The sequence below is a fragment of the Burkholderia sp. IMCC1007 genome (genome assembly GCF_027257875.1).
Lineage (GTDB): Bacteria > Pseudomonadota > Gammaproteobacteria > Burkholderiales > Burkholderiaceae > Burkholderia.
The window spans coordinates 1-56,731 of sequence record NZ_JAPVQY010000023.1; the positions used below are offsets into that span (position 1 = coordinate 1).

A 56,731-nucleotide genomic window follows, 5' to 3' on the forward strand; every position below is an offset into this window, starting at 1 on the left:
ATCGGCATAGGGGACGGCCATGAGGCCGTACCCCTGCCACACCACCCGGCATGCGGGTCCGCACCGGGCGGTTCGAGAAGTTGAGGTTATGAGAGACGAGGTACGCCGAGCCGGTCGAAGTATGCGATGGTCAGGGCGCTGTTGAGCAACTGGGCGCTGTTACGCCACCAACGGCGGCTGCTCGCCGCCGTCTGTCGCGCAACGTCGACCGACGCCCCCAACGCACGAAGTTCCCGGTAGATGGTCGGGCCCCGGCGCCAATGTTTAAGCTGGATAGCCCGCAGCCGGTGACGCAACCACTCGTCCAGTGCCAACCACACACCGGGCGTTTGCGCCAACCGGAAGTACGCCCTCCATCCCAACACATAAGCCCGTAGCCGTTCCACCACTTCGGGCATGCCGCGCCCGCCAGAGCGGCGGGTCAGTTCTCGAATGCGGTGTTTGAACGCCAGCAGCGGTTTGGCCGCCACCTTGCGTTTGACCACACCGCCCGCAGCTACCCACAGGCTGTAGCCCAGAAACTTGCGACCAAACACACTCGCCACGGCGCTTTTGGTCTCATTGACCTTCAGGCGCAGCCGACCATACAGGCGTCGCAACAGCGCCATCACCCGCTCGCCCGCACGACGGCTGCGAACATACACATTCGCATCGTCAGCGTAGCGGGCGAAGCAGTGGCCCCGCCGCTCCAGTTCCTTGTCCACCTCATCAAGCAGAACATTAGCCAGCAACGGGGATAACGGTCCGCCCTGCGGCGTGCCCTGATCCCGTTGCTGGACCACCCCGTCAGCCATGATGCCGCTGTTCAGATACGCCCGGATCAGCCCGATCACTCCGGCGTCCCCAATGCGTTTCTGCAAACGGTCGATCAGGATGTCGTGGTTGACCCGGTCGAAGAACTTCTCCAGATCAACGTCAACCACGGTTCGCCGTCCCGACTGCACGTACGATTGCGCGGCAAGCACCGCATCGTGCGCACGCCGTCCGGGCCGGAAGCCGTAGCTGTGCTCGCTGAAGGTAGGGTCCAGAACTGGCTGCAGCACCTGCAGCAGTGCCTGCTGGATCAGCCGGTCCGTCACCGTCGGGATGCCAAGCTCACGCTCGCCTCCGTCCGGTTTCGGGATCGCCACCCGTCGTACCGGACTGGGCCGGTACGTGCCCTTCAGCAATTGTTCACGGATCGCAGGCCACGCCGTCACCAGATGACGCGACGTCTGGTCAATGTCCAGACCGTCCACGCCAGCGGCTCCCTTGTTAGCCCGTACCCGCTTGAACGCCTGCTTCAGATTCTCTCTCGTCAGAGCCGCTTCCAGCAGCGCTGACCCTGTGTCCCCGGATTCATGTCGCGGGCAGCAGGCTTCGTCGCTAGCAGGTACGCGCGCAGCTTCACCGCGCGCTTCCCTCGCTCGCCCCGTTTGCACGGGCATCTGACGCACTGCCTGCCGCATCGACATAACGCTGGACACTCCTTTCCGTTCGGCCCTTCGTCACCAGCTTCCACCTCACCGGCTTATCCTGTGACTACTACGGCCTCTGCTGACTTCCCGCTCCGGCTCGACGCCGTTGCCCTTTCAGGCATGAGGCGGGATCTCCCCAGGTAAGAACGCACTCCTTCACTGCACAGCCGCCGGATCTACGCCGCCGCCCCTTGATCACGAGAGCTTCGCGGCTTTTTGCCCGCTCGCCCTGGACGGCACCGCCTTCTATCCGGTTCTTGTTCATCGGCTCGCAGTTTCGCTCCACGCTTCCTCCCCACACTCGGTCGCCCTCATGCAGTTGCGCTTCGCTTCGCTCGCTGTGATCAACTTGCGGTGGGACTTGCACCCACTAGAGTGCGCCCATGCTGGGCGCACAAAAAAAGCCCGGCCGGAAGACCCGGCCGGGCTCGTTCGCTGCGCACGCCGCGTTGCGGCGGCTGCGCAACGGGCAGGATTACTTCGCGTTCGCGAATGCGACTGCCGTATCCAGCATGCGGTTCGAGAAACCCCACTCGTTGTCGTACCAGCTCGACACCTTCACGAGGCGGCCCGACACCTTGGTCAGCGTTGCGTCGAACGTCGACGAAGCCGGGTTGTGGTTGAAGTCGATCGACACCAGCGGTGCGTCGTTGTAGCCGAGGATGCCCTTCAGCGCGCCTTCCGATGCTTCCTTCATGATCGCGTTGACTTCTTCGACCGTCGTGTCGCGCTTCGCGATGAACGACAGGTCGACGATCGACACGTTGATCGTCGGGACGCGGATCGCGTAGCCGTCGAGCTTGCCGTTCAGTTCCGGCAGCACGAGGCCGACAGCGGAGGCAGCACCCGTCTTCGTCGGGATCTGGCTGTGCGTGGCCGAACGCGCGCGGCGCAGGTCTTCGTGATAGACGTCCGTCAGCACCTGGTCGTTCGTGTACGCATGGATCGTCGTCATCAGGCCGGTTTCGAGGCCGATCTTGTCGTTCAGCGGCTTGACGAGCGGCGCGAGGCAGTTCGTCGTGCACGATGCGTTCGAGATGACCGTGTGCTCGGCCTTCAGCACGTCGTGGTTCACGCCGTAGACGATCGTCGCGTCGACGTCCTTGCCGCCCGGCGCCGAGATGATCACCTTCTTCGCGCCGCCCTTCAGGTGCGCGCTCGCCTTTTCCTTCGTCGTGAAGAAGCCGGTGCATTCCATCACGACGTCGACGCCCAGCTCGCCCCACGGCAGTTCTGCCGGGTTGCGGTTCGCCAGCACGCGGATCTTGTCGCCGTTCACGACGAGGTAGTCGCCGTCGACCGACACTTCGCCCGGGAACTTGCCGTGCGCGGTGTCGTACTGGGTCAGGTGCGCGTTGGTCTTCGCATCGCCCAGGTCGTTGATGGCGACGATCTCGAGATCGTGCTTCTTGCCGTTTTCATAGAACGCGCGCAGCGTGTTGCGGCCGATACGGCCGTAGCCGTTGATTGCGACGCGGATCGTCATGGTCTATCTCCTGATGGCTGAAAAAAATTCGTTTCGTGCAGCTTCACGGTGCGACGCGCGCGACGGGTAGCGCGCGCCGCGAATGCTTTTAGGCCAGCACGGTCTTCGCCGTCTCGACGACGTGCTCGACAGTGAAGCCGAAGTACTTGAACAGCACGCCGGCCGGGGCCGATTCGCCGAACGTGTCGATCCCGACGACGCCGCCTTCGAGGCCGACGTACTTGTGCCAGAAGCTCGTCACGCCCGCTTCGATCGCCACGCGGCGCACGCCGTGCGGCAGCACGCGTTCGCGGTATTCGGCGTCCTGGCGGTCGAACACGTTGGTCGACGGCATCGACACGACGCGCGCCGCGATGCCCTGCTGCGCGAGCGGCTCGACGGCCTTCATCGCGAGTTCGACTTCCGAGCCCGTCGCGATCAGGATGATCTTGCGCGCGACGATCTCTTCGTCCCAGTCCTTCAGCACGTAACCGCCCTTCTCGATGTTCGCGATCTGCGCATCGGTACGCGGGTTGAACGCGAGGTTCTGGCGGCTGAAGATCAGGCTCGACGGACGGTCGGCGGCGACCGCGTGGGTCCACGCGACGGCCGTCTCGACCGTGTCGGCCGGGCGCCACACGTCGTGGTTCGGGATCAGGCGCAGGCTCGACACGTGCTCGATCGACTGGTGCGTCGGGCCGTCTTCGCCGAGGCCGATCGAATCGTGCGTGAACACGAAGATCGACGGCACCTTCATCAGCGACGCGACGCGCAGTGCGTTGCGGCTGTAGTCGGAGAACGTCAGGAACGTGCCGCCGAACGGCTTGTGGCCGCCGTGCAGCGCGAGGCCGTTGATCGCGGCGCTCATGCCGAATTCGCGCACGCCGTAGTTGATGTGGTTGCCGAGCAGCACGCCCGCGCCTTCCGGATTCGCGCGCACCGCCTTCGATGCCTTCCAGTTGGTCAGGTTCGAACCGGTCAGATCGGCCGAGCCGCCGAGCAGTTCGGGCAGCGCAGCGGCGAGGCCTTCGATCGCCTGCTGCGATGCCTTGCGGGTCGCGACCGTCTCGGCGCGCTCGTTCGCGCCGGCGATGATCGCCGCAGCCTTCTCGGCCCAGTCGGCCGGCAGCTTGTTGGCCATCCGGCGCTCGAATTCCGCGGCTTCTGCCGGGAATTTCGCGCGATAGGCGGCGAACGTCGCGTCCCATTCGGACTCGGCGCGCTTGCCGGCTTCCTTCGCATCCCATGCCGCGTAGACTTCCGGCGGGATCACGAACGGCTCCCAGGTCCAGCCGAGCGCCGCGCGCGTCTTCGCGATTTCTTCCGCGCCGAGCGCCGCGCCGTGCACGTCGTGGCCGCCGGCCTTGGTGGCCGCGCCCTTGCCGATCACCGTCTTGCAGCAGATCAGCGTCGGCTTGTCCGACAGCTTCGCCTTCGCGATGGCCGCGTCGACCGCGTCGACGTCGTGGCCGTTCACGTTCGGGATCACGTTCCAGCCGTACGCTTCGAAGCGCTTCGGCGTGTCGTCGTGGAACCAGTTCACGACGTCGCCGTCGATCGAGATGCCGTTGTCGTCGTACAGCGCGATCAGCTTGTTCAGCTTCAGCGTGCCCGCGAGCGAGCAGGCTTCGTGCGAGATGCCTTCCATCAGGCAGCCGTCGCCGAGGAACACGTACGTATGGTGATCGACGATCTTCGCGCCGTCACGGTTGAACTCGTCGGCCATCAGCGCTTCGCCGAGCGCCATGCCGACGGCGTTCGCGAGACCCTGGCCGAGCGGGCCGGTGGTCGTCTCGACGCCCGGCGTGATCCCGTATTCCGGGTGGCCCGGCGTCTTCGAGTGCAGCTGGCGGAAGTTCTTCAGCTCTTCGATCGGCAGGTCGTAGCCGGTCAGGTGCAGCAGCGAGTACAGCAGCATCGAGCCATGGCCGTTCGACAGCACGAAGCGGTCGCGGTCCGCCCAGTGCGGGTTCGTCGGGTTGTGCTTCAGATGGCGCGACCAGAGCGCGACGCCGATTTCGGCCATGCCCATCGGCATGCCGGGGTGGCCGGAGTTCGCTTGCTGGACGGCGTCCATCGCGAGCGCACGGATCGCGTTGGCCATCAAGGTGGTGGAGGCGGGAGACGAAGTCGTCATGTCGAGTCCGGAGAACGAGTCGAGGAAACGGGAGCACGGCGGCATCCGAAAGCTCGAGCGTCAATCGTTCCGGGCGCGCGATGCGGCGCCTGACGGACGCGAAGCGGACGGAGCCTACGGACGGGGCTGCAAAGCTCGTCATTTTAACAGATGGCCCGACATTTCCCTTGTCGGCGCGCGCTGTTCCGGCACGCTTTTCCATCGACGCGCACGCCTCCTATAATTCAGGCGTCGGAACTGCCCGCCCCGAGCGGCCCCGCCCGTGAGCACGACCCTCCTTTTTCATCCCACGCCCGACGCCACCTACGGCTTCCCTAATGCCCGGCGGCTTGCACACGTCGCATCGCCGCACCAGCACATCGAGGTCTGGGAAACGCCGCAGCTCGGCCGCCTGTTCACGCTGGACGGCCGGCCGATGACGTCGGTCGGCGACGAATACGTGTACCACGAGTGCATGACGCACCCGGCCGCGCTCGCGCATCCGTGCCCGAAAAAGGCGCTCGTGCTCGGCGGCGGCGACGGCGGCGCGGCGCGTCAGCTGCTCAAGCATGCGTGCATCGAGCGGATCGTCGTCGCCGAGCTCGACGACGAAGTGGTCGGCATGGCGCGCCGCTATCTCGACGACGTGCACCAGGGCGCGCTGGACGACCCGCGCGTGGAAGTCGTGATCGGCGACGCCGCGCACTTCGTCGCGTCGACCGTCGAGCATTTCGATCTCGTCGTGTTCGATCTCACGCCGCCCGATTCGCCGGCGGCCGGCCTCTATACCCGCGAGTTCTACAGGCGGCTCAAGCGGATCCTCACGCCGCGCGGCGCGATCTCGATGCACCTCGGCTCGCCCGTATTCCATGCGCCGCGGATCGCCGCGCTGCTCGACGACCTGCGCGCGTGCTTCGCGGTGGTCGATCCGCTGTCGGCGCACGTGCCGCTGTACGGCTCGCAATGGCTGATGGCGATCGCGAGCGACACGCTCGACGCGGCCGCGCTGTTCGCGCACGACGTCGACGAACGGCTCGCCGCGCGCCGCGTGCACGGCTTGCGCTACTACGATGCGCGCCTGCATGCGTCCCTCTTTGCCCTGCCGCGCGCGCTGCGCGATACACTGGGCGCTCGCCGCTGAGCTTCCGGGCGGCCGCATCGTTCCGTTGTTCCATCGCGCGTGCGTCCGCGCCCGGCCGTGACCGGCCGTCGCCGGCCGTCGCTGGCGCACCGGCATGCAGGCCCGGAACGCTACCGGAGGGCCGCCGAAGTACCCGCATCACCCCCGCTGTTCGTTCGACAGGAGATTTTTCATGACCGATCCACGTCCGGCCGACGTGCCTTGGTTGACGCCTTACCTGGCTGTCCGCAATGCGCAGGCGGCCATCGACTTCTTCAAGGCCGCATTCGGTTTCGAGCTGCGCGACGTGCTCGACGAGGACGGCGCGATCATGCACGTCGAGATGACCTACCGTGGCCAGCTGATCGTGATGTTCGCGCCGGAAGGCGCGTTCGGCTCGACCGCGCTCACGCCGAAGCATGCGAACGCAACCGCGCCGCAGTCGTTCTATCTGTATGTCGACGACGTCGACGCAACCTGGCAGCGCGCGCTCGATGCGGGCGCAAAGTCGCTGACCGCGCCGCAGGATCAGTTCTGGGGCGATCGCTTCGCTCAGATCGAGGATCTCGACGGTTACCGCTGGGCGCTCGCGCGCCGCCTGCGCACATGAGCGGAGCCGCACCACGCATGAGTGAAGCCACCACCACCGCGGCCGTGCCGCGCTTTTTCGTCGAAACCGCGCTGCGCGCCGATGCGACGCTTGCGCTGCCGGCCGACGTCGCGCGCCACGCGCAGGTGCTGCGCCTGCAGCCCGGCGACGCGCTCGCGCTGTTCGACGGCAACGGCGGCCAGTACCGCGCGCGGCTCGTCGAGATCGACAAGCGCAGCGCGCTCGCGCAGATCGAAACGTTCGACCCGACCGAAGCGGAGCCGCCGTATCGCGTGACGCTCGCGCAAGGCATCGCCGGCGGCGACAAGATGGACTGGGTGATCGAGAAAGCCGTCGAGCTGGGCGTCGCGGCGGTCGTACCGCTGTCGACCGCGCGCGGCGTCGTGAAACTGTCGGGCGAGCGCGCCGACAAGCGCGTCGCGCACTGGCGCGGCGTCGTGCGCGCATCGTGCGAACAATGCGGGCGCAACCGCGTGCCCGACGTCGCCGACGTGCGCGGCTTCGGCGCGTGGCTCGATACGCTGCCGGCCGCAGCGGCCGACGGCGAGCTGCGGCTGTTGCTGTCGCCGCGTGCGAGCATCCCGTTCGCGTCGCTGCCCGATGCGCCGCCGGCCGCGACCGTCACGCTGCTGATCGGGCCGGAAGGCGGGCTGTCGCCTGACGAGGAAAACGCGGCGCGCGCGCGCGGCTTCACCGCGCTGTCGCTCGGGCCCCGCGTGCTGCGCACCGAGACGGCCGGCGCGGCCGTGCTCGCGGCGCTGGCCGCGCGCTGGGGCGGGTGGTGACACGCCGCGCGTGCCGGATCAAACGCCGATATCGACCCATGACGGGCTGCGCGGGCCCATCCCTGCGCGGGTCCATCCATTTCGTACGGACGCAAAAAAGCCCGCGTCGCACGCGGGCTTCTTGGTGGCTCGACCGCACGCGCGGCCGACGGTTTCGCGCTTACGCGAACGAATAGAACACGCGGAACGCGACCTTGCGCTCGGCCCAGAACTCGGCGGCTTCGCGGAACACGTCGAGCAGCGTCTCGCGCCCTTCCTTGTCGAATTTCTGCGCGATCGGCAGCCCTTCGAGGACGATCACGAAACCGGGCTGCGCGCCCGCCTTCGCGACCAGGTCGGTCAGGCAGTCGTACAGCGCGTCGTAGTTCTTGCCGAAATGCTTCGGAAACAGGAACGACGTCGCGATCGTCTCCATCACTTCCTGCTTGGACTGCGCGGCGCCGCAATACGCATACAGGAAATGCTGGCCGAGCCGAGCGGCTTCGTCGGCGAGATCCTGCACGCGGAACGCGCGGATCGACTGCACGAGATTGGGTCGCACGGTCGTGAAAAGGCTCATAGGCTCCTCGTTCGATGAAGGCCCGGGCTCGGCTTCCTGTTGCGCCGGCGCGCCGCCAGCCTGTGCCGCCGCGTGTAATTGCATCACGCGCTGAAACAGATTGCCGTCGCCGGCCGCGAACAGTTCCGCCGCCGCCGTATCGTGCGCGTAGATGGAGTCGCTCATTCCGTTCATCCCGAAGTCATTCAACAATACGTTTAAAACTGGTGTAGTGGTCGTCGGTGTAATAACAGTTGTCGACCCGCCGCAACGGCCCGCCGCAGACGATCCGGCGCGCACCGCGATTGCGTGCGCGCGGCGTCGGCACCGTGTACTCGTGATAGAAGCCGCGCTTCGCTTTCGGCAGGATCCGCTCGCGGTTGCCGAATACGACGCCGTCTTTCTCGTACGGATAGGGGCCACCGGCGCCGATCAGGCCAAGCGTGGTCACGGCCTCGCGCGGCAGACCGGCGGTCGGGATCGTATCGAGCCCGCCGGCGGCCATGTCGGCTGAAACGGCCTGCCGTGCGTAAGCGGCGGAAACCAGACTGCCCGTCGGCGTGCCGACGATACCCATCGCGAACATCGCGAAGACGGACGCGAGCGCGCCGTTGCGGAGCCACTTGCGTGCCATGAACCGGGGTTCCCGCTGTTAAATCAAGTAGTTGACGACCAACGAAGGCGTTAGCGTAGCGCTATTGTCCGCGCGAATCAATGTTCGTTTGGGAATCGAAAGCCGCACGCGACGCCGAATCGGGCATTTTTTACCGAAATTACACTACATTTATCTTACATGAGATAAAATGCGGGCAGCATCTCTCGCATGGCGAGAATCTGCCTCCTTGCCACGCTCGTTACCCAGAGTGGAGAGATGCTGCTGTTGCTTGCGGGAAGCGCGTTCGAGCCGTGCCCGGCGGCGTGCCCATTGCGGGCACGCCTCTTTTTGCTTTTGTTTACAATTTTTCCCGGCGCGCCGCACCGGTTCGACCGGTACGGCACATGGGGCCGGGTCAGCGCGCGGCGTTCACGTCGGCGACCAGCAGCGCCGCCATGTTGACGATGCGGCGAACGGTCGCGGATTCCGTCAGCACGTGAACCGGCTGCGCGGCGCCCAGCAGGATCGGCCCGATCGCGATGTTGTTGCCGGCCGCCGTCTTCAGCAGGTTGTACGCAATGTTCGCCGCGTCGATGTTCGGCAGGATCAGCAGATTCGCTTCGCCTTCCAGCGTCGATTCCGGCAGGATTTCCTTGCGCAGCGCCGCGTCGAGCGCGACGTCGCCGTGCATTTCGCCGTCGACCTTCAGCTCCGGCGCGCGTTCCTGCAGGATCGCGAGCGTGTCGCGCATCTTCTGCGCCGACGGTGCGTTGCTGGTGCCGAAATTCGAGTGCGACAGCAGCGCGACCTTCGGCTCGATGCCGAAACGGCGCACTTCTTCCGCCGCCATGATCGTGATCTCGGCGAGTTGCTCCGGGGTCGGATCGACGTTCACGTGCGTGTCGACGAGGAAGATCTGACGGCCCGGCAGCACCAGGCCGTTCATCGCCGCGTACACGCTGCAGCCGGGGCGCTTGCCGATCACCTGGTCGATGAAGTGCAGGTGGCGGTGCGTCGTGCTGATCGTGCCGCAGATCATTCCGTCCGCTTCGCCCTTCTTCACGAGCATCGAGCCGATCAGCGTCGTGCGGCGGCGCATTTCCACGCGTGCGAGCTGCTCGCTGATGCCCTTGCGCGACATCATCTTGTAGTACGTCTGCCAGAAGTCGCGGTAGCGCTCGTCGTGTTCGGTGTTGACGACCGTGAAGTCGGTGCCGGGCGTGAGGCGCAGGCCGTAGCGCTGGATACGATGCTCGATCACCGCCGGACGGCCGATCAGGATCGGTTTCGCGAGCTTCTCGTCGACGATGATCTGAACCGCGCGCAACACGCGCTCTTCTTCGCCTTCCGCGAACACGACCCGCTTCTTCTCTTCCGGCGCGACGCGCGCGATCTGGAAGATCGGCTTCATCGTCGTGCCGCTGTGATACACGAACTGCTGCAGGTGCTGCTTGTACGCGTCCATGTCCTCGATCGGGCGCGTCGCGACGCCGCCGTCCATCGCGGCCTGCGCGACGGCCGGCGCGATCTTCACGATCAGGCGCGGATCGAACGGCTTCGGAATCAGGTAATCGGGCCCGAACGACAGATCCTGAATGCCGTACGCGGTCGCGACGATGTCGCTCTGCTCCTGCTGCGCGAGCTGGGCGATCGCATTGACGGCCGCGATCTCCATTTCACGCGTGATCGTCGTCGCGCCGACGTCGAGTGCGCCGCGGAAGATGAACGGGAAGCACAGGACGTTGTTGACCTGGTTCGGGTAGTCGGTGCGGCCCGTGGCGAGCACCGCGTCCGGGCGCACTTCGAGTGCGAGTTCCGGCAGGATTTCGGGGGTCGGATTCGCGAGCGCGAGAATCAGCGGGCGCTCGGCCATGCCCTTCACCATCTCCGGCTTCAGCACGCCGGCAGCCGACAGGCCGAGGAAGATGTCCGCGCCGTCGATCACTTCGGCGAGCGTGCGCGCTTCGGTTTCGCGCGCGAAACGCTCCTTGTCCGGGTCCATCAGCTCGGCGCGGCCCTTGTACACCACACCGGCCAGGTCGGTCACGGTAATGTTCTCGAGCGGCAGGCCGATGTCGACCAGCAGGTCGAGACACGCGAGCGCCGCCGCGCCCGCGCCGGACGCGACGAGCTTGACCTTCTTGATGTCCTTGTTGACGACCTTCAGGCCGTTCGTGACGGCCGCGGCCACGACGATCGCGGTGCCGTGCTGGTCGTCGTGGAACACCGGGATCTTCATCCGCTTGCGCGCTTCGCGCTCGACGATGAAGCAGTCCGGCGCCTTGATGTCTTCAAGGTTGATCCCGCCGAAGGTCGGCTCCAGCGCGGCGATCACGTCCACCAGCTTGTGCGGGTCCGACTCGTTCAGCTCGATGTCGAACACGTCGATGCCGGCGAACTTCTTGAACAGCACCGCCTTGCCTTCCATCACCGGCTTCGACGCGAGCGGGCCGATGTTGCCGAGGCCGAGCACGGCCGTGCCGTTCGTGACGACGCCGACCAGGTTGCTGCGCGCGGTGAAGCGTGCGGCGTTCAGCGGGTTCTCGACGATTTCCTCGCACGCATACGCCACGCCCGGCGAATACGCGAGCGCGAGATCGCGCTGGTTGATCATCTGCTTGGTCGGGGCGATCGCGATCTTCCCCGGGGTCGGGAATTCGTGATAGTCGAGAGCGGCTTCGCGGAGCTTGGCTTTGGAGGAGGCTTGAGTCGACATGTGTCTGGTGACGGGCGGATTAGAATAACTGCTCGACGGCATTGTAGCGCCAATCGAAGCCCGTCTGACCGGCGATTCGGGTGCGACAGCCGCGACAAAATGTACTGAACGGTGCAGGAACGCCGCCGTTCGCCTCGTACAATGCCGTTCCGTCAACCGCTTCGGATCTCCCGCCGTGCCAGCCGCCCTTTCCGAGTTCTCGCTGATCGATCGCTTCTTCGCACGCCGTGCCGCCCGGGGGCCGCGCGCGTCGACGCTCGGCATCGGCGACGATTGCGCGCTGATCGCGCCGCGATCCGGAAAATTGCTGGCCATTTCGACGGACATGCTGGTCGAAGGCCGCCACTTCTTCCCCACTGTCGCGCCCGACGCGCTCGGCCACAAGACGCTCGCGGTGAACCTGTCCGATCTCGCGGCGATGGGCGCCGAGCCGCGCGCGTTCACGCTCGCGTGCGCGCTGCCGCGCGCCGACGCGGCGTGGCTCGAGGCCTTCAGTAACGGCCTGTTCGCGCTCGCCGAGCGGTTCGGCTGCGAGCTGATCGGCGGCGACACGACGAGCGGGCCGCTGAACCTGTGCGTGACGGTGTTCGGCGAAGTCGCGCCGGACGCCGCGCTGCGACGCGATGCCGCATGCGACGGCGACGACATCTGGGTGTCCGGCACGCTGGGCGACGCGCGCGCCGGGCTTGGTCTCGCGCGCGGCGAATGGACCGCCGGCGCGGCCGAGGCCGCCGCGTTCCGGCAGGCGCTCGAGCGGCCGGAGCCGCGCATCGCGCTCGGCCTCGCGCTCGCCGGCATCGCGCATGCGGCGCTCGACATCTCGGACGGCCTCGCCGGCGACCTGCGCCACATCCTGACCCGCTCGAACGTGCGCGCCGACATCGATGCCGACGCGGTGCCGCGCTCGGCCGCGCTCGCGACGCTGCCGCCCGCCGTGCAGCGCCAATGCACGCTGGCCGGCGGAGACGACTACGAACTGTGCTTCACCGCGCCCGTCGCGGCCCGTGCAGCGGTCGACGCAGCCGGCGCCAGCGCCGGCGTTCCGGTCACGCGAGTCGGTACAATACGCGCGTTGTCGTCGCCGTCGGAGCAGCCCGCGATCGCGTGGCGCGACGCCGCCGGCACGCCCCTGACCCTCACGTTGCACGGTTTCGATCACTTCCATGCAGACTGACCCGACGACCGCGCAACCGGCGGACGCGCCCCGCGCCGCGCGGAACGTGCCGCAGCGTGCCACCGCGCGCTTCATGCTGTCGCACCCGGCGCACATCGTGTCGCTCGGCTTCGGCAGCGGGCTTGCGCCGATCATGCCCGGCACGTTCGGCTCGCTGTTCGGCTGGCTGACGTTCGTCGTGCTGAACCGCTATCTGACGGTGCCCGAATGGTGGGCGCTGATCGCGCTCGGGTTCGTCGGCGGCGCGTGGCTCACCGGCTTCACCGCACGCAGGATGGGCGCGGCCGATCCGGGCGCCGTCGTGTGGGACGAAATCGTCGCGGTCTGGCTCGTGATGCTGTTCGTCACGCCCGCGACCTTCATCGGCCAGCTGTGGGCCTTCGTCGCGTTCCGGCTGTTCGACATGCTCAAGCCGCCGCCGATCCGCTATTTCGACCGCCGCATGACCGGCGGCCTCGGCATCATGATCGACGACCTGGTCGCCGCCTTCATGACGCTGCTGGCAATTGCCGTGTGGCGCTCCGTCATCGGCTGACCGATTTCCCGACTTTCGTTTTCCGACGCGCATGCCAACCGATTCCGTCGTCCACCAGCTTGCGATCCGCGCAGGCAACAAGCTGCGTGACGAGCACCTGTCGCTCGCCACCGCCGAATCCTGCACGGGCGGCATGATCGCCGCCGCGATCACCGACATCTCCGGCAGCAGCCAGTGGTTCGAGCGCGGCTTCGTCACGTACTCGAACCAGGCCAAGAGCGAGATGATCGGCGTACCGCCCGACCTGATCGAAAAGCACGGCGCCGTCAGCGAGCCCGTCGCCCGGGCGATGGCCGAAGGCGCGCTGCGCAACAGCCGCGCGCAGGTCGCGCTGTCCGTCACCGGCATCGCCGGCCCGGCGGGCGGCAGCGAGAAGAAGCCGGTCGGCACCGTGTCGTTCGCGTGGAGCAACCGGCTCCATACCGACGCCGAGACGCGCGTATTCAAGGGCGATCGCGAACAGATCCGCACGCAGGCGGCCGCGCATGCGCTGCGCGGGCTGCTGACGCTGCTCGACGAACGCGAAGGCTGATTCGTCCGCAACCCGGCGGGGCGACAAGCGCCCCTGCCCGCTTACTGGATCGCGTCGGGCTTCACGACGATCCAGTTCTTGTCCGCCGTGATCGGCAGGCCGAGCGCCTTCTGCTTCGCGGCCGATTCGTCCGACCACGCGCGGATCTGCGCCATCTGCTTGTCCTTCTTGTTCACCCACACGCGCACGCCGCCGCGCGCGACGTCGGTCGCGTTCAACAGCATGTAGCCGTCGGACGTCGGCGTGTCGCCCGCGACCAGCACCGGCTTCTTCCACTGGTCGATCCGGCCGACGATCGAGCCGAGCTTGCCCTCGTACCACGTCATCGGGTTCATCAGGAACGGCGTGATCACGAGGTTGCGGTTCGCGGCTTCGTCGTACTTGCCGGCCTTGATCTGCAGCCGCGACGTCGTCAGCGCGCCCGTCGCCGGGTTGCGCAGCAGCGTCGTCACGCCGATCACGTTCTGCGGCTTCACGTTGTAGCCGTACTTCGGATCGGACAGCACCAGCCGCGCGAGCTCCTCGTGCGCGGCCGTCATCACGTACACCTCGATCCCGTTCTCGCGCAGCGCGTTGTACAGTTCCTGCATCCCGCGGAAGAAGCGCGGCGGGTTCGCCGCGCCGTCGACCACCTTGTCGCCCTGCCAGTAGCGGATCGGCACCGGCTTGCCGTCGGCGAGCATCGCGTCGACGTGGCGCTTCAGGTCGGCCAGCGACAGCCCCGCGAACGCCTGCGCGATCCACGGGTAGCAGACGAGATCGTCGATCTCGCAGAGCCGGTAGTAGTAGCTCGTCAGCGACTCCTTGTAGCCGGCGGAATCCTTGAACGGGATCAGCTTCAGCGACGGGTCGAGCGAGTCGCGCGTGAGCACGCCGCGGTTCTCGAGATACGGCAGCAGCGATTCCTCGAGGTCGTAGCGGTAGGTCGTGTTGTCGGCGTCGAACACCGCGTAGTCGCCGCGGTTCGCGTGCTCGGCGATCATCGCGTTCAGCGCCTTCGCGCTGTCCGCCGGCCAGTGCGACAGGTCCGCCGCGTGGGCAAACGACATGCACAACGACGCGGCAAGCGCGCTCAGTAGATGGCGGGACAGCTTGGGCATGGCGTCGCTCCCTTTCTTGACATTTTGGTTACGGATCGATGACAAGCAGCATCGCGCAACGAAGTTGCCGACATACGGTGGGAAAGCGACGGGAAATTGTTCGCGTGCGCCAGGACGGCTCACGGCGGAAAAGCCGCGCGGCCCGCGCGCGCGGGGGGCGGCACAAGGCCGCCCGGGCGGGCGGCCTGTATTTCAGCGAGCGATCAGCGATGCGCGTTGATCGTATCGCGCGTCTTCTGCGCGGCGAGCGCCGCGGCTTCGGCGAAGTCTTCGCCGTTGCTCGCGTACAGGATCGCGCGCGACGAGTTGATCATCATCCCGGTGCCGTCGGCGGTGCGGCCCGCGTTGACGGTCGCCGCCACGTCGCCGCCCTGCGCGCCGATGCCGGGGATCAGGAGCGGCATGTCGCCGACGATCCCGCGCACGATCTCGATTTCGCGCGGGAACGTCGCGCCGACCACGAGGCCGAGCTGGCCGTTCCGCGCGTTCCACTTGTTCGCCGCGAGGTCGGCCACGACCTGATACAGCGGCCGGCCCGGATGGCCGGCCCCGCTCGTTTCGAGGAACTGCAGGTCCGAGCCGCCCGGGTTCGACGTGCGGCACAGCACGATCACGCCCTTGCCTTCATGCTCGAAGTACGGCTCGACCGAGTCGTAGCCCATGTACGGATTCACGGTAACGGCGTCCGCGCGATAGCGCTCGAACGCTTCGCGCGCGTACTGCTCGGCCGTGCTGCCGATGTCGCCGCGCTTCGCGTCGAGGATCACGGGCAGCCCCGGATGCTGGAGATGGATGTGCGCGATCAGGCGCTCCAGCTGATCTTCCGCGCGGTGCGCGGCGAAGTACGCGATCTGCGGCTTGAACGCGCTCGCATACTGCGCGGTCGCGTCGACGATCTGCCGGCAGAATTCGAAGATCGCATCGGGCTGGCCGTCGAATTGCACGGGAAAGCGCGACGGCTCGGGATCGAGGCCGACGCACAGCAGCGAATTCGTGCGCTGCCACGCGGCGCGCAGCGATTCGATGAAAGTAAGCGGGGAAGACATGGCGGATACTCGCGGCAAACCGTTGGTAGACCGCGTATTTTACCCGCGTCGCCGGCGTGCCTCGCGTGCGGCCGCATCGACCCGCGCATCGGCCCGCTCGACGGTGAACGAAAAACGCCGCGTGAGCCGCTCGCCCGGCGCGAGCAGCGTCATCCCGTGCGCGGCCGCGCCGCCCGGCAGGTTCACCGCGTTGATCGGATGATCGACCGGCTCGAAGCAGAAGAAATCCTCGCCGGGCGGCGTAAAGAGCACGTACGCATCGGTGTCGGCCGCGACCGTCAGCGACAGCCCGCGGCGCGGCCAGCCGACCGTCGCGTGGCCGCCCCAGCCGGTGAACGCATGATTGACGAGCGTCGCCGGCAGCGGATACGCGACGCCGAACTGCCAGGCCGGCGGCACGCTCACGTGCCGCACCGGCAGGAAGTCGGCGCCCGACAGCCACAGCCCGCCGGCCGCCGCGGCCAGCTCGGTCGCAGCGTCGCGCACCAGGAACGGATGCAGGCCGAGCCCGAACGGCAGCCGTGCGCGCCCCGCGTTCTCGATCGTCAGCGCGATCGACAGCGTCGCGTCGTCGAGCGCGAACGACTGGATTGCGCGGAACGCGTACGGCGCGCCGCTCGCGCGATCGAGCGACAGTTGCAGCGTCGTGTCCGTTGTGTCGTCGATCTGCCACGGCGCGAGCCAGCCGTCGCCGTGGATCGGCAGCGGCTCGTCGCGGCGGTTGCGCGGCACCGCGATCTTGCGCCCGTCGCATTCGAAGCGCCCGTCGCCGATCCGGTTCGAGTAAGGCAGCAGCGGATAGCACGCGAGCTCGTTCGGGTCCGTCGCGACTTCCGGGTGCTCGCAGCGGCGGAACACCGGCACCAGTGCGCCGTTGTCGCCGCGCCAGTCGAAGCGCGCGATGCCGCCGCCAAGGTGCGGCAGCACGTCGAGCCGCAGCGCCGCGTTCGACAGCGTGACGGCCGCCGCGTGCGCGGCGCCGACGCCCTGCGCGAACGCGGCGGTCTGCGGGCCGGCGCTGACCGGCTGCGCGGCGGCAGCCAGGCGCGCGCGGCGCGACTGGCTGGTGGACGACGATGCGCGCGAGGACGTGGCCGTCATGATGAACTCCTTTCCTTCGTCGAAGAAACGATGCGATACGTTGCGTTGCGCGATCCCGCGAATGCTCAGGCCCAGCCGCCGTCGACCACCACGTCCTGCGCGGTGATCATCCGGCTGTCGTCGGCCGCGAGGAACAGTGCCATGCGCGCGAGATCGTCCGGCAGCAGTTCGGCGTCGAGGCACTGACCGGCCTTGATCGCCGCGCGGCCTGCGGCGTCGAGCCACAGCCGGCGCTGCTTGTCGGTCATCACCCAGCCCGGCACCAGCGAATTCACGCGGATGCCGAACGGGCCGAGATCGCGCGCGAGCCCGCGCGTCAGGCCCTGCACGGCCGCCTTCGCGATCACGTAGACGGGATAGCCGCCGTTCTTCAGCATCCAGCTGATCGAGCCGAGATTGATGATGGCGCCGCCGCCGTGCTGCTTCATGTCGTCGATCACCGCCTGCGCGGCGAAGAACTGGTGACGCAGGTTCACCGCGATGCCCGCATCGAACGACGCGGGCGTCACGTCGGCGATCACGTGACGCACGTCGTTCGCCGCGTTGTTCACGAGCACCGTGATCGGGCCGATGCGCGCGCGGATCGCGTCGATCGCGCGGCGCAGCGCGTCGATGTCGGTCAGGTCGCTCGGCACGAACAGCGGCGCATGGCGCACGTGCTGCTCATGCGCGAGGCGCTCGGCGAGCGCGGCGCCCGCGTCGGCGTCGAGATCGACGAACGCGACGCGCGCACCCTGCCGCGCGAAGTGCTCGACGAACGACGCGCCGATGCCGGTCGCGCCGCCCGTGATCAGCACCGCGCGATCCTCGAGGCTCGGGTAGCGCGCGAAGCGCGCGTCGCTCGCGGCCGCGTGCGTGCCGTGCGCTGATGTGTCGATGGTCATGCGTATCGTCTCCGTGGATTCGGTCAGTCGCGTACGCCGCGGTTCTTCAGCTGGTCGAGCAGCACGGCCGCGAGCAGGATCGCGCCGCGCACCAGGTACTGGTAGAACGCGTCGATGTTCAGCAGGTTCATCACGTTCTCGACGGTGCCCATGATCAGCACGCCGATCACGACGCCCGAGATCGTCGCGCGGCCGCCCATCAGCGACACGCCGCCGAGCACGCATGCGGAGATCACGTTCAGCTCGAAGCCCTGCGCGGCGTTCGGCTGGCCCGACGTGATGCGCGACGCGAGGATCACGCCCGCGAGCGCCGTCACCGCGCCCTGGATCAGGAAGATGTACACGCGCGTGCGTTCGACGTTGATCCCCGCGAGCCGCGACGCCTCGGGATTGCCGCCGATCGCGAGCGTGTTGCGGCCGTAAACGGTCTGGTTCAGCAGCACGCCGAACCCGATGAAGCACAGCAGCGTGACCCAGATCGGCAGCGACACGCCGAACATCGACAGCCCGCCGAGCGCGATGAACGTATCCGACGACACGCCCACCGCCTGCCCCTTCGACACGATGAAGCCGAGCCCGCGCACGATCTCCATCGTCGCGAGCGTCGTGATCAGCGCGTTGATGCGCAGGTACGCGATCACCGCGCCGTTCACGAAGCCGATCGCGGCGCCGGCCGCGACCGCCGCGACGATCGCGACGAACGTGTTGTCGGTCGCGTTCAGCACCATCGCGCACAGCACGCCCGAGAACGCGACGGTCGAGCCGATCGACAGGTCGAAGTCGCGCGACGCGAGACAGAACATCATCGTGCACGCGACCATGCCGATCTGCGAGATCGACAGCGCGAGGCCGAGCATGTTGTCGATCGAGAAGAAGTGATCGACGGTCAGCGACATCGTGATGAACATCACCGCGAAGATCGCGATCAGGCTGTATTCGGTCAGATGCTGCCACCACTTCTGGCGGTCGCTCTGCTGCGGAACCAGCGTGTCGGCCGACGGCTTTACGGCGGCGCTGGCAAGGTTTTCGTTGGCTTGCATGGTGTGTCTCCCGCTCCTGCATCGCGCGGCCCGCGCCGCGCGTGTTCGATTCGAATGTCCCGGGCGTATCCGGCCGCGTCAGGCGGCCTCGACCGCGCTCGTCTGCGGCAGCGCGAGGTTCAGCACCGCGTGCTCGTTCGCCTCGGCGCGCGGCAGCTCGCCGGCGATCCGGCCTTCGCGCATCACGACGATGCGATCGGACACACCGAGCACTTCCGGCAGTTCCGACGACACCATCACGATCGCGCAGCCGCGCTCCGCGAGCCGGTAGATCACGTCGTAGATCTCGTGCTTCGCGCCGACGTCGATCCCGCGCGTCGGCTCGTCGAGGATCACGACCTTCAGGTCGGGCTCCGCGAGCCAGCGCGACAGGATCGCCTTCTGCTGGTTGCCGCCCGACAGGAAGCGGATCTTCTGCCGCCGGTTCGGCGTCTTGATCTTCAGACGCTGGATGAAGCGGTCGGCCGTTTCGCTTTCCGCCTTGCGGTTGATGAAGAGCCCGGCGCGCAGCGAATGGCGGCGGCAGCTGATGTTGATGTTCTCCGCAACCGACGCGATCGCGATGATCCCTTCTTCCTTGCGGTCTTCCGGGCACAGCACGATGCCGTGGCGGATCGCGTCGCCGGTGCGCTTCACGTCGATGCGCTTGCCGTCGAGCGTCAGCACGCCCGCGCGCCGGCGGTCCGCGCCATACACGAGCCGCATCAGTTCGCTGCGCCCCGCGCCGACCAGCCCGAAGAAGCCGACGATCTCGCCCGCGCGCACCGAGAAGCTCGCGGGTTCGCGCAGTGCCGGGCCGTCGATGCCTTCGGCGGAAAATCGCACGTCGCCGAGCGCGCGCGGTGCGTAATGGTAGATATCCGAAATCTCGCGCCCGACCATCTCGGCGACGAGCCGCTCGCGCGGCACGTCGGCGAGTGATGCGTGCGATGCGATCTTGCGACCGTCGCGAAAGATCGTGCATGCGTCGCACAGCCGGTAGATCTCGTCCATCCGGTGCGAGATGTAGATCAGCGCACGGCCTTGCGCACGCAGGTCGTCGACCAGCTTGAACAGCACCTCCGTCTCGCGATGCGACAGCGAGCTCGTCGGTTCGTCGAGCGCGATCACGCGCGCGTTGCGCATCAGCGCCTTGCAGATCTCGACCATCTGCCGCTGCGCGATCGACAGCCGCCCGAGCCGCGCGTCGGGATCGAGATCGACGCCCATCGCGGCGAGCCGCTCGCGCACGTGGCGCTTCGCTTCGCCCTTTCTCACCCAGCCGAGCGCGTTCGGCAGCCGGCCGAGCAGCAGGTTCTCCGTGACCGTCAGGTCGGGCACGTACTGCAGCTCCTGGTGAATCACCGCAATGCCGGCCGCGATCGAAGCGGCCGCACTCGTGAAATGCACGGGCTGGCCGTCGACCAGCACGCTGCCCGCGTCGGGCTGGTATTCGCCGCCGAGAATCTTCAGCAGCGTCGACTTGCCCGCGCCGTTCTCGCCCATCAGGCCATGCACTTCGCCCGCATGCACGTCGAACGAGATGCCGTCGAGTGCGCGCACGCCGGGAAATACCTTGCCGATATTGTCAAAACGCAGTGCCGCTGACACGTCGTCTCCCCACTTGCAGATCCATCGACCGCCGGCCGCCGCATCGCCGCGGCAGCCGGCGGGCCGCTTACTTCGATGCGAGCCCCATCTCCTCGCGCACCTTCGACACGTTGTCGCGCGTCGCGAGCATGCCCGTCGTCAGCGTCAGCGACGGCGGCGCCTTGCCCTGCGTGATCCACGCGTACATCAGGTCCGAGGTTTCCTCGCCGTGGCGCTTCGGGCTGATGATCACGGTGCCGTAGAAGCCGGTCGGCTGCGGCTTCTTGAATTCGTTCAACGCCGAATCGGAACCGCCGATGCCGATGCCGATCATGTTGTCGGCCTTGAAGCCGCGTCCTTCGGCCGCGCGCACCGCGCCGAGCACCGCCTCGTCGTTCAGGCCGTACGCGACCCAGTGCTTGAACTGCGGGTTCTTCGTGAGTGCGATGTTCGCCGCGTTGAACGCGTTCTCGGTGTCGGTCTTCGCCTGCGGCGCCGCGATCACGTTCGCCTTCGGGAAACCGGCCGCGACCAGCGCGTCGGTCGCGCCGCTCGTGCGGTCGTGCGCGGTCGGCAGCTGCTCGTAGGTGATGTCGATCGCGCCGACGTCCTTCATGTTCCAGCCGCGCTTCTTGATCTCGGCCGCGATGCCGTCGCCGACCTGCTTGCCGATGTTGTATGCGGAGATCCCCATGTGCGGCACCGACTCGATCGGCTTGCCGGCGCCGTCGACGAGGCGGTCGTCGACCGTCATCATCTTCAGGTTGTGCGACTTCGCCTTCGCGACGATGCCCGGCCCGAGCTTCACGTCGGGCGTGCAGATGATGAAGCCCTGCGCCTTCTGCGCGGACAGGTTGTCGATCGCGCTCATCACCTTCTCGCCCGACGGCGCGCCGATCTTCACGAGCGTGAAGCCCTTTTCCTTCGCAGCCGTCTCGGCGAACTTCCACTCGTCCTGGAACCACGGTTCTTCCGGCTGCTTCACGAGGAAGCCGATCTTGACCGGATCGGCCGCGTGCGCGACCGGGCTGCCCATCACCACCGCGGCTGCAGCGGCCAGCGTTACGAACGTTCTGCGTTTCATCTCCAGTGTCTCCTTGTCTTCATCGAGCAGGATGCAGCCGCTTGTTGGTTTCGACGCAGCGTGCGCGCGGCCGTCGCACGTGCGGTCTTTCGAATCGTTGCGTCAGTCGTGGTACAGCGCCGCGCGGCCGCCGTCCACGGTGATGCACGCGGCATTGATGAACGGCGCCTCGTCGGACGCGAGGAACACGGCCGTCATCGCGACTTCCTCCGGCTTGCCGATCCGCTTCATCGGCTGCAGCGCGAGCGTCTCGGCGCGCGCCGCGGCCGGATCGGGCTGCGCATCCCACCAGTCGCGCGTGAGCTGCGTCTCGATGTAGCCCGGCGCGATCGCGTTCACGCGCACGTTGCGCGCCGCGTATTCGATGCCGAGCGCACGCGTGAGGCCGAGCACGCCGTGTTTCGCGACCGGGTACGGAAAGCAGCCGGGGATGATGCGGAACGCATGCGTCGACGCGATGTTCACGATGCTGCCGCGACCGCGCGCGACCATCCCCTCCAGCGCCGCGCGGCAGCCATGCCATACGCCGTCGAGGTCGACCGCGAAACAGCGGCGCCAGTCGTCGTCCGTCATCGTCAGCGGATCGGCGAACACGTTGATGCCGGCGTTGTTCACCAGCACGTCGAGCGGGCCGAACGCGGCTTCGGTCTGCGCGAGCGCATCGCGCACCGCCTGCTGCCGTGCGACATCCGCCTGCAGCGGCAGCACGCGCGCGCCGTCGCATTCGTGTGCGATCGCGGCGGCCGTGTGCTGCGCCTGCGGGAAGTCGAGATCGGCGAGCGCGACGGCCGCGCCTTCGCGCACGAACGCGCGGGCGATCGCGGCGCCGATCCCGCGGCCCGCGCCCGTCACCATCGCGACCTTGCCCGCGAGCCGTTCCATCATGCGTCTCCGCCGCGCGCCGCGCGCAGGCCGGCCTGGAACGCGCGCGCGTTCGCCGCGGTCGTATCCGCCGACTGGCCGGGACGGTACAGCGCCGAGCCGAGCCCGAAGCCGTTCGCGCCGGCGTCGAGGAATGGCTGCATGTTGTCCGGCGAAATTCCGCCGACCGGAATCAGCGGCACCGCGCGATCGATCACCGCGCGCCACGCCTTCACGACCGTCACGCCGAGCTGCTCGGCCGGAAACATCTTCAGCACGTCCGCGCCGTTCGCGAGTGCGGCGAACGCTTCGGTCGGCGTCGCGACGCCCGGCGCGCTCGCCAGCCCGCGCTCGCGCGCGCGGCGAATCACGGCCGCGTCGCTGTGCGGCATCACGATCAGCGTGCCGCCCGCGTCCTGCACGCGGTCGACGTACTCGGCGCGCAGCACCGTGCCCGCGCCCACGATCACGTCGTCCGGCAACGCGCGGCGCAGCGCCGCGATGCTGTCGAACGGATCGGGCGAATTGAGCGGCACCTCGACGATCCGGAACCCGGCTTCGTACAGCGCGAGGCCGTGGTCGGCCGCTTCGGCGGGCGTGATGCCGCGCATGATCGCGATCAACGGGCACGCGTCGAACGCGCGCATCAGTGCGGCGTGCGGGATGTACGGCGCGGGCAGCGTAAGGTCGGACGACATCGGCGATTCCTCTTCAGTCAATTCATTGGTGCGCGCAGACGGGCTCGCCGTCCGCACGCACGAGCCCCGCGCGCGACGCGATGCACCACAGCCCGCGCTCGGTCGCCTGCGCGACGACGCGCGCATGCGTGCAGCCGAACACGCGCAGCGCATCCACGTAGCGCGCGCACAATCCGTCGTCGCCGATCAGCAGCAGCGGCTGGTTCGCGAGCGCGACGCCGCGCTCCGCGAGCATCGCGTCGAGCGCATTCAGTTCGTGGCCGATCAAAAGGCCCGACAGATAGTCGCCCTGCGCATCGGCCGCGAGCCGGTCGGTCAGGCCGAGCGTGCGCGTGCTGAAGATCGTCGCGAGCAGCCCGGTGCGCTGCGCGCCGCGCGCCACCGTCACGCCGCGCGCGAACGCCGCGCGGTCGCCCGATGCACTCGCGCGCATCGTGCGGCCGAGGATCGTGTGGTCGCGCAGCGCGGCGAACAGCTCGCCCGTCATGAAAGTCTGGAAGCGCTCGATCAGCCCGTCCTTCACCCACGCCCACTTCGCGTGCGTGCCCGGCAAGCCGATCAGTAGCCCTGAACGATCGGCATCAAGCATGGGATCGTTCGCGAGCGCGCCGAATATCTGCGTTTCTTCGCCGCGCATCACGTCGGGCAGCTCGCCCGTCGCGATCACGCCCGGCACGATCGACACCGTGGTGCCGCGCGCCGTCGTCACCGTGACGAGGCCCGCGACGAGCGCGTCCGCGCCGGCCGGCACCGCGACGTACGGCGCCTCGCGCCAGCCCTGCGCGCTGCCGACCATCCCGGCCGCAAGCACCGGCACGCCCGGCGCGCGGTCGAGCCAGTCGCCGCACGCTTCCTCGAACACGACGTCGAACGCGCGCGCGCCGCCGGCCGGCACATGCATCACGCCCGCCGCGCGGCTGCGCGTGTCGATGAGCGCGCCGTGCGCATCGAACAGATACGCGCGCAGCGACGTCGTGCCCCAGTCGAGCGCGATCAGCGACGGGGCGGCGGAGTTGGCGTCCGAAGCGGGCCGGGTCGAATGGGTCATCGTTTGATCCTGCGGGTACCCTGCGGCGGGCTCCAGCCCAGCTCCGCGGAAATCGCGCGCGCTTCGCGCTGCACGAGCGGTATCAGTTCGTCCATCCGGTCGTGCGGCATGTACGGAATCGTGCTCGCGACCGACACGGCCGCGACGATCGCACCCGATGCATCGCGGATCGGCGCGGCGACGCAACGGATCGACGCTTCGTTCTCCTCGAGATCGAACGTGTAGCCGCCGGCTGCGTAATGCGCCATGCGCTGCAGGAACGCGTTCGTTTCGGGGCGGTTGTCCGGCTTGAAATTGACGCCGGCCAGCGCACGCCGCGCGGCCTCGAACAGCGAGCGCCACAGATCCGGATCGAGGTCGAGCATCATCGCCTTGCCGATTCCGGTCGACGCGAGCGGCATCCGGTGGCCGACGCGCGAGCGCATCTCGAGGCCGCGCGTGCCGGGAATCTTGTCGATGTACAGCACGTCGTCGCCGTCGCGCACGCCGAGGTGAATCGTGTCGAGCGTCGCTTCCGCGAGCGCTTCGAGGTGCGGTCGCGCCACCGCCGTGAGCGGCATCTGTTCGAGCGCGATCGTGCCGAGTTCGATCAGCTTCGGGCCGAGCAGGTAGCCGCCTTGCACCTGGCGCAGGTAGCGCGCCTGCACGAGACTGCTGACGAGCCGGTGCGTCGTGCTGCGCGTCGTGCCGAGCGCGGCGCCGATCGCGCGCATGTCACGCGCGCCGTTGGCGATCGCCTCGAGGATCGCGAGGCCGCGCAGCAGCGTCTGCGTGCCGGCCTGCTGCGCGGCGAGGTCGAGCGGCGTGCTCGTGGCGCCGATGCTGTCCGTGAGCGGCGCATCGTCCGGCGTCGCGCGCCGGGCGTCGAGAGCGAGGGATTCGGGCATCTTGGTCATGGAACAGGCTTCTTCAGCGGAATCGGTGAAGCCGTTGTCGCAATGCCGGAACGGCGTCCGGCGACGCGGCAAAGCGGCGGTCGATGCACCGAGGAAAGCGCCCGGCGAACTTCATGGATGTGTCTCCGTGTGCTCGGGCGCCGCGCGATGCGTGGGTCCGAAGCTGTCGATGTGCTTCGGATTGTAGGAGCGCACGCATTCGTCTCCAATATTTGAATGCGTTGTCCAGATAATGAGATAAACGGTGACAAGCGCACCAGGTCGTCGCGAAACGGCCGTGTCATGTGCACGGGGGCGGAACCTGCCGCATCGCACGTTCCGCCCCCGTTTGATCATGCACGCCGCACTACTGCTGGTTCGCGCTGCGCGCCTGCATGTAGCGCTGGACGTCGGAGAACGACACGCGGCCGCTGCCGCCGGTGTCGATCTGCCGGAAGTGGTTCGCGACATAGCCGAGGCCGGCCGCGCGCGCCTGCGCCTGCGTGATCGACCCGCTGTTCTGCGTGTCGGCTGCGTCGAACTGCCGCGCGAGCTTGCGCACCACCTGCGCGTGCAGCGCGGCGCCGGTCGTCTGCGTGCCGGCGGTCGGCTTGCGCGCCGCCGGCGGCACGTACGGATCGCCGAGCTGCGCCTGGCGCGCCCGCGCCGGCGCAACGGCGTCGCTCGCCTGCGCGAACGCGGACAGGGACACGGATGCAACGCCGCCGCATGCAAGCGCCGCGGCAACGACGATGAAACGTTTCTTCATGTCAGGCTCCAGTCTGGAATGAGGTCGTCGACGGCCGGCGAACGGCGCCGCTACGGGCGCGCGTCGCCAGGCCCGCACATCGCATCAGTGCGCGGCCGCGTTGTAGAAGGTCACGAGGTCGGCTTTCTCCTGCGGACGCGACGTATCGTCGAGATAGACCATGTGTCCACCCTGATAGTCCTTGATCGTCAGGTTCGGTTGCGTGCCGAGCCGCGCGAGGTCGAGTTCGGTCTGGTAGAACGGCGTCGCGATGTCGTGATACCCGTTCAGCGACAGCACCTTCAACGACGGATTGAGCGTGAGCGCCGCGGCGAGATCGGGGATCGTGTCGGGCATCGCGAGGCCGTCGTGCGTCCAGTCCCACGTGTCGATCGCGTTGCTGCTCAGCGAATACGCGGATTGCGCGCTGTACTTCAGCACGTTCGGCAGATAGGCGCCGATCGTGTCGATGAACGGTTTCGTGATGAACGTGCTCGACGGGTCGCCGTCCGTCGCGAGCGGGCTCGACGACGGCACGTTCACGCGCGCGTCGTAGCGGCCGATCAGCGTGCCAGGGATCAGCGACACCTGGAAGCTGTTGTCGAAGAAGGTCGGGACCACGTTGAAGTCGGCGTTCCATAGCGCCTGCTTCACGCCGGTCGAATTCACCATCGTCGTGACGAGCGTCGGCGACGGCGGCGTATGGCTCGCGAGATACGCGTTCACCGCCGGCGCATAGCTGCCGGCCGTCAGCATGCGCATCTGGTCCGCGTACTGCGGCAGGCTCGACGGATTCGGATTGTCGAGCTGGTAGTACGCGCCGACGGTGCCGTAGGACGGCACGAAGCCCGCGCAGCTGACCGGGCTCGACCCGTTGTTCGAGTTGCCGATGTAGTCGCTCGCCATGTCGCAGTTCGCGTTGTAGTTCAGGATCGACGATTGCAGCACGATCCCGGCCAGGTTCACGCCGGCCGTCTCGAGCAGGTTCGCGAGCACGTCGGTGCGCGGCGTGCCGTACGATTCGCCGAACAGGTATTTCGGCGAATCGTTGCGCTGGTTCACCGCGAGGTAGCGCGTGACGAAGTCGCGGAACGCGCCGCCGTCCTGGTCGACGCCCCAGAACGTCTGGTTCGTGTTCGGCGCGATGGCTTCGGAGTACCCGGTGCCGATCGCGTCGACGAACACGAGGTCGGTCGTGTCGAGCAGGCTTTCCGCGTTGTCGACGAACGGGAACGTCGACGTGTTCGCGTTCGGGTCGCCCGTCTGGATCCGTTTCGGGCCGAACGAGCCGAGATGCAGCCACACCGATGCCGAGCCGGGGCCGCCGTTGTACAGGAACGTGACGGGCCGCTTCGCCGCGGGCTGGTTGTCGGCCGTGTACGCGACGTAGAAGAACGATGCTTCGGGTGCGCCCGTCTGCGGATTGCGCGCGACGAGGTGGCCGGCCGTGGCCGTGTAGCGGATCGTCCGGCCGTTCAGCGTGATCGTGTGATGCGTGACGGCGGCCTTTTCGACCGCGGCGGACGCGTCGAGCGACGCGGTCGCACTCGACGAATAACTGTTCGGATCGTTGTACGGCTTGTCGACCTGAGCGGCGGAATCGGCTGAACTGTCGGCGGCTGTCGCAGCAGACGACGTCACGTCGTCGTTGCAGGCCGTCAGGATCAGCGAAGAGAACACAACCCCCAACAACAGCTTCGCTTTGCTCGCTGGCATCGTTGCTTTCCTTCTCTCGAATGTTTTTTGTGTCGAGCAGCCCGGTAAGCCGCCCCCCGCCTCGATTGCGGCCGATAAGCCGAGGCGCTGGCCAATATACGCGAGCAGGCTGGCTTTGAAAAATGTGGAAATGTTTGGCGCGAAGTGGGTGCAGCGCACACCTTTCACCAATGCTTCGATTGACGAACCATTCAGTTTCAGTGGCCTTTCACCGCATGTCGCGTTTATCGCGAAGCACTAAAAATCCGCAGATCCCGCGCCATATCGGCAATCAAAATCACGCGGCTGCCGAGATCATTCAGTAAAGCGAAATAGACGGATTCGTCTAATGGATGCAGTCCGAAATGCGCGCGACACGAACGCGCTGCAGCGCACCAATGCTGCTTGGGCGACGGAACGGAGGATGGAGCGGCGCGCGTGCGCCGCTCACGGCATCACTGCGATTGCGGGAGTTCGGCCGCGCCCATCCGGCGGGCGATGACGGCCGCGCGCTGCGCCTGATAGGCCGAGCCGCGATGCGTGTCGAACCAGCGCGGCTTCGGCAGCATCACCGCGAGGCGCGCCGACTGCCATGCGCCGAGCCGGCTTGCGGGAATCTTGTAGTAATAGCGTGCGGCGGCCTCGGCGCCGTACACGCCGCGCCCCCACTCGACCGAATTCAGGTAGATCTCGAAGATCCGCTCCTTGTCGAGCACCGTCTCGAGCATCCACGTGATGATGAGTTCCTGCCCCTTGCGGATGTAGCTCTTCTCGCGCGACAGGAACAGGTTGCGCGCGAGCTGCTGCGTGATCGTCGAACCGCCCGCGACGATCCGGCCGCGCGCCTTGTTCTTCTCCCACGCCTGCAGGATCGCGTCGACGTCGTAGCCGTTGTTGGTCGCGAACGTCGAATCCTCGGACGCGATCAGCGCGCGCTTCAGGTTGCGCGAGATCTGGTCGTACGGCACCCACTGGTGCCGGATCTGCGCAGGCGGATTCTCGCGCGACAGCCACCATGCGTCGGTACGCATGAACGCGGTCGAACCGGGATTGATGAACGACCACAGCGCGATCTGCACGAGATAGAACAGTTGCGTCGCGAGCCACGCGCCCGCGAACACCGAACCCGCATAGACGATCCAGCGGGCCGGGCTCGCCGTCCGCGTGCGCTGCGCGTCGCTCACCGCCACCACCTGCCGCGCTCCGTTCAGTTCGCGGCGAGCGCCTGGCGCAGCGCCGCGAGCACCGGCGCGCCGTCCGGCCGCACGCCACGCCAGATGAAGAACGACTCGGCGGCCTGCTCGACCAGCATCCCGAGGCCGTCGGCCGTGCGTGCGCCGAGCGACGCTGCATGCTGCATGAACACGGTCGGCTGCGCGCCGTACATCATGTCGTACGCGAGCGTGCCCGCGCCGAACGCGGCCGGGTCGCATTCCGGCAGCGCCGCATCGAGGCTGCCGGCCGTCGCGTTGACGATCACGTCGTAGCGCTGCTCGCGCACCGCCTCCGGGCCGCCGCCCGCCAGCACGCACCCCGCATCGTGCGCGGCCTGCGTGAACTGGCCGACGAGCGTCTCGGCCTTGCTCGCCGTGCGGTTCGCGATCGTGATCGACAGCGGCGCGCGCTCGAGCATCGGCAGCACGACGCCGCGCGCGGCGCCGCCCGCGCCGAGCAGCAGGATGCGTGCACCCGCCAGCGACACGCCGAGATTCAGTTCGATGTCGCGCACGAGGCCGACGCCATCGGTGTTGTCGCCGTAGATGCGGCCGTCGGCGTCGATGCGCAGCGTGTTCACCGCGCCCGCTGCCGCCGCGCGCGGCGACAGCGTGTCGGCGAGCGCATGCGCGTCGAGCTTGAACGGCACCGTCACGTTCGCGCCGCGGCCGCCTTCGGCGATGAACGCGCGCACGGCGGGCTCGAAGCCGTCGAGCGGCGCGAGCCGGTGTTCGTAGACGATCGCCTCGCCGGTCTGCGCGGCGAACTGCGTGTGGATGAACGGCGACTTGCTGTGCGCCACCGGATTGCCGAACACTACATAGCGGTCGGCGCCGCCCGTCGATACGGCCGCGTTCATGATGCGCGCCCCTGGTCGCTGCCATTATCGGCGCCGCTGCCGCTTGCCGGATCGCCGCCTTCGGCCGCCGCGCCGTCCGACTCGGCCAGCGCTTCGGCTTCGGTTTCAGCCGACGCGTCTTCCGCATCGACCAGCGTGTCGTCGCCGCCTTCGGTCTCTTCCTCGTCGTCGGCCGCGTCACCGCTCGTGACCGTCGGCGCGTCGAGCACGTTCAAGAGGCGCACCGATGCCTCGATCGTCAGCTCGTCGAGCGACATCACGTCGAGCAGCACGCGGGTGCCGCGCGCATGCACGCCGAGCCCCGGCACGTGCAGCAGCAGCGGGATTTCCTCGAGGCGCACGAGATCGCCCTTCACGACGCTCGCGACGACCTGCTTCTTCTGCTCCTGCGCGAGCCAGCGCAGGCACCAGAAGTACTCCATCCGGCGCTGGTAGTCGGCGTAAGCGGTATAGGTGTCGTCGAAGCCCTGCACGACCGCGTAGAGATCGGCGTCCTTCGGCTTGAACGGTGCGGCGAGCTTGGCCGTCACGCCATGCTGCACGCACGCGAGCAGCTGCCACTGGTTCACGAGGTCGACGTAACGGCGCAGCGGCGACGTGCTCCATGCGTACTGCGCGACGCCGAGGCCTTCGTGCGGCGCGGCCGTCGTCTGCATCCGCGTGCGCTTCGGGCCCGGCGCGCCGAAGCCGCGCTGCGAGCGGTAGATGCCCGGCACCGTGTGATCGTGCAGGAACGCGCCCCACGTCGAGTTCGCGAGAATCGCGAGCTCCGACACGATCAGGTCGAGGGGCGAGCCGCGGCGACGCGGCGTGATCGACACGTGCTCGCCTTCGACGTAGAAGTTGTAGTCGGTGTTGCGCTGCACCTCGCGCTTCAGGCCGTAGCCCGCGCGCGCGACCTGGCGCTTCTCGAACAGCGCCTGCGCGAGCGGCCACAGCACGGCGATGTCGTCCTTGTGCGGGTAGTCGCCGGTGCCGGCCGCGAGCGTCTCTTCGGTGACGAGCTCGTCGAGCGTGTTGTGACGCAGGTTGTTCTTCACGTACACGAGCTCGGCGCGCGTCTCGTTCGCGACGATGTCCTGCGTTTCGCGGTTGACGATGATGTACAGCGACAGCGCCGGGCGGTAGTCGCCCTCTTTCAGCGTGAACACGTCGACGACGTCGTCCGGCAGCATCGTGATCTTGTCGCCCGGCATGTAGACGGTCGACAGGCGTGCGCGCGCGATCGCATCGACCGCGTCGCCGCGCACGATGCCGAGCGCCGGCGCCGCGATGTGCACGCCGATCCGCACGCGGCCGTCGGCCAGGTGCTCGACCGAGAACGCGTCGTCGATTTCGGTCGTCGTGATGTCGTCGATCGAGAATGCCTGGACGTCCGCGCGCGGCAGGTCGTCCGGCAGCGGGCCGACCGTGACGGGCGGAAAGCCCGTGCCGTGCGGGAAGAACTCCGCGAGGAAACGCGCCTCGTGCAGCGCACGCGGCGACGCGATGCCGCCGCAGTCGAGCATCAGCCGCGCCGGCGACACGCCGCGCGCGCCGGCCGCCGCTTCCATCGCCTTGTATTCGATCGAATTCTTGTCCGGCCGCGTCAGCAGCCCGAGCACCTTGCCGGCGAACGATTCCGGCAGCTTGCCGGCCTTCAGTTCCTCTTCGTACTGCGCCTGCACGAGCGCCTGCTGGCGCTTGCGCTCGAGCGCCGCGAGCGCCATCTTCAGCTGCTCTTCCGGCGCGCGCTGATACTGGCCGCGCCCCTTGCGGCGGAAGTAGACGGGCGAGCCGTGCAGCCGCAGCACGAGCGCCGCGCGCTCGACCGGGCCATAGGTCGCGCCGAAGTACTCGGCGGCCAGCGCCGTGTACGCGAACTCCTCGGCGGGCGCGCATTCCCACAGGAAGTCCAGATCGATCTGCTGCGCGGCAGTATCGGCTTCCTGCATCAGCTCGCCCGCGGCCGGCTTGTCGAATTCGATCAGCACGTCTTTAGCGCGTACCTTCGCGCGCCGCCCGCCGGGCAACTCGACCTGAAATGCGTCGCCCTGGCGCGACAGCACGCTGCCCGCCTTGAAACTGCCCGATTCCTCGAAGAAAACGTTCACTCAGTACTCTCGTTCAGACTGCCGGGCGCCGCATCGGCGGCGCCGCATGATGATGGGAATTCGATCGGCATGACGCCGGGTTCATGACGTTCTGTCGTCGCAAAAAGCGAGCACGTCGTCGACATAGTCGGCAAATTCGCTGATTCCGTGATCGCTGCCTTCGATCACGCGCGTCTTCGCGCCCGGGTAGTGGGCGAGCATCTCGCGGTAGTCGAGCACTTCGTCGCCGGTCGCCGCGAACAGATAGTAGCGTTCGGGCCGCGAAATCGCCGGCACGCGCAGCGCATCGAGTTCGTGCAGGTGCCGGCGCTCGACGATGATCGACCCGCCGCCATGCCACAGCGGCTGTTCGCCCAGATACTGTTCGAGATCGCGCTGCGGCACGATCGCCGGATTCAGCAGCACCGCCTTCCAGCCGTGCCGCTCCGCCAGCCAGGTTGCGTAGTAGCCGCCGAGCGAGCTGCCGATCACCGTCACGTCGCGCGCGCCGGCCACCTCGGCCTGGGCCACCGCGATCGCGTCGAGCGGCGACACCGACAGCGACGGGCAGCGCCACTCGCTCGTGCGGCCGAGCTCGGCCATCCGGGCAGCGAGCAGCCGCGACTTCTGCGACTCGGGCGACGAGCGGAACCCGTGCAGATACAGGATCACGCGCAGCTCCCGAGCGCATCGAGCAGCTTCTGGTGCACGCCGCCGAAGCCGCCGTTGCTCATCACGAGCACGTGGTCGCCCGGGCGCGCGGCTTCGACGACCGACTTCACCAGCAGATGCAGATCGTCGAACGCGCGCGCCTTGTCGCCGAGCGGCGCGAGCGCATCGCCGAGGTTCCAGCCGAGCGCGTCGCGCCCGGTCGGCGCGCCGTAGCCGAACACGAGATCGGCGTCGGCGAGGCTCGCCGGCAGTTGCGCCTTCATCACGCCGAGCTTCATCGTGTTCGAGCGCGGCTCGAGCACGGCGAGGATGCGCGAATGTTGGCGGCCGATTCGCGCGCGAAGGCCGGCGATCGTGGTTTCGATCGCGGTCGGATGGTGCGCGAAGTCGTCGTAGACGGTCACGCCGTCGACGCTGCCGCGCACTTCCATGCGCCGCTTCACGTTGCGGAACGATGCGAGGGATTCGGCCGCCTGCGCGGGCGGCACGCCCACGTGGCGCGCGGCCGCGATCGCTGCGAGCGCGTTCATCCGGTTGTGATCGCCCTGCACCTGCCACGCGACTTCGCCGACGCGCCCGGCGTGCGAATACACCGCGAAGCGCTCGTCGACCGGCACGCCGTCCTCGGCCGGCAGCGCCTGCCAGCCGCCGTCGACGCCGAAACGTTCGACTTCGCTCCAGCAGCCGCGCGCGAGCACGCGCTCGAGCGCGTCCGAGCGGCCGTTCGTGACGATGCGGCCGACGCCCGGCACGGTGCGCACGAGATGATGGAATTGCGTTTCGATCGCAGCGAGATCGGGGAAGATGTCGGCGTGATCGAATTCGAGGTTATTGAGCACCGCGGTGCGCGGCCGGTAGTGGACGAACTTCGAGCGCTTGTCGAAGAACGCGGTGTCGTATTCGTCGGCTTCAATCACGAAGAAGCTCGAATCGGTCAGCCGCGCCGATACGCCGAAGTTCAGCGGCACGCCACCGATCAGGAAGCCCGGGTTCAGCCCGGCGTCTTCCAGCAGCCACGCGAGCATCGACGACGTGGTCGTCTTGCCGTGCGTGCCCGCGACCGCGAGCACCCATTTGCCGGCCAGCACGTGTTCGCCCAGCCATTGCGGGCCCGACACGTACGGCAGGCCGCGATCGAGGATCGCCTCCATCAACGGGTTGCCGCGCGTGACGACGTTGCCGATCACGAACAGGTCGGGCTTCAGCTCGATCTGCTCGGCGCCGTAGCCCTCGATCAGCTTGATGCCCTGCGCCTCGAGCTGGGTGCTCATCGGCGGATAGACGCCCGCGTCGCAACCCGTCACCGTGTGGCCCGCCTCGCGCGCGAGCACGGCAAGACCGCCCATGAAGGTGCCGCAGATGCCAAGAATGTGGATGTGCATAGATGAATGCTTTCGCGCCGCCGGGCGCCGTCGATTCGGAAAGAGGTCTGCGGCGCGCCGGACAGGCCGTGCGGCCGACGCCCGGCCAACGCCTGGCAACGACTTTTGCCGCGACACAAAGACCGCCATTGTAACTGACGGCCTGCCGTGCCCGGCGGCCCGAACGATGGATCCGGAGCCCGGCGGCACCGCGGGCGGCACGCAGCCGCAGCGCGTTCGGGCATGGCAGCGATCGAGTATGATTGCCGGATCATGTCTCGCAAACCCCTTGTCGACCCGCGGCGCGCCCGCGAGGAAATCGCCCAGTCCGCCGCCCGCCTGATCGCGGAAGACGGCCTCGATTACGCCAGCGCCAAACGCAAGGCCGCGCGCCAGCTGTTCGGCGACGCGCGCGTTGCCGGCGAATGGCTGCCGGATAACGACCTGATCGAGGAAGAACTGCGCGAGTACCTCGCCCTGTTCCAGAGCGACACGCAACCGGACGAACTGCGCCGGCTGCGCGAAATCGCCCTCGACTGGATGCGCCGGCTCGCCGACTTCAATCCGTATGTGACGGGCGCGGTGCTGAACGGCACCGCGAACGCGCATTCGGACATCCATTTGCAGATATTCACCGACAACCCGAAGGACGTCGCGATCTACCTGCTGAACCAGAACGTTCAGTACGACGTGTCGGAGACGCGGCATTTCGCCGGTCGCGCCGACGTCGAGACGCTCAGCTTCCTGTGGCGCCCGCGGCGCGACGTCGATGCGATCGGCATTCACGTCGCGCTCTACGCAAGCGACGACCTGCGCGGCGCGGTCAAGGCCGACGCGCGCGGCCGGGTCGCCCGCGCGGACGCCGCCGCATTGCGCGCGCTCGTCGACGCAGGCAACGCCCCTTCCGAACCGGAATGATTCAACGATGATGATGAAACGCATGTTGGCGCTCGCGGTCGTCGCGGCCGCCGCCGTCGCCGGCGGGATCGCCGCCGGCCATTGGTTCCGCGGCAACAGTGCCGACGACGGTGTCGCCGTCGCCGCGCCCGCGCAAGGCAACCCGGTCGACCAGCTGTGGGCCGCGTCGCTCGCGGGCGTCGACGGCAAGCCCGCATCGCTCGCGTCGTTCAAGGGCCAGAAAGTCGTCGTCAACTTCTGGGCATCGTGGTGCGGCCCGTGCGTCGAGGAGATGCCGGAGCTCGTCGCGCTGTCGCATCAATACAAGCAGAAAGGGATCCGCTTCATCGGGATCGGCGTCGATTCCGAGCAGAACGTGAAGAACTTCCTGCAGAAGGTGAAGGTCGACTATCCCGTCTTCGTCAGCGGTTACGCCGGCGCAGATCTGACCCGAAATTTCGGGAATACCGCCGGCGCCCTGCCGTTTACGGTCGTCATCGACGAAACGGGCAAGATTCGCGAGACAAAATTAGGACAAATCCGACCGGCCGAGCTGAAAAAGACCCTCGACGCGTTGTGATCGCCCGGAACGGCCGCCGGCACGTTCGCGGCGATTTATGCGTGGATCGCCGCAATTTCACGTGAATTCGCCGATACTTTGCGTCCGCACCGGTAATTCTTGCAGGTCCGGCGCGCTCGGCCGTTCGGCAAAACTAGACAAATTTCTCTAAATAGCGCTAAAGTTCGCGCAATTCCGCAGAAATAGAAGCGACCATGACACGATTGCTGGTGCTGCACGGCCCCAACCTGAACCTTCTCGGCACCCGGGAACCGGAGGTGTACGGCCACGTCACGCTGGCGCAGATCGATCAGGCGCTCGCCACGCGTGCGCAGGAAGCGGGTGCCGACCTGTCGTCGTTCCAGAGCAACCATGAAGGCGCGCTGGTCGACCGCATCCAGGCCGCACGGCAGGAACAAACCGACTTCATCCTGATCAATCCGGCCGCGTATACGCACACGAGCGTCGCGATCCGGGACGCGATCGCCGGCGTCGGCATCCCGTTCGTCGAGATTCATCTGTCGAACGTGCATCGCCGCGAAGCGTTCAGGCACCACTCCTACTTTTCCGACCAGGCCGAAGGCGTGATCTGCGGGCTGGGCTGGAAAGGTTATCTGTACGCGCTCGAGTACGCGCTCGACAAGCTGCAAGGCGCGTCGCGCGGCTGATTTCGCGATCTCGATTCAGCGCCGGTCCCACCCGGCGCTTTCACGTATTGAAAGGGGAATTCCCGATGGATCTTCGTAAGCTGAAAACTCTGATCGACCTCGTTTCCGAATCCGGCATCTCGGAACTGGAAGTGACAGAGGGCGAAGGCAAGGTGCGTATCGTCAAGAATGCGCCGCCGGTCTATGTCCAGCAGACGGCCGGATTTGCCCCGCAGGTCAGCGCACCGGCCCCTTCGGCCGCGCTGCCGACCGAAGGCGCGGCGGCTGCGCCGGCAGGCGCTGCCGCGCCGGCCGCCCCGCAAGGCCACGTCGTGACGTCGCCGATGGTCGGCACGTTCTACCGCGCGCCGTCGCCGGGCGCGGATCCATTCGTCCAGGTCGGTGACACGGTCAAGGAAGGCCAGACCATCTGCATCATCGAAGCGATGAAGCTGCTCAACGAGATCGAGTCGGACAAAGCCGGCGTGATCAAGGAAATCCTCGTCGAGAACGGCCAGGCCGTCGAATACGGCCAGCCGCTTTTCGTGATCGGCTAAGCCCGCTGCGCGGCCCTGCGGCCGCGCGCCGCCGATGCTCGCCAGGCGCCGTTCGCGCGCCCCTCGAAGAGACGAATACTCGCTATGTTTGAAAAAATCCTCATTGCCAACCGCGGTGAAATCGCGCTGCGCATCCAGCGTGCGTGCCGCGAGCTCGGCGTCAAGACGGTGGTCGTCTACTCGGAAGCCGACAAGGAAGCCAAGTACGTGCGCCTCGCGGACGAAGCCGTCTGTATCGGCCCGGCCCCGTCGAATCTGAGCTACCTGAACATGCCGGCGCTGATCAGCGCCGCGGAAGTCACCGATGCCGAGGCGATCCACCCCGGCTACGGCTTCCTGTCGGAGAACGCCGATTTCGCGGAACGCGTCGAGCAGTCCGGCTTCACGTTCATCGGCCCGCGCCCGGAAACGATCCGCATGATGGGCGACAAGGTCACCGCGAAGCAGACCATGATCAAGACCGGCGTGCCGTGCGTGCCGGGTTCGGAAGGTGCGTTGCCGGACGATCCGAAGGAGATCGTGAAGATTGCGCGCACGATCGGCTATCCGGTGATCATCAAGGCAGCAGGCGGCGGCGGCGGCCGCGGGATGCGTGTCGTGCACACCGAGGCCGCGCTCGTGAACGCGGTCAACATGACCCGCGAGGAAGCCGGCCGTGCGTTCGGCAACCCGCAGGTGTACATGGAGAAGTTCCTCGAGAACCCGCGCCACATCGAAATCCAGGTGCTGTCGGATGCGCACAAGAACGCGATCTGGCTCGGCGAGCGCGATTGCTCGATGCAGCGCCGTCACCAGAAGGTGATCGAGGAAGCGCCGGCACCCGGCATTCCGCGCCGCCTGATCGAGCGCATCGGCGACCGCTGCGCGGACGCGTGCAAGAAGATGGGCTACCTCGGCGCCGGCACGTTCGAATTCCTGTACGAGAACAACGAGTTCTACTTCATCGAGATGAACACGCGCGTGCAGGTCGAGCACCCGGTGTCGGAGATGATCACGGGCGTCGACATCGTGCAGGAACAGATCCGCATCGCGGCCGGCGAGAAACTCGCGCTGCGCCAGCGCGACATCCAGTTCCGCGGCCACGCGATCGAATGCCGGATCAACGCGGAAGATCCGTTCAAGTTCACGCCGTCGCCGGGCCGGATCACGTCGTGGCATACGCCGGGCGGCCCCGGCGTGCGCGTCGATTCGCATGCGTACAATGGTTATTTCGTGCCGCCGAACTATGATTCGATGATCGGCAAGCTGATCACCTACGGCGCAACGCGCGACCAGGCAATCCGCCGGATGCGCATCGCGCTGTCGGAAATGGTCGTCGAAGGCATCCAGACCAACATCCCGCTGCACCGCGAGCTGATGATCGACTCGAAGTTCGTCGAAGGCGGCACCAGCATCCACTACCTCGAACACCGGCTCGCCCAGAAGCAGCAGGTCGCACCGGAAGAAGCGTAAAGCATGAGCTATCGCGAACTCGTCGTCGAACTGGCCCGTGAGCACGCGGAGGCGCTGTCCGACGCGCTGCTCGAACTGGGCGCGCTGTCGGTTTCGGTCGAGGACGCCGACGCCGACACGCCCGACGAACAGCCGCTCTTCGGCGAGCCGGGCCTCGTGCCGGACCGTACCGCGTGGCAGCACTCGCGCGTGGTCGCGCTGCTGTCGCCCGATCACGAGCCGGCCGTGCTGCTCGCGGCGGCCGCGAACGAAATCGGCGTCGCCGAGACGCCGAAGTTCGTCGTGCGCGAAGTCGAGGAGCAGGACTGGGTGCGGCTCACGCAGTCGCAATTCGAGCCGATCCCGATCGGCGAGCGGATCTGGGTCGTGCCGTCCTGGCACGACGCACCCGATCCCGACGCGCTGATCCTCGAACTCGACCCCGGTCTCGCATTCGGCACCGGCAGCCATCCCACCACGCGCCTGTGCATGGAATGGCTCGAGCAGTCGGTGAAGCCCGGCCAGTCGGTGCTCGACTACGGCTGCGGCTCGGGCATTCTCGCGATCCTCGCGCAGAAATGCGGGGCGAACCCCGTCGTCGGCATCGACATCGATCCGCAGGCCGTCGAATCGGCCCGGCAGAACAGCGAACGCAACCGTGCGGAAGTCACGTACGGGCTGCCCGACGCATGTCCGTCCGGCGAGTTCGACATCGTCGTCGCGAACATCCTGTCGAACCCGCTGAAGCTGATGGCGTCGATGCTCGCGTCGAAGGTGAAACCGGGTGGCCGCATCGCGCTGTCGGGCGTGCTCGCGCGCCAGGCGGACGAAGTCGCGGCCGTCTACGCGCGCTACGTCGACATCTCGGTCTGGCGCGAACACGAAGGTTGGGTATGCCTCGCCGGAACCCGGCGGGAAAGCCATTAGAATAGCGCTGTCCCTCACTCTGGCCAGCAGGCCGCCCGGCTCGACATGCTTCTTGCGACGCGCTGCCCTCATTGCGAAACCGTCTTCCGGCTGCAGCAGGAACAGCTCTCGCTGCATGACGGGCTCGTGCGCTGCGGGCACTGCCAGCAGGTCTTCAACGCATCGCAATCGCTCGTTCCCGAGCAGGCGCCGCAGCCCGAGCCGACGCAGCAGCCCGAGCCGGCGCAGCAGCCCGAGCCGGCGCAGCAGCCTGAGCCGGCCCTGAGCAAAGCGGCACCGGCCGAGCCGGCTGCCGCCGACACGCCACACGACGCCGCGCCCGCGCGGCTCTTCACCGTCGATGCGCCCGCCGAACCGGCAACCGATGCCGACTACAAGCCGGAAGGCTGGGACATGTGGGCGCCGTGGCTCGACGCTGCCGTCGATCCGTCCTTGCAGCACACCGTGCAGACCGTGCGCACCGAACCGCTGGTGCCGGTGGCACTGCCGGCCACAGAGGCCGGCGTCGTTCACGTGGCCGGCACGCCCGCGCCGACCGCGCCCACCGCTGCCGAACCGCACGCTTTCACGTCCACCGCTCGACCGGCCGAACCGGAGCCGACTCCGCACGCTTTCACGTCCTCCGCTCAACCGGCCGAACCGGAGTCGACGCCGCACGCTTTTGCGTCCTCCGCTCAACCGGCCGAGCCGGAGTCGACTCCGTATGAAAGCCGTGAGTCGTCCGTACCGTCGGCCGAGCACGACCCGCGCGAACCGCGCTTCGTCTCCCGCACCCCGCCGGCGACGGATGCACGGGTTGCCGCCGATGCGGCCGAGCCGTTCGCCAATGCGCACTTCGTCGCGCCCAACGACGAACACGCGCCGCGCGAACCGCGCTTCGCATTCAAGCCGGTGCAAGCCGGGCCGGAACCGGACACCCACGCGCACGAACGAGCCGCTGCGCCGGGAGCGGCCGCCGCCGAGCCAGCGGCCCAACCAGCCGCCCAACCGGCCACCCCGTTCCCCGCCGCGCTGACCGACGACGACCGCCCGCCCTTCGCCGTCACCCGCGAGACGCCCGCGCCGCGGCAACGCGCGGTCATCGGCGGCTTCTTCGGCGGGCTCGTCGCCGCCGCGCTCGCGGTGCTGCTCGTCGCGCAACTCGCATGGTGGCAGCGTGAAGCGCTGATGATCCATTGGCCCGTCACGCTGGGCTGGTTCCGGCACGCGTGCGCGCCGCTCGGCTGCACGGTCGCGCCGCCGCGCGCGATCGCCGGCCTGCGGCTCGACGCGACCGACCTGCGTCAGGTCGACGGCCCGCGCGTGCTGGAACTGAAGGTGCCGCTGACGAACCGCTACCGCGTCCCGCTCGCGTACCCGTCGCTCGAGCTGACGCTGCTCGACGACACCAATCACGTGACCGTGCGCCGCGTGCTCGCGCCGCGCGACTACGTGCGCCCGGGCACGCCGATCGACGCCGGGCTGCCGCCCGGCACGACGCAGACGATGATCGTGCGTCTCGACACGAACGGCGCGCCCGCCTCGAATTTCCGCGTCCAGATCTTCTATCCGTGACGCCCCGCGGCGCGCGCATGCGCGCCGTCTCAACCCGCGCGCCCAAGGGGCGCGCTATTTCGGAGCACGAACATGAGCAAAGTTACGCTGGGTGGCAACCCGATCGATCTCGCCGGCACGTTCCCGGCCGTCGGCTCGCAAGCGCCCGATTTCAAGCTGGTCGGCAAGGACCTCGCCGACGTGTCGCTCGCCAGCTTCGCCGGCAAGCGCAAGGTGCTGAACATCGTGCCGAGCCTCGACACGCCGACCTGCGCGACGTCGACCCGCAAGTTCAACGAAGCCGCATCGTCGCTCGACAACACGGTCGTGATCGTCGTGTCGGGTGACCTGCCGTTCGCCGCCACCCGCTTCTGCACGACCGAAGGCCTGTCGAACGTCGTGACGGCGTCGACCTTCCGCGGCGGCCGCGCATTCGCGAACGCGTACGGCGTCGACGTGACGAGCGGCCCGCTGAACGGCCTGACCGCACGCGCGGTCGTCGTGCTCGACGCGCAGGACAAGGTGATCCACGCGCAACTCGTCAGCGAGATCAAGGACGAGCCGAACTACGACGCAGCACTCGCCGCACTGAAGTAATCCGCTGCCGCCCGGTGCTGCCGCGAGGCCCGACGGGCCCTTCGCGCCGGCCGGGCGGCCGCCTCCCTTTGCCCTCTACAGGAACGCACGCCTTGACTACGCTGATTTGCGGCTCGCTCGCCTACGACAACATCATGACCTTCGAAGGCCGGTTTCGCGAGCACATCCTGCCCGACCAGGTTCACCTTCTCAACGTGAGCTTCCTCGTGCCGACGATGCGTCGCGAATTCGGCGGTTGCGCGGGGAACATCGCTTACGCACTGCACATGCTCGGCAGCGATGCGCGCATCATGGCGACCGTCGGCGCGAACGACGCGGACCGCTATCTCGAGCGCCTCGACGCCCTCGGCCTGTCGAAGGCGAGCGTGCGCGTGGTGCCGGAAGCGCACACCGCGCAGGCGATGATCACGACCGATCTCGATAACAACCAGATCACCGCATTCCACCCGGGCGCGATGATGCAGTCGCATCTGAACCGCGCGGACGAAGTATCGGGCGTGAAGCTCGGCATCGTCGCGCCGGACGGCTTCGACGGGATGGTGCAGCACGCCGAGCAATTCGCGAAGGCCGGCATCCCATTCATCTTCGATCCGGGCCAGGGCCTGCCGCTGTTCGACGGCGCGACGCTGCGCCGCATCATTGAACTTGCGACCTTCGTCGCGGTCAACGACTACGAAGGCAAGCTCGTCAGCGACAAGACGGGCTGGTCCGAACAGGAAATCGCCAGCCGGGTTCAGGCGTTGATCATCACGCGCGGCGAGCACGGCGCTACCATTCTTCACAAGAACGGCGAAGAACAGATTCCGGCCGTGCAGGCGGAGCGCGTCGTCGATCCGACCGGTTGCGGCGACGCCTTCCGGGGCGGCCTGCTGTACGGCATCGAAAATGGCCTCGACTGGGCAACCACGGGCCGCCTCGCGAGCCTGATGGGCTCGATCAAGATCGCCCACCAAGGGCCCCAGACTTACGCACTGACGCGCGCCGAAATCGACGCGCGCTTCGAGGCTGCCTTCGGTTACAGTCTCAAATGAATATTGTGGGAGAGCACAGATGTTGACGAACAAAACCCTCACGCTCGCGGCCATGCTGACGGCCACGCTGACGCTGGCCGGCTGCTTCACGGCGCCGGGTTCGGCGGACGTCTATAGCGTCGGCCAGGCACAACGCGAGCAGACGGTCCGCATGGGCACGGTCGAGAGCGTCCGCGCGGTGCGCATCCAGTCCGACGGCGGCGGCAGCGCGGTCGGCACGCTCGGCGGCGGTGCGCTCGGCGCAGTCGCCGGCAGCGCGATCGGCGGCGGCAAGGGGTCGATCCTGACGGCGATCGCCGGCGGTCTCGTCGGCGCGGTCGCGGGCAACGCGGTCGGCGAAAACCTCAGCACGGCGAACGGTGTCGAAATCACCGTGCGTCTCGACAATGGCGACCTGCGCTCGATCACGCAGGCCGCGAGCGGCGAAATGTTCCGCGCGGGCGAGCGTGTGCGACTGCTGTCGAGCGGCGGCGTCACGCGCGTCACGCACTAACGAGCATCCTCAGCACGCGGCGCAAGCCGCGGTCGAACGCATGTGCGAAGCTGCACATGCGTTTTTTTTCGTCCGTACGCGGCCGCGCCGGCCGGCACATGGGCGCAGCAACACGGACGAAAAAAATCCCGCCATCCAAGCCAGATGGCGGGACCGATTGAGTAGCGCTACTCAACCCGCGGACACCACGCGAGTGTCCGGGTAGTACTGGTCAGTCGCGATTACGGGCGGCTGCCGGTCGGGAACGGCCATGCCGCTGCCGGGTTGAGCGCGGTCTTCGCGCCCGATGCCGGCGCGACCGATGCGGTCGACGCGGTGGTTGCCGGTGCAGCCTTCTTCACGACGGCCTTCTTCGGAGCAGCAGCCTTCTTCGCCGGTGCGGCAGCCTTCGGAGCAGCAGCAGCCTTCGGTGCAGCGGCAGCCTTCGGTGCAGCAGCGGCCTTCTTCGCAGGGGCAGCCTTCTTCGCAGCAGCCTTCTTCGCAGCAGCCTTCTTCGCAGGCGCGGCCTTCTTCGCAGCCGCCTTCTTCGCCGGTGCGGCCTTCTTCGCAGCAGCCTTCTTCGCCGGTGCGGCCTTCTTCGCAGCAGCCTTCTTCGCCGGTGCGGCCTTCTTGGCTGCAACCTTCTTCGCTGCGGCCTTCTTCGCCGGTGCGGCCTTCTTCGCGGCTGCCTTCTTCGCCGGTGCGGCCTTCTTCGCTGCAACCTTCTTCGCTGCAACCTTCTTCGTTGCGACCTTCTTGGCTGCAACCTTCTTCGCTGCGGCCTTCTTCGCCGGCGCTGCCTTCTTCGCGGCAACCTTCTTCACCGCGACCTTCTTCGCAGCAACCTTCTTCACTGCAGCGGCCTTCTTCGCCGGAGCCGCAGCCTTCTTCGCAACGGTCTTCTTGGCAGCAGCCTTCTTAGCAGCCGGTTTTTTCTTGGCAGTAGCCATGTTGTTCTCCTTCAGGTTCAGATGAGAGTCAGTTCAAACTACACCCTTCGTCAAAACCCGCTTCCCGCGGACGCTGTTCAGCACGTGCGCTTCGAAGCGGGCTATTCATCGGCGTACGCGGATACCGCGCGCTTACGCTAATGAATACGGTATGGCGCGCGTGACCCCATGGCCTCGCGCGCCAAATCAAGTCGGTAGCCGGCGCACCCCGCGCCGCCACCCCTAATCGCTTGATCAAGCGGACCGCCACACGGCCGTCCGCTTTTTCCGGAGGGAAGTTTGCCCATCCCACTGAAGGGTTCGCAAAGTGCCGATCATGTCGTTGGGCCGTTAAGGCACCGGGCATGCTTTGCATCAGGCGTTCTTGCTCCTAAACCTTGGGCCGGGGCCGAGAGGCCGCCGGCTGCTCACATCATGTGACGGGTTCGCTGCTGCGGGTTATTCCCAGGACAGCGCGCCGCCCGTCTGATACTCGATCACTCGCGTCTCGAAGAAGTTGCGTTCCTTCTTCAGGTCGATCATCTCGCTCATCCACGGGAACGGGTTTTCCTCGTTCGGGTACAGCGGATCGAGGCCGATCTGCTGGCAACGGCGGTTGCTGATGAAGCGCAGGTAGCTCTTGAACATCGACGCGTTCAGACCCAGCACGCCGCGCGGCATCGTGTCCTCGGCGTAGCGGTATTCGAGTTCGACAGCCTGCTTGAACAGCTCGCGGATCTCCGCGCGGAATTCCGCGGTCCAGAGATGCGGGTTCTCGAGCTTGATCTGGTTGATCAGGTCGATGCCGAAATTGCAGTGCATCGACTCGTCGCGCAGGATGTACTGATATTGCTCCGCAGCACCCGTCATCTTGTTCTGGCGGCCGAGCGCGAGGATCTGCGTAAACCCGACATAGAAGAACAGGCCTTCCATGATGCAGGCGAACACGATCAGCGACTTCAGCAGCTTCTGATCCGCTTCGAGCGTGCCGGTCTTGAAGGCCGGGTCCGTCAGCGTGTGGATGAACGGGATCAGGAATTCGTCCTTCGCGCGGATCGACGTGACCTCGTGATACGCGTTGAAGATCTCGCCTTCGTCGAGACCGAGCGATTCGACGATGTATTGGTACGCGTGCGTGTGGATCGCTTCCTCGAACGCCTGGCGCAGCAGGAACTGCCGGCACTCGGGCGCCGTGATGTGGCGGTACGTGCCGAGCACGATGTTGTTCGCGGCGAGCGAATCGGCCGTCACGAAGAAGCCGAGGTTGCGCTTCACGATGCGGCGCTCGTCCTCGGTCAGACCGTTCGGGTCCTTCCACAGTGCGATGTCGCGGGACATGTTGATTTCCTGCGGCATCCAGTGGTTCGCGCAACCGGCCAGATACTTTTCCCACGCCCACTTGTACTTGAACGGCACCAGCTGATTGACGTCAGTCTGGCCGTTGATGATGCGCTTGTCGGCGACATTGACCCGCGCTTCGGAACCGCCAGCGGGAACAGCCGATGCTTGCGGCGGCACCGCGAGATCGCCTTCGAAAATGTCACGGACTTGTTGGGCGGCAGGCGCTGCAGCCTGCATTCCGACAGCCATCCCGGCGGACGTGCGCAACGCGTTTTGCTGCGCTCCGCTCGCGGGGGTTACGGCAGTCTTCTCGTCATCCCAGTTGAGCATAAATTCTCACCATCAATTTAGAACGGTTTGTACCATCTTTTCCTGAGCGATAAAAGGGCTCGCTCACGAAAAATCCTTTTTTCGATTCGCGTTGCGACCTCGATACAACACTTTGAGCAACGCATCGTCGTTCATGCAGAGCGCGACGTGTGTCGCGCATGTATCGCGAGGTGCGCTCGACGCATCGAACGCTGATCGAAACGCGACGCGGTCGCGGATGTTTCGATCGCCGGGCTGTGACTGCAACGCAGATGCCGCGTTACAGATTCCTTATCATTTTTTTAGTTGAGAGCGGCGCACACTTCAACCTCGATCGGTCGTCGTGCGCGCCGCTCGAACCTGCTGCAGGTCAACGCGCGCCGCGTTACTGGCAAGCTTCGCACTCGTCGAAGCCCGGATCGCCCGGACGCATCGTGCACACCGGACCGTCTGCTTCGACCGGTGCAAGCGCCGCTGCCGCATTGACCGCACCCGACGATGCATCGCCGCCCGCCGCACCGAAGCCGCCTGCCGCGCCTTGCGCGCCGCCGCTGCTCGAACCGCCCGTCGGCACCGCGTTCAGCGCACCGTGTGCGACCGTCGACTTCTCGACGTGCGTCGCCGCCATCGTGCGGAGGTAGTAGGTCGTCTTCAGGCCGCGCAGCCATGCGAGCTTGTAGACCTCGTCGAGCTTCTTGCCCGACGCGCCGCCCATGTAGATGTTCAGCGACTGCGCCTGGTCGATCCACTTCTGGCGACGCGATGCCGCTTCGACCAGCCACGTCGGATCGACCTCGAACGCGGTCGCGTAGATCGCGCGCAGGTCGGCCGGGATGCGGTCGATGCGCGACAGCATGCCGTCGAAGTACTTGAGGTCGGCGACCATCACTTCGTCCCACAGCCCGCGTTCCTTCAGGTCGCGGACGAGGTACTCGTTGACCACCGTGAATTCGCCCGACAGGTTCGACTTCACGTACAGGTTCTGGAAGGTCGGCTCGATGCATGCCGACACGCCGATGATGTTCGAGATCGTCGCCGTCGGCGCGATCGCGACGCAGTTCGAGTTGCGCATGCCGTGCGCGGCGATCCGCGAACGCAGCGTCGTCCAGTCGAGCGACTCCGACGTGTCGACCTCGACGTAGCCGCCGCGCGCTTCCGTCAGCAGCTTCAGCGTGTCCTGCGGGAGGATGCCGCGATCCCACAGCGAGCCGCGGTAGCTCGAGTAGCGGCCGCGTTCCTCGGCCAGCTCGGTCGACGCGTAGTACGCGTAGTAGCAGACCGCTTCCATCGAACGATCGGCGAACTCGACCGCCTCTTGCGACGCGTACGGCGTGCGCAGCAGGTGCAGGCAGTCCTGGAAGCCCATGATGCCCATGCCGACCGGGCGGTGCTTCAAGTTCGAGTTACGCGCCTTCGGCACCGCGTAGTAGTTGATGTCGATCACGTTGTCGAGCATGCGCATCGCGACGCTGATCGTGCGCTTCAGCTTGTCGTGGTCGAGCGCGTAGCTGCCGTCCGCCTGCTTCACCAGGTGGGCAACGAGGTTCACCGAGCCCAGGTTGCACACCGCGATTTCGGTGTCGCTCGTGTTCAGCGTGATTTCCGTGCACAGGTTCGACGAGTGGACGACGCCGACGTGCTGCTGCGGCGAGCGCACGTTGCACGGATCCTTGAACGTGATCCACGGGTGGCCCGTCTCGAACAGCATGCCGAGCATCTTGCGCCACAGCTGCTGCGCCGGGATCTTCTTGAACAGCTTGATCTCGCCGCGCGCAACCTTGTCTTCGTAAGCCGTGTAAGCCGCTTCGAACTCCGCGCCGAACTTGTCGTGCAGGTCCGGGCAGGTCGACGGCGAGAACAGCGTCCAGTCGGCGCCTTCCATCACGCGCTTCATGAACAGGTCGGGAATCCAGTTCGCCGTGTTCATGTCGTGCGTACGGCGACGATCGTCACCGGTGTTCTTGCGCAGCTCGAGGAACTCCTCGATGTCGAGGTGCCACGATTCGAGGTACGCGCACACCGCGCCCTTGCGCTTGCCGCCCTGGTTCACCGCGACGGCCGTGTCGTTCACGACCTTCAGGAACGGCACCACGCCTTGCGACTTGCCGTTCGTGCCCTTGATATGCGAGCCGAGTGCGCGCACGCGCGTCCAGTCGTTGCCGAGGCCGCCGGCGAACTTCGACAGCAGCGCGTTTTCCTTCAGCGCTTCATAGATGCCGTCGAGATCGTCCGCGACCGTCGTCAGGTAGCACGACGACAGCTGCGAGCGGTGCGTGCCCGAGTTGAACAGCGTCGGCGTCGAGCTCATGAAGTCGAAGCTCGACAGCACGTTGTAGAACTCGATCGCGCGCGTTTCGCGGTCGATCTCGTTCAGCGACAGGCCCATCGCGACGCGCATGAAGAATGCCTGCGGCATTTCGATGCGGGTGCCTTCGACGTGCAGGAAGTAGCGGTCGTACAGCGTCTGCAGGCCGAGGTAGCCGAACTGCAGGTCGCGGTTCGCGTCGAGCGCTTCGCCGAGACGCTTCAGGTCGAACTGCAGCAGCTTGTCGTCGAGCAGGCCGGCGTCGACGCCGCGCTTCAGGAACTGCGGGAAGTATTCGGCGTAGCGGGTCGACATCTCCGACTGCACGACTTCCTCGCCGAGGATCTCGCGACGGATCGTGTGCAGCAGGATGCGGGCGGTGACCTGGCTGTACGCCGGATCCTTTTCGATCATCGTGCGCGCCGCGAGGATCGCCGAGTCGTAGACCTGGCTCATCGGCACGCCGTCGTACAGGTTCTTCACCGTCTCCGCGACGATCGGGTCAGGGTTAACCGCAGCGCCGAGGCCGTCGCATGCCGACACGATCAGCGCGCGCAGTGCGTTCAGGTCGAGCGGGCGCGTGACGCCGTTGTCGACGACGTTGATGCCGGTGCTCGACTCGCCGCCTGCTGCCGCTGCTTCCTCGCCCGCATGCTGGCGCTCGAGGTGACGCTTCTCGCGATACAGCACGTACGCACGCGCGACGTTGTGCTCGCCGCCGCGCATCAGCGCGAGTTCGACCTGATCCTGGATGTCTTCGATATGGAACGTACCGCCGTTCGGACGGCTGCGCACGAGCGCGCGCACGACGTTGTGCGTCAGCTGCTCGACGAGTTCGCGCACGCGCGCCGATGCCGCGCCCTGCCCGCCATTGACGGCCAGGAAAGCCTTGGTCACCGCGATCGCGATCTTCGAAGGCTCGAACGACACCACGCTGCCGTTGCGGCGGATCACCTTGTAGTCGGCGAACGTGGCTTGCGGCGCGAGGCCCTGCGCGCCCTGTTCGGTCCCGCCGAGCGGACGGCTCGAGGCGCTCTCGTACTGGGAGGTCGCGTTGTCGGTGGTTTGCATATGCAAAGCTCCTGGTGTTGGATGGTGCGGAGAGAACCGCGGATTAAAACGAACGCTGCGCAATGCGGTGCGCAAGCGGTAAGAGGCGAGCGATGCGTCGGGGAAACCGGTGCGGCCGATGCGCGACAACCGATCCGGTCGTGTGCTTCGTCATGTGTACCCTGCCCCGTCGAAGTTCGCTGCGCTTGATCGCGACGCCCGGACCGCCGGGCCTGATGCGCCGCCTGAGAACTCTGCCCGCCGGCGTTGCCCGCCGGCCGGTGCCGCTCGGGTTTCCCCTGCGACACACACTATATCTAGTACAGAACTACTCAACCGGCACCAAGTATAGTGGACATTCGGACGAGGTCAAAACGGAGAATTTGCGCGGAAGCTATTGACATCACCCTCGCCGCCCGGACGGGCAGATGTGACAAGGCATTGGTCGAAAAATTCTTTTTTCGCTGCCTCGAAAACCCTGCGCTCAGTGCTGACGGAAAGGAAAGTATCCGGCGGAAAAGCCGGCATCGCCCGCGAAGCGTTGCCAATCGAAGTGCGGGCCCGGGTCGGTCTTGCGGCCCGGCGCGATGTCGGAATGCCCGGCCACCGCATCGACCGGATAGTGCGCGGCAAGCGTGCGTGCGAGCACGCCGAGCGTCGCGTACTGCGCGGCGTCGAACGGCACGTCGTCCGCGCCTTCGAGCTCGATGCCGATCGAGAAGTCGTTGCAGCGCGGCCGACCGAAGAACTCCGACGCGCCCGCATGCCACGCGCGCTCGTCGCACGACACGAACTGCACGAGTTCGCCGTCGCGGCGGATCAGGAAGTGCGCGGACACGCGCACGTCGCGCAGGTGGCTCTGGTAATAGGGGTGCGCATCGCAATCGAGGCGATTCAGGAACAGCGCCTCGATCGCGTCGCCGCCGAATTCGCCGGGCGGCAGGCTAATGTTGTGCACGACCACGAGCGTCGGCACCGCGCCCGCGGGCCGCGCCTCGAAATTCGGCGACGGCGCATGGCGCGCTTCGCGCACCCAGCCGTTCGCGTCGACCGACAGCAGCGGTGCGTCGCTCATCGCGCGTCGGAGCCGGTGCGATGGCGCTGCGCGTGCTCGGTGCTGCAGAAATACTCGCCGTCCGACGCGACGGCTTCGCCCTTCGGCGCATGCACGCCGCATTCGGCACAGCGCACCATCGGTTCGGGCAGCGAGCGCACATCGCCGTTGGCGCGGCCCGCACCGGCGCCGCCGTGACCGGGCGCGCCGTCGTGGCCGGCGCCGCGGCCGGTGCGCGCCTGCGCGTGCTCGTGGGCCTGGCGCAGCTTGCGCGCGATCCACGAACCCGCGAAGAAGAGAAGAATCAGGAGAAGAATCTGTCGCATCGGAAACCTGCCGTTCAAACCACTGAGCGGTGCAGCAGCACCTCGAAAACGAACCGGCTGCCGACATACGCGAGCAGCAGCGCGGCGAACGACACGAGCACCCAGCGCGCGGCGCCGCGCCCGCGCCAGCCCGACGTCTTGCGCGCGACCAGCAGGCCGCCGAACATCAGCCACGACAGCACCGCGAATACGGTCTTGTGGTCGAGCCGCAGCGCGCGCGCATCGACCTGCTCGCTGAACAGGATTCCCGATGCGAGCGTCAGCGTGAGCAGCACGAAGCCCGCGCCGATCAGTCGGAACAGCAGCTTCTCGAGCGTGAGGAGCGGCGGCAGCGTTTCGAGCCAGCTCGCGATCCAGCCGGTCGAGCCGCCGCGTCCGCCGCTTCGCAGCGACTGCAGGCGCCGCTCGACCATCAGCATCAGGACCGCGTGCAGTGCGGCGATCGCAAAGAGGCCGTACGCGATGTTCGCGATCAGGAAGTGCATCTTGAACAGCGGCGCTGCGGCATAAGGCAGCACCCGCACGCCGCCGAACACGAGCGGCAGCAGCGACGCGACGCACGCGAGCGGCAGCACGAGCAGCCGCAGGCTGTCGAGCGGAAAGAAGAAGCTCTCGATCCAGTAGATGCCGGCGCCGAGCCAGAACATCGCGGACAGCGCGAACGCGAAGCCGAAGATCATCGCGTCGTTCGGGAAGATCGTCATGTGCAGCAGCACGCCGTGCGCGACGAGCGCGGCAAACAGCAGCGCGCGGCCGGCTCCGCTCATCCCCGACGCGGCGGACGCAGGCACCGGCACGGCCGGCACGCTCGCGACGAGTGGCGTCGCGCCCTGGCGATGCGTGCGCCAGCCTGCGACGGCAAGGCCGCCGTACAGGAATGCGGTGAGGGCATACAGTACAATATCCATGTTCGAAGTTTACACTAGGCCCCCTTCCCGCGACGGCTCCCTTTGTTCGGTTCCGTTGCGCCTTCGGGCCCCCACTGTCCAACGCTCCCCATGCTCGACAATCTCACTCAACGGATGGCGCGCGTCGTCAAGACGCTGCGCGGCGAAGCCCGGCTCACGGAGGCGAACACCCAGGAGATGCTCCGCGAGGTGCGTCTCGCGCTGCTGGAGGCCGACGTCGCACTGCCCGTCGTCCGCGAATTCATCGCCAAGGTCAAGGAAAAGGCGCTCGGCGAGGAAGTGATCAGCAGCCTGTCGCCGGGCCAGGCGCTCGTCGGCGTGGTCCAGAAGGAACTGACCGCGGTGATCGGCGGCGACTACGAAGGCAAGGCCGCCGAGCTGAACCTCGCGGTCACGCCGCCCGCCGTGATCCTGATGGCCGGCCTGCAGGGCGCCGGCAAGACCACGACCGTCGGCAAGCTCGCGAAGCTGCTGCGCGAGAAGTACAAGAAGAAGGTGCTGACGGTGTCGTGCGACGTGTATCGCCCGGCCGCGATCATGCAGTTGAAAACGGTGACCGAACAGGTCGGCGCCGACTTCTTCCCGTCCACGCCGGACCAGAAGCCCGTCGACATCGCGATCGCCGCCGTCGACTGGGCGAAGCGTCACTACCACGACGTGCTGCTCGTCGACACGGCCGGCCGTCTGGGTATCGACGAGGCGATGATGCAGGAAATCGCCGCGCTGCACGGCACGCTGAAGCCGGCCGAAACGCTGTTCGTCGTCGACGCGATGCTCGGCCAGGATGCCGTCAACACCGCGAAGGCGTTCAGCGATACGCTGCCGCTCACCGGCGTCGTGCTGACCAAGCTCGACGGCGATTCGCGCGGCGGTGCCGCGCTGTCGGTGCGTCACGTCACGGGCAAGCCGATCAAGTTCGTCGGCGTCGCAGAAAAGCTCGACGGCCTCGAGGTGTTCCACCCGGACCGGATGGCGAACCGGATCCTCGGCATGGGCGACATCCTCGCGCTCGTCGAGGAGGCGCAGCGCGGCGTCGATGTCCAGGCCGCGCAGAAGCTCGCCGACAAGGTGAAGAAAGGCGGCGACTTCGACCTGAACGATTTCCGCGCGCAGATCTCGCAGATGAAGAACATGGGCGGCCTGTCGTCGCTGATGGATAAACTCCCCGCGCAGTTCCAGCAGGCGGCGGCCGGTGCCGACATGGGTCAGGCCGAGAAGTCGATCCGCCGGATGGAAGGGATCATCAGCTCGATGACGCCCGCCGAGCGCGCGAAACCCGAAATCATCAAGGCGACGCGCAAGCGCCGCATTGCAGCCGGCGCGGGCGTGCCGGTGCAGGAAGTCAACCGGATGCTGAACCAGTACGACCAGATGCGTACGATGATGAAGAAGCTGAAGGGCGGCAACATGCAGAAGATGATGCGCGGCCTGAAGGGCATGATGCCCGGCATGCGCTGATTTCGCCCGTCGGCCGGCGCGCGGGTTTTTGCCGTAGCGCGCGCCGTCCGTTCTGCTTCATTCTTGTTTGTATACCGACTGGCCGCCAGAACACATGAACCGCGAAGAAGCCCTCCACATTTTCGACCACTCCGAAGAGATCGTCTCGGCCGATGCCGTCAACGCGTCGATCTCCAGGATGGCCGACGCGATCCGCGCCGAGATCGGCGACGCGTTCCCGCTCGTTCTCTCGGTGATGGGCGGCGCCGCGGTGTTTACCGGGATGCTGCTGCCGCATCTCGATTTCCCGCTCGAATTCGACTACATCCACCTGACCCGCTACCGCAACACGACGCAGGGCAGCCCGGAAATGCACTGGCGCGTCGCGCCGCGCGAATCGGTGAAGGATCGCATCGTGCTCGTGCTCGACGACATCCTCGACGAAGGCGAAACGATGGCCGCGATCCGCGACCGCATCCTCGACATGGGCGCGAAGCGCTTCCTGTCGGCCGTGCTGTGCGAGAAGACGCTCGCGAAAGCGAAGCCGCTGCACCCCGATTTCTGCGGCTTCTCGGTGCCGGACCGCTACGTGTTCGGCTGCGGGATGGACGCGAAGGGCTACTGGCGCAACCTGCCGACGATCCGTGCGCTGACCGCGAACGTCTGATCGCCCTGCCCGCCATCAAGAAAAGCGGCGCTCCGGTTTCCCGGAGCGCCGCTTTTTTTCGTGGGTGCGCCGTGTGCTACAGCTGGTGCACGAACGCCCGGATACCGGCCAGCATCATCTCGACCGAGATCGCGACGAGCACGAGGCCCATCAGCCGCTCGAACGCGGCGACCGTCCGCTCGCCGAGCCATTGCTGGATCCGTTCGGCCAATACCAGCGTGACCGCACAGACGAGCATCGTGACCGTCAGCGCGCCGACCCACTCGAGCATCTTGCCGGGCGCCTGCGACGTCAACAGCATCACGGTCGCGAGCGCGGACGGGCCGGCCAGCGCCGGAATCGCGAGCGGCACGATGAACGGTTCGCCGCCTGCGCGCGGATCGCTGCCGAGCGCGCCGTCCGGATGCGGGAAGATCATCCGCAGTGCGATCAAGAACAGCACGATCCCGCCGCCGAGCCGCAGCGACAGGTCGGTGAGGCTCATCATCCGCAGGAAGCGATCGCCGACCACCATGAAGAACAGCAGGATCACGAACGCGATCCCCACTTCACGCAGGATCAGCTTCACGCGCCGCTCGCGCGGCACGTCCCGCATCGCCGAAATGAACAGCGGGATGTTACCCAGCGGGTCCGTGATCAGCACGAGGAGCACGGTGGCCGACAGGAAGGTGTATTCCACCGTGTCCCCCGGGTGCAGCGCTTAGCGCGCGAGCGCCGCGCGGATCTTCTCCGTCACCGTCGCCGCGGCCGTATCGGCCGGCAGCAGCGTCGCTTCGGCATCGCGGCGGCCCTGGTACTCGATCTTGCCTTCCTTCAGGCCGCGCTCGCCGATCACCAGGCGATGCGGCACGCCGATCAGCTCCCAGTCGGCGAACATCACGCCCGGGCGCTCGCCGCGATCGTCGAGGATCACGTCGATGCCCGCGGCCGCCAGCGCCGCGTACAGCTGGTCGGCCGCCTCGCGAACCATGTCGCTGCGGTCATAGCCCATCGGGCACAGCACGATTTCGAACGGGGCGATCGACTCGGGCCAGATGATGCCGCGATCGTCGAAGTTCTGTTCGATCGCCGCGCCGAGAATACGCGTGACGCCGACGCCGTAGCAGCCCATCAGCATCGGCTGCGGCTTGCCCGACTCGTCGAGGAACGTCGCGCCCATCGCTTCCGAATACTTGGTGCCGAGCTGGAACACGTGGCCGACCTCGATGCCGCGGCAGATGTCGATCACGCCCTTGCCGTCCGGCGACGGATCGCCCTTCTTCACGTTGCGCACGTCGGCGACTTCCGGCTCCGGCAGGTCGCGGCCCCAGTTCACGCCCGCGATGTGGTAGTCGACCTCGTTCGCGCCGACGACGAAGTCGCTCATGTTCGCGACCGTGCGATCGGCGATCACCTTCACCGGCTTCTTCGTGCCGACCGGCCCGAGATAGCCCGGCGGCGTGCCGAACCACTCGACGATTTCCTGCTCGGTCGCGAAGCGATGGTTCTTCAGGCCCGGCAGCTTCGACACCTTGATCTCGTTCAGGTCGTGATCGCCGCGCAGCATCACGAGCCAGATGGTCGGCTCGGCGCCTTCGTTGTCGGTGGCCAGCACGATCGACTTGATCGTGCGCTCGAGCGGGATCGCCAGCAGCTCGGCGACGGCTTCGCACTTCGCCTTGCCGGGCGTCGCGACCTTTTCCATCGCTTCGGCGGGCGCCGCGCGTTCGGCGATCAGCGGCAGCGCTTCGGCTGCCTCGATGTTTGCCGCGAACTCGGACGTCGGGCAGTAGGCGATCGCGTCCTCGCCGGTATCGGCGATCACGTGGAACTCGTGCGAGAAGTTGCCGCCGATCGAGCCGCTGTCGGCCGCGACCGCACGGAACTCGAGACCCAGGCGCGTGAAGATGCGCACGTACGCGTCGTACATCTTGCGATACGACTCGTTCAGGCCGGCCGCGTCCTTGTCGAACGAATACGCGTCCTTCATGATGAATTCGCGGCCGCGCATCACGCCGAAACGCGGACGGATCTCATCGCGGAACTTCGTCTGGATCTGATAGAAGTTCACCGGCATCTGCCGGTAGCTCTTGATCTGATTACGCGCGATATCGGTGATGACTTCCTCGTGCGTCGGCCCGATCACGAAGTCGTTGTCCTTGCGGTCCTTGAAGCGCAGCAGCTCGGGGCCGTACTGCTCCCAGCGGCCCGATTCCTGCCACAGCTCGGCCGGTTGCACGGCCGGCATCAGCAGCTCGATGGCGCCCGCCCGGTTCATTTCCTCGCGCACGATCGCCTCGACCTTGCGAATCGAGCGCAGGCCGACCGGCAGGTAGTTATAGATGCCGCCGGCGACACGACGGATCATGCCGGCGCGCACCATCAGCTTGTGGCTGACGATCTCTGCGTCGGCCGGTGCTTCTTTGAGGGTGCCGATAAAGAAACGGGAAGCTTTCATGCGGACGGTTCCAAATACGGCGCCCCAGGCAGGGCGCCCGAAAAAGTTTCAAGGTGAAAAAGCTGCGCGCGGCGAACAACGACGGACGACGATGGCGCAGATGACGTAGCAGACAAATCAGGGACAATTCAGCCGGTGCACCCCGGGCGGTTTCGCTCCGTCACGGTGCGCAGCGCCCGTTATCTGTTTATAATCAAAGCAATTTTAAAGGATTCGAAGGTGGTTGTATGCTGGATCGTGAAGGCTTTCGCCCGAACGTCGGCATCATCCTCTTGAACGCGCGCAACGAGGTGTTTTGGGGCAAGCGGCTCCGCGAGCATTCCTGGCAGTTTCCTCAAGGTGGGATCAAGTACGGCGAGACCCCCATGCAGGCGATGTACCGGGAATTGCACGAGGAAACCGGTCTGCATCCGGAACACGTCAAGATAATCGGCCGCACTCGCGACTGGTTGCGTTACGAGGTGCCTGACAAGTTCATCAAACGCGAAGTACGCGGTCATTACCGCGGCCAGAAGCAGATCTGGTTCTTGCTGCGGATGGTCGGACGCGATTGCGACATTTGCTTGCGCGCGACCGACCACCCGGAGTTCGATGCGTGGCGCTGGAACGAGTACTGGGTACCGCTCGATGCGGTGATCGAGTTCAAGCGGGATGTCTATCAGTTGGCGCTGACGGAACTGTCGCGCTTTCTGCGCCGCCCGGTGCAGCGAGCCGATAAGCCGCGTGGGCCGCGTCCGTCACGCTATCCGCGCGTGATCGGCACGCAGGTCCAGCAGGCGCTGACGATTGTCGACACATCGGTGATTTGTTCGGAGATCGAAATGGACGCGAGCACGCTCGACGAGCTGCCGCCCCAGTTGATCGGCAAGTGACGAGTCGGACTGCATGACCGGGCGCGACCTTGGTGTCGCGCCCTTTTTTTACGAGGAATGCATATTGAAAGCGATTGCTCTCGCGCTCGCATCGATCGCCGCGACGTCGGTCCTGGCCGGCTGTGCGAATTCGAAAACGCCAAGCAACAAGGACGACAGCGCGTTCGTGTATCTGCTGGACCGCCAGGGCAACTGGAAGGAAAACCCGGTCGACACGCTGCCTGCGCTGCCGCAAGCGGGCGACCTGCTGCCGTTCAACGTGTCGCAGAACACACCGCTGAAGTTCGCCATCGATGCGAAGTCGCTCGCGGTCGGTACCGACGGCGTCGTGCGATATGCGGTCGTCATCACGAGCCCGGCCGGCGCACGCAACGTGAACTACGAAGGCATCCGCTGCGACACCTACGAGTGGCGTCAGTATGCGGGCCTGAATGCGGATCACGACGGCTGGGACCGCACGGTCGAGAACGACTGGCGCCGCATCGAGAACGGCGAGCTGAACGCGTATCACGCCGCGCTCTACCAGGACTACTTCTGCTCGAACAAGATGCCGCAGGGCTCGACGCAGCAGATTCTGGAGAACGTCCGGTTCCACCGTACCGCGATGAGCCAGCTGCGCTGACCGAAGCGGCACGGCCGTCCGGCCGCTGCCCGCCGCAATCAAAAAGCCCGCACGATGCGGGCTTTTTTGTCGCTTCTTGGTCGTTTGCCGGTGCCCGGCCGAACGGTTACACCAGTACGAGGTTGTCGCGGTGAATCAGCTCGGGCTCCAGCATGTAGCCGAGGACCGCCTCGATCTCGCCGCTCGGCTTGCGGTGAATCAGCTTCGTTTCCGCGCTGCTGTAGTTCGTGAGGCCACGCGCCACTTCGCGCC

At 66.9% G+C, this 56,731-nt stretch carries 54 protein-coding genes (1 of these 54 cut by a window edge); 20 read left to right on the top strand and 34 right to left on the bottom strand.

Annotation, left to right across the window (positions count from 1 at the left end; genetic code table 11):
- Positions 1-86: 86 nt before the first annotated feature.
- From ltrA to tkt, 3 genes are all read right to left on the bottom strand, one after another.
- Positions 87-1,454, bottom strand: coding sequence for a group II intron reverse transcriptase/maturase (gene ltrA, locus O1Q03_RS20135; RefSeq protein ID WP_269504403.1), 1,368 nt, complete (start codon positions 1,452-1,454; stop codon positions 87-89).
- Positions 1,455-1,932: 478 nt separating this feature from the next.
- Entirely contained in the window at positions 1,933-2,943 is a 1,011-nt protein-coding gene (gap, locus tag O1Q03_RS20140) for a type I glyceraldehyde-3-phosphate dehydrogenase (protein ID WP_006485712.1), read from the bottom strand.
- An 88-nt stretch (positions 2,944-3,031) separates the two neighbouring features.
- On the bottom strand, positions 3,032-5,104 hold the full coding sequence (gene tkt, locus O1Q03_RS20145) for a transketolase (protein ID WP_269505672.1): 2,073 nt from the start codon (positions 5,102-5,104) through the stop codon (positions 3,032-3,034).
- Between the two features lie 217 nt (positions 5,105-5,321).
- Between tkt and speE the strand changes: the two genes are divergently transcribed.
- The 3 genes from speE (at position 5,322) to O1Q03_RS20160 (ending at position 7,553) form a co-directional block, all read left to right on the top strand.
- Positions 5,322-6,179 (top strand): polyamine aminopropyltransferase, encoded by an 858-nt coding sequence (gene speE / locus O1Q03_RS20150; protein ID WP_269505674.1) that lies wholly within the window; start codon positions 5,322-5,324, stop codon positions 6,177-6,179.
- Positions 6,180-6,351: 172 nt separating this feature from the next.
- Complete coding sequence (locus tag O1Q03_RS20155) at positions 6,352-6,768, top strand: VOC family protein (RefSeq protein ID WP_269505675.1); 417 nt, start codon at positions 6,352-6,354, stop codon at positions 6,766-6,768.
- Positions 6,769-6,785: 17 nt separating this feature from the next.
- Positions 6,786-7,553, top strand: a complete 768-nt coding sequence (locus O1Q03_RS20160; RefSeq protein ID WP_269505677.1) for a 16S rRNA (uracil(1498)-N(3))-methyltransferase — start codon at positions 6,786-6,788, stop codon at positions 7,551-7,553.
- A 160-nt stretch (positions 7,554-7,713) separates the two neighbouring features.
- Here the strand turns inward: O1Q03_RS20160 and O1Q03_RS20165 are convergent, their stop codons facing one another.
- From O1Q03_RS20165 to O1Q03_RS20175, 3 genes are all read right to left on the bottom strand, one after another.
- A complete protein-coding gene (locus tag O1Q03_RS20165; protein ID WP_269505679.1) occupies positions 7,714-8,277 on the bottom strand; it encodes a barstar family protein in 564 nt (187 codons plus the stop codon).
- A 16-nt stretch (positions 8,278-8,293) separates the two neighbouring features.
- Positions 8,294-8,725 carry a ribonuclease gene (locus O1Q03_RS20170; RefSeq protein ID WP_269505681.1) on the bottom strand — a complete coding sequence of 144 codons (432 nt, stop codon included), beginning with the start codon at positions 8,723-8,725 and terminating at the stop codon, positions 8,294-8,296.
- 376 nt (positions 8,726-9,101) lie between these two features.
- Positions 9,102-11,444 carry an NADP-dependent malic enzyme gene (locus tag O1Q03_RS20175; protein ID WP_269505683.1) on the bottom strand — a complete coding sequence of 781 codons (2,343 nt, stop codon included), beginning with the start codon at positions 11,442-11,444 and terminating at the stop codon, positions 9,102-9,104.
- A gap of 133 nt (positions 11,445-11,577) precedes the next feature.
- On the opposite strand from O1Q03_RS20175, the gene thiL reads away from it, so the two are divergent.
- The 3 genes from thiL to O1Q03_RS20190 are packed head-to-tail and all read left to right on the top strand — an operon-like array spanning position 11,578 to position 13,643.
- Positions 11,578-12,576 carry a thiamine-phosphate kinase gene (gene thiL, locus O1Q03_RS20180; RefSeq protein WP_269505686.1) on the top strand — a complete coding sequence of 333 codons (999 nt, stop codon included), beginning with the start codon at positions 11,578-11,580 and terminating at the stop codon, positions 12,574-12,576.
- The gene (locus tag O1Q03_RS20185; RefSeq protein WP_269505688.1) at positions 12,566-13,111 is read left to right on the top strand and encodes a phosphatidylglycerophosphatase A family protein; all 546 of its coding nucleotides are present in this window, start codon (positions 12,566-12,568) and stop codon (positions 13,109-13,111) included. The genes thiL and O1Q03_RS20185 overlap by 11 nt, the downstream gene beginning before the upstream one ends.
- Before the next feature lie 31 nt (positions 13,112-13,142).
- A complete protein-coding gene (locus O1Q03_RS20190; RefSeq protein WP_269505690.1) occupies positions 13,143-13,643 on the top strand; it encodes a CinA family protein in 501 nt (166 codons plus the stop codon).
- Between the two features lie 41 nt (positions 13,644-13,684).
- Here the strand turns inward: O1Q03_RS20190 and O1Q03_RS20195 are convergent, their stop codons facing one another.
- The 18 genes from O1Q03_RS20195 to mpl form a co-directional block, all read right to left on the bottom strand.
- Positions 13,685-14,743 carry a haloacid dehalogenase-like hydrolase gene (locus tag O1Q03_RS20195; RefSeq protein ID WP_269505691.1) on the bottom strand — a complete coding sequence of 353 codons (1,059 nt, stop codon included), beginning with the start codon at positions 14,741-14,743 and terminating at the stop codon, positions 13,685-13,687.
- Between the two features lie 203 nt (positions 14,744-14,946).
- Complete coding sequence (gene pyrF, locus O1Q03_RS20200) at positions 14,947-15,789, bottom strand: orotidine-5'-phosphate decarboxylase (protein WP_269505692.1); 843 nt, start codon at positions 15,787-15,789, stop codon at positions 14,947-14,949.
- 39 nt (positions 15,790-15,828) lie between these two features.
- Positions 15,829-16,890 carry an aldose 1-epimerase gene (locus O1Q03_RS20205; protein ID WP_269505693.1) on the bottom strand — a complete coding sequence of 354 codons (1,062 nt, stop codon included), beginning with the start codon at positions 16,888-16,890 and terminating at the stop codon, positions 15,829-15,831.
- A 65-nt stretch (positions 16,891-16,955) separates the two neighbouring features.
- A complete protein-coding gene (locus tag O1Q03_RS20210) occupies positions 16,956-17,774 on the bottom strand; it encodes an SDR family NAD(P)-dependent oxidoreductase (protein WP_269505694.1) in 819 nt (272 codons plus the stop codon).
- 23 nt (positions 17,775-17,797) lie between these two features.
- A complete protein-coding gene (gene araH / locus O1Q03_RS20215; RefSeq protein ID WP_269505696.1) occupies positions 17,798-18,814 on the bottom strand; it encodes an L-arabinose ABC transporter permease AraH in 1,017 nt (338 codons plus the stop codon).
- Between the two features lie 78 nt (positions 18,815-18,892).
- The gene (araG, locus tag O1Q03_RS20220; protein WP_269505697.1) at positions 18,893-20,404 is read right to left on the bottom strand and encodes an L-arabinose ABC transporter ATP-binding protein AraG; all 1,512 of its coding nucleotides are present in this window, start codon (positions 20,402-20,404) and stop codon (positions 18,893-18,895) included.
- 67 nt (positions 20,405-20,471) lie between these two features.
- Entirely contained in the window at positions 20,472-21,467 is a 996-nt protein-coding gene (locus O1Q03_RS20225) for an arabinose ABC transporter substrate-binding protein (protein ID WP_269505699.1), read from the bottom strand.
- Positions 21,468-21,569: 102 nt separating this feature from the next.
- On the bottom strand, positions 21,570-22,349 hold the full coding sequence (locus tag O1Q03_RS20230; protein WP_269505782.1) for an SDR family oxidoreductase: 780 nt from the start codon (positions 22,347-22,349) through the stop codon (positions 21,570-21,572).
- Positions 22,349-23,026 carry a 2-dehydro-3-deoxy-6-phosphogalactonate aldolase gene (locus O1Q03_RS20235; protein ID WP_269505700.1) on the bottom strand — a complete coding sequence of 226 codons (678 nt, stop codon included), beginning with the start codon at positions 23,024-23,026 and terminating at the stop codon, positions 22,349-22,351. The genes O1Q03_RS20230 and O1Q03_RS20235 overlap by 1 nt, the downstream gene beginning before the upstream one ends.
- A gap of 22 nt (positions 23,027-23,048) precedes the next feature.
- Entirely contained in the window at positions 23,049-24,074 is a 1,026-nt protein-coding gene (locus O1Q03_RS20240) for a 2-dehydro-3-deoxygalactonokinase (RefSeq protein WP_269505701.1), read from the bottom strand.
- Positions 24,071-24,970 carry an IclR family transcriptional regulator gene (locus O1Q03_RS20245; protein WP_269505702.1) on the bottom strand — a complete coding sequence of 300 codons (900 nt, stop codon included), beginning with the start codon at positions 24,968-24,970 and terminating at the stop codon, positions 24,071-24,073. Before O1Q03_RS20245 ends, O1Q03_RS20240 begins: the two co-directional genes overlap by 4 nt.
- Positions 24,971-25,316: 346 nt before the next feature.
- Positions 25,317-25,718, bottom strand: a complete 402-nt coding sequence (locus tag O1Q03_RS20250; RefSeq protein WP_269505703.1) for an EF-hand domain-containing protein — start codon at positions 25,716-25,718, stop codon at positions 25,317-25,319.
- Positions 25,719-25,802: 84 nt separating this feature from the next.
- The gene (locus tag O1Q03_RS20255; RefSeq protein ID WP_269505704.1) at positions 25,803-27,413 is read right to left on the bottom strand and encodes a S10 family peptidase; all 1,611 of its coding nucleotides are present in this window, start codon (positions 27,411-27,413) and stop codon (positions 25,803-25,805) included.
- A gap of 434 nt (positions 27,414-27,847) precedes the next feature.
- Positions 27,848-28,585, bottom strand: a complete 738-nt coding sequence (mtgA, locus tag O1Q03_RS20260) for a monofunctional biosynthetic peptidoglycan transglycosylase (protein ID WP_269505705.1) — start codon at positions 28,583-28,585, stop codon at positions 27,848-27,850.
- Between the two features lie 14 nt (positions 28,586-28,599).
- Positions 28,600-29,466, bottom strand: coding sequence for a shikimate dehydrogenase (gene aroE / locus O1Q03_RS20265; protein WP_269505706.1), 867 nt, complete (start codon positions 29,464-29,466; stop codon positions 28,600-28,602).
- Positions 29,463-31,559, bottom strand: a complete 2,097-nt coding sequence (locus O1Q03_RS20270) for a ribonuclease catalytic domain-containing protein (protein ID WP_269505709.1) — start codon at positions 31,557-31,559, stop codon at positions 29,463-29,465. The genes aroE and O1Q03_RS20270 overlap by 4 nt, the downstream gene beginning before the upstream one ends.
- A gap of 81 nt (positions 31,560-31,640) precedes the next feature.
- On the bottom strand, positions 31,641-32,210 hold the full coding sequence (locus O1Q03_RS20275; RefSeq protein ID WP_269505710.1) for a YqiA/YcfP family alpha/beta fold hydrolase: 570 nt from the start codon (positions 32,208-32,210) through the stop codon (positions 31,641-31,643).
- Positions 32,207-33,721 carry a UDP-N-acetylmuramate:L-alanyl-gamma-D-glutamyl-meso-diaminopimelate ligase gene (gene mpl / locus O1Q03_RS20280; RefSeq protein ID WP_442865816.1) on the bottom strand — a complete coding sequence of 505 codons (1,515 nt, stop codon included), beginning with the start codon at positions 33,719-33,721 and terminating at the stop codon, positions 32,207-32,209. Before mpl ends, O1Q03_RS20275 begins: the two co-directional genes overlap by 4 nt.
- 123 nt (positions 33,722-33,844) lie before the next feature.
- Between mpl and O1Q03_RS20285 the strand changes: the two genes are divergently transcribed.
- The 10 genes from O1Q03_RS20285 to O1Q03_RS20330 all read left to right on the top strand — a co-directional run bounded on the left by O1Q03_RS20285 (position 33,845) and on the right by O1Q03_RS20330 (position 42,243).
- Entirely contained in the window at positions 33,845-34,489 is a 645-nt protein-coding gene (locus tag O1Q03_RS20285; RefSeq protein ID WP_269505712.1) for a UDP-N-acetylmuramate--alanine ligase, read from the top strand.
- Between the two features lie 7 nt (positions 34,490-34,496).
- Entirely contained in the window at positions 34,497-35,048 is a 552-nt protein-coding gene (locus O1Q03_RS20290; protein ID WP_269505713.1) for a TlpA family protein disulfide reductase, read from the top strand.
- Positions 35,049-35,242: 194 nt separating this feature from the next.
- The gene (gene aroQ / locus O1Q03_RS20295; RefSeq protein ID WP_269505714.1) at positions 35,243-35,695 is read left to right on the top strand and encodes a type II 3-dehydroquinate dehydratase; all 453 of its coding nucleotides are present in this window, start codon (positions 35,243-35,245) and stop codon (positions 35,693-35,695) included.
- A 65-nt stretch (positions 35,696-35,760) separates the two neighbouring features.
- A complete protein-coding gene (gene accB / locus O1Q03_RS20300) occupies positions 35,761-36,231 on the top strand; it encodes an acetyl-CoA carboxylase biotin carboxyl carrier protein (protein ID WP_269505715.1) in 471 nt (156 codons plus the stop codon).
- Between the two features lie 84 nt (positions 36,232-36,315).
- Positions 36,316-37,683: an acetyl-CoA carboxylase biotin carboxylase subunit gene (accC, locus tag O1Q03_RS20305; RefSeq protein WP_124827195.1), complete on the top strand. Its 1,368-nt coding sequence runs from the start codon at positions 36,316-36,318 to the stop codon at positions 37,681-37,683.
- A 3-nt stretch (positions 37,684-37,686) separates the two neighbouring features.
- The gene (gene prmA, locus O1Q03_RS20310; RefSeq protein WP_269505719.1) at positions 37,687-38,589 is read left to right on the top strand and encodes a 50S ribosomal protein L11 methyltransferase; all 903 of its coding nucleotides are present in this window, start codon (positions 37,687-37,689) and stop codon (positions 38,587-38,589) included.
- 45 nt (positions 38,590-38,634) lie between these two features.
- A complete protein-coding gene (locus tag O1Q03_RS20315) occupies positions 38,635-40,143 on the top strand; it encodes a DUF3426 domain-containing protein (RefSeq protein ID WP_269505721.1) in 1,509 nt (502 codons plus the stop codon).
- Between the two features lie 72 nt (positions 40,144-40,215).
- Positions 40,216-40,719: a thiol peroxidase gene (gene tpx, locus O1Q03_RS20320; RefSeq protein ID WP_269505723.1), complete on the top strand. Its 504-nt coding sequence runs from the start codon at positions 40,216-40,218 to the stop codon at positions 40,717-40,719.
- Positions 40,720-40,811: 92 nt separating this feature from the next.
- On the top strand, positions 40,812-41,750 hold the full coding sequence (locus tag O1Q03_RS20325; RefSeq protein ID WP_269505725.1) for a carbohydrate kinase family protein: 939 nt from the start codon (positions 40,812-40,814) through the stop codon (positions 41,748-41,750).
- Between the two features lie 19 nt (positions 41,751-41,769).
- The gene (locus O1Q03_RS20330) at positions 41,770-42,243 is read left to right on the top strand and encodes a glycine zipper 2TM domain-containing protein (RefSeq protein ID WP_269505727.1); all 474 of its coding nucleotides are present in this window, start codon (positions 41,770-41,772) and stop codon (positions 42,241-42,243) included.
- A gap of 221 nt (positions 42,244-42,464) precedes the next feature.
- Here the strand turns inward: O1Q03_RS20330 and O1Q03_RS20335 are convergent, their stop codons facing one another.
- The 7 genes from O1Q03_RS20335 to O1Q03_RS20365 all read right to left on the bottom strand — a co-directional run bounded on the left by O1Q03_RS20335 (position 42,465) and on the right by O1Q03_RS20365 (position 50,444).
- Entirely contained in the window at positions 42,465-43,172 is a 708-nt protein-coding gene (locus O1Q03_RS20335) for a histone H1-like repetitive region-containing protein (protein ID WP_269505728.1), read from the bottom strand.
- Between the two features lie 28 nt (positions 43,173-43,200).
- Positions 43,201-43,527, bottom strand: coding sequence for a hypothetical protein (locus O1Q03_RS20340; RefSeq protein ID WP_138848273.1), 327 nt, complete (start codon positions 43,525-43,527; stop codon positions 43,201-43,203).
- Positions 43,528-43,610: 83 nt separating this feature from the next.
- Positions 43,611-44,822 (bottom strand): ribonucleotide-diphosphate reductase subunit beta, encoded by a 1,212-nt coding sequence (locus tag O1Q03_RS20345; protein ID WP_269505733.1) that lies wholly within the window; start codon positions 44,820-44,822, stop codon positions 43,611-43,613.
- A gap of 364 nt (positions 44,823-45,186) precedes the next feature.
- A complete protein-coding gene (locus O1Q03_RS20350; RefSeq protein ID WP_269505735.1) occupies positions 45,187-48,177 on the bottom strand; it encodes a ribonucleoside-diphosphate reductase subunit alpha in 2,991 nt (996 codons plus the stop codon).
- Between the two features lie 463 nt (positions 48,178-48,640).
- A complete protein-coding gene (gene ampD, locus O1Q03_RS20355; protein WP_269505737.1) occupies positions 48,641-49,231 on the bottom strand; it encodes a 1,6-anhydro-N-acetylmuramyl-L-alanine amidase AmpD in 591 nt (196 codons plus the stop codon).
- Positions 49,228-49,536 carry a PP0621 family protein gene (locus O1Q03_RS20360; RefSeq protein ID WP_269505739.1) on the bottom strand — a complete coding sequence of 103 codons (309 nt, stop codon included), beginning with the start codon at positions 49,534-49,536 and terminating at the stop codon, positions 49,228-49,230. The genes ampD and O1Q03_RS20360 overlap by 4 nt, the downstream gene beginning before the upstream one ends.
- 14 nt (positions 49,537-49,550) lie before the next feature.
- Positions 49,551-50,444 carry a cytochrome C assembly family protein gene (locus O1Q03_RS20365; RefSeq protein ID WP_269505741.1) on the bottom strand — a complete coding sequence of 298 codons (894 nt, stop codon included), beginning with the start codon at positions 50,442-50,444 and terminating at the stop codon, positions 49,551-49,553.
- A gap of 90 nt (positions 50,445-50,534) precedes the next feature.
- Here O1Q03_RS20365 and ffh point away from each other — a divergent pair, with 90 nt between their 5' ends.
- Positions 50,535-51,902 (top strand): signal recognition particle protein, encoded by a 1,368-nt coding sequence (gene ffh, locus O1Q03_RS20370; protein ID WP_175687051.1) that lies wholly within the window; start codon positions 50,535-50,537, stop codon positions 51,900-51,902.
- A gap of 94 nt (positions 51,903-51,996) precedes the next feature.
- On the top strand, positions 51,997-52,548 hold the full coding sequence (locus O1Q03_RS20375) for a hypoxanthine-guanine phosphoribosyltransferase (protein WP_269505743.1): 552 nt from the start codon (positions 51,997-51,999) through the stop codon (positions 52,546-52,548).
- Between the two features lie 76 nt (positions 52,549-52,624).
- On the opposite strand, the gene O1Q03_RS20380 is transcribed toward O1Q03_RS20375, so the two are convergent.
- The gene (locus O1Q03_RS20380) at positions 52,625-53,227 is read right to left on the bottom strand and encodes a MarC family protein (protein ID WP_269505744.1); all 603 of its coding nucleotides are present in this window, start codon (positions 53,225-53,227) and stop codon (positions 52,625-52,627) included.
- A 21-nt stretch (positions 53,228-53,248) separates the two neighbouring features.
- On the bottom strand, positions 53,249-54,985 hold the full coding sequence (locus O1Q03_RS20385) for a proline--tRNA ligase (RefSeq protein WP_269505745.1): 1,737 nt from the start codon (positions 54,983-54,985) through the stop codon (positions 53,249-53,251).
- 227 nt (positions 54,986-55,212) lie between these two features.
- On the opposite strand from O1Q03_RS20385, the gene O1Q03_RS20390 reads away from it, so the two are divergent.
- Positions 55,213-55,857, top strand: a complete 645-nt coding sequence (locus O1Q03_RS20390) for an RNA pyrophosphohydrolase (protein ID WP_269505746.1) — start codon at positions 55,213-55,215, stop codon at positions 55,855-55,857.
- Between the two features lie 13 nt (positions 55,858-55,870).
- Positions 55,871-56,479, top strand: coding sequence for a CNP1-like family protein (locus O1Q03_RS20395; protein WP_269505747.1), 609 nt, complete (start codon positions 55,871-55,873; stop codon positions 56,477-56,479).
- 106 nt (positions 56,480-56,585) lie between these two features.
- Here the strand turns inward: O1Q03_RS20395 and proB are convergent, their stop codons facing one another.
- Positions 56,586-56,731, bottom strand: partial view of a glutamate 5-kinase gene (gene proB / locus O1Q03_RS20400; protein WP_269505748.1) — the end only. 973 nt of this gene lie beyond the right edge of the window; only the last 146 of its 1,119 coding nucleotides appear in the window; its start codon lies beyond the right edge, outside the window — the gene reads right to left on this strand; its stop codon occupies positions 56,586-56,588.

Coding starts and splice junctions, on each gene's coding strand:
- ltrA (WP_269504403.1), bottom strand. CDS start 1,454: ATGTCGATGCGGCAGGCAGTGCGTCAGATGCCCGTGCAAACGGGGCGA.
- gap (WP_006485712.1), bottom strand. CDS start 2,943: ATGACGATCCGCGTCGCAATCAACGGCTACGGCCGTATCGGCCGCAAC.
- tkt (WP_269505672.1), bottom strand. CDS start 5,104: ATGCCGCCGTGCTCCCGTTTCCTCGACTCGTTCTCCGGACTCGACATG.
- O1Q03_RS20155 (WP_269505675.1), top strand. CDS start 6,352: ATGACCGATCCACGTCCGGCCGACGTGCCTTGGTTGACGCCTTACCTG.
- O1Q03_RS20160 (WP_269505677.1), top strand. CDS start 6,786: ATGAGTGAAGCCACCACCACCGCGGCCGTGCCGCGCTTTTTCGTCGAA.
- O1Q03_RS20165 (WP_269505679.1), bottom strand. CDS start 8,277: ATGAGCGACTCCATCTACGCGCACGATACGGCGGCGGCGGAACTGTTC.
- O1Q03_RS20170 (WP_269505681.1), bottom strand. CDS start 8,725: ATGGCACGCAAGTGGCTCCGCAACGGCGCGCTCGCGTCCGTCTTCGCG.
- O1Q03_RS20175 (WP_269505683.1), bottom strand. CDS start 11,444: ATGCCGTCGAGCAGTTATTCTAATCCGCCCGTCACCAGACACATGTCG.
- O1Q03_RS20185 (WP_269505688.1), top strand. CDS start 12,566: ATGCAGACTGACCCGACGACCGCGCAACCGGCGGACGCGCCCCGCGCC.
- O1Q03_RS20190 (WP_269505690.1), top strand. CDS start 13,143: ATGCCAACCGATTCCGTCGTCCACCAGCTTGCGATCCGCGCAGGCAAC.
- O1Q03_RS20195 (WP_269505691.1), bottom strand. CDS start 14,743: ATGCCCAAGCTGTCCCGCCATCTACTGAGCGCGCTTGCCGCGTCGTTG.
- pyrF (WP_269505692.1), bottom strand. CDS start 15,789: ATGTCTTCCCCGCTTACTTTCATCGAATCGCTGCGCGCCGCGTGGCAG.
- O1Q03_RS20205 (WP_269505693.1), bottom strand. CDS start 16,890: ATGACGGCCACGTCCTCGCGCGCATCGTCGTCCACCAGCCAGTCGCGC.
- O1Q03_RS20210 (WP_269505694.1), bottom strand. CDS start 17,774: ATGACCATCGACACATCAGCGCACGGCACGCACGCGGCCGCGAGCGAC.
- araH (WP_269505696.1), bottom strand. CDS start 18,814: ATGCAAGCCAACGAAAACCTTGCCAGCGCCGCCGTAAAGCCGTCGGCC.
- O1Q03_RS20225 (WP_269505699.1), bottom strand. CDS start 21,467: ATGAAACGCAGAACGTTCGTAACGCTGGCCGCTGCAGCCGCGGTGGTG.
- O1Q03_RS20230 (WP_269505782.1), bottom strand. CDS start 22,349: ATGGAACGGCTCGCGGGCAAGGTCGCGATGGTGACGGGCGCGGGCCGC.
- O1Q03_RS20235 (WP_269505700.1), bottom strand. CDS start 23,026: ATGTCGTCCGACCTTACGCTGCCCGCGCCGTACATCCCGCACGCCGCA.
- O1Q03_RS20240 (WP_269505701.1), bottom strand. CDS start 24,074: ATGACCCATTCGACCCGGCCCGCTTCGGACGCCAACTCCGCCGCCCCG.
- O1Q03_RS20245 (WP_269505702.1), bottom strand. CDS start 24,970: ATGACCAAGATGCCCGAATCCCTCGCTCTCGACGCCCGGCGCGCGACG.
- O1Q03_RS20250 (WP_269505703.1), bottom strand. CDS start 25,718: ATGAAGAAACGTTTCATCGTCGTTGCCGCGGCGCTTGCATGCGGCGGC.
- O1Q03_RS20255 (WP_269505704.1), bottom strand. CDS start 27,413: ATGCCAGCGAGCAAAGCGAAGCTGTTGTTGGGGGTTGTGTTCTCTTCG.
- aroE (WP_269505706.1), bottom strand. CDS start 29,466: ATGAACGCGGCCGTATCGACGGGCGGCGCCGACCGCTATGTAGTGTTC.
- mpl (WP_442865816.1), bottom strand. CDS start 33,721: ATGGCGGTCTTTGTGTCGCGGCAAAAGTCGTTGCCAGGCGTTGGCCGG.
- O1Q03_RS20285 (WP_269505712.1), top strand. CDS start 33,845: ATGTCTCGCAAACCCCTTGTCGACCCGCGGCGCGCCCGCGAGGAAATC.
- O1Q03_RS20290 (WP_269505713.1), top strand. CDS start 34,497: ATGATGATGAAACGCATGTTGGCGCTCGCGGTCGTCGCGGCCGCCGCC.
- aroQ (WP_269505714.1), top strand. CDS start 35,243: ATGACACGATTGCTGGTGCTGCACGGCCCCAACCTGAACCTTCTCGGC.
- accB (WP_269505715.1), top strand. CDS start 35,761: ATGGATCTTCGTAAGCTGAAAACTCTGATCGACCTCGTTTCCGAATCC.
- accC (WP_124827195.1), top strand. CDS start 36,316: ATGTTTGAAAAAATCCTCATTGCCAACCGCGGTGAAATCGCGCTGCGC.
- prmA (WP_269505719.1), top strand. CDS start 37,687: ATGAGCTATCGCGAACTCGTCGTCGAACTGGCCCGTGAGCACGCGGAG.
- O1Q03_RS20315 (WP_269505721.1), top strand. CDS start 38,635: ATGCTTCTTGCGACGCGCTGCCCTCATTGCGAAACCGTCTTCCGGCTG.
- tpx (WP_269505723.1), top strand. CDS start 40,216: ATGAGCAAAGTTACGCTGGGTGGCAACCCGATCGATCTCGCCGGCACG.
- O1Q03_RS20330 (WP_269505727.1), top strand. CDS start 41,770: ATGTTGACGAACAAAACCCTCACGCTCGCGGCCATGCTGACGGCCACG.
- O1Q03_RS20335 (WP_269505728.1), bottom strand. CDS start 43,172: ATGGCTACTGCCAAGAAAAAACCGGCTGCTAAGAAGGCTGCTGCCAAG.
- O1Q03_RS20340 (WP_138848273.1), bottom strand. CDS start 43,527: ATGCAAAGCATGCCCGGTGCCTTAACGGCCCAACGACATGATCGGCAC.
- O1Q03_RS20345 (WP_269505733.1), bottom strand. CDS start 44,822: ATGCTCAACTGGGATGACGAGAAGACTGCCGTAACCCCCGCGAGCGGA.
- O1Q03_RS20350 (WP_269505735.1), bottom strand. CDS start 48,177: ATGCAAACCACCGACAACGCGACCTCCCAGTACGAGAGCGCCTCGAGC.
- ampD (WP_269505737.1), bottom strand. CDS start 49,231: ATGAGCGACGCACCGCTGCTGTCGGTCGACGCGAACGGCTGGGTGCGC.
- O1Q03_RS20360 (WP_269505739.1), bottom strand. CDS start 49,536: ATGCGACAGATTCTTCTCCTGATTCTTCTCTTCTTCGCGGGTTCGTGG.
- O1Q03_RS20365 (WP_269505741.1), bottom strand. CDS start 50,444: ATGGATATTGTACTGTATGCCCTCACCGCATTCCTGTACGGCGGCCTT.
- ffh (WP_175687051.1), top strand. CDS start 50,535: ATGCTCGACAATCTCACTCAACGGATGGCGCGCGTCGTCAAGACGCTG.
- O1Q03_RS20375 (WP_269505743.1), top strand. CDS start 51,997: ATGAACCGCGAAGAAGCCCTCCACATTTTCGACCACTCCGAAGAGATC.
- O1Q03_RS20385 (WP_269505745.1), bottom strand. CDS start 54,985: ATGAAAGCTTCCCGTTTCTTTATCGGCACCCTCAAAGAAGCACCGGCC.
- O1Q03_RS20390 (WP_269505746.1), top strand. CDS start 55,213: ATGCTGGATCGTGAAGGCTTTCGCCCGAACGTCGGCATCATCCTCTTG.
- O1Q03_RS20395 (WP_269505747.1), top strand. CDS start 55,871: ATGACCGGGCGCGACCTTGGTGTCGCGCCCTTTTTTTACGAGGAATGC.